A 44,056-nucleotide genomic window follows, 5' to 3' on the forward strand; every position below is an offset into this window, starting at 1 on the left:
ACCGGGACCACCCCGGCGACGGCCGCTCCGAGCCCCTCCGGCCCGGCCGCCGGCACCCCGGCGCGGGCCGCCAGCGTCAGCACCAGCCGGGCCGCGCAGGCCGCGACGGCGACGGCGAGCGCGCCCCGGGCCCAGGAGGCGGCGTAGAGCTGCGCGAGGGCCGCCACCTGGGCCAGCAGGACGAGGACCAGGGTGAGCACCCCGAACGGCCCGATGTCCGACTGCTTCATGATCCGCAGGGCGTCCGCGGCCGGCTTGCCGCTGCCCAGCCCGTCCGCCGTGTCGGCCAGCCCGTCCAGGTGCAGGCCCCGGGTGAGGACGGCCGGTACCGCGACGCCGCCGACGGCGGCGAGCAGCGGGCCCGCGCCGAGCAGGAGCAGCAGCACACCGAGGCCGGCCGCGCCGAGGCCGACGGCGAGGCCGGCGAGCGGGGCGCAGAGCATCCCGCCGCGCGCCGCCTCACGGTCCCAGCGGGTCACCCGTACCGGCAGGACGGTCAGGGTGCCGAAGGCGAAACGGAGGCCGTGCGCGGGCGGGAGCGAGGGCATCTGGGCAGGGTACGCGACCGTTCGCGGAGCATCCGCGGTGATACCTGGGCACACTGGGACCCATGGGGACCTGGCTGGAACGCAACATCGTCGAACCCGGCAAGCTCCCCCTGCTGCTCGCCCTCACCGCCTTCGTGCTGACCTTCCTGATCACCCGGCTGATCACGCGCATGATCCGGGCGGGCCGGGGGCCCTTCGGCAACGTCGAGGCGGGCGGCGTGCACGTCCATCACGTGGTGCCCGGCGTGGTCCTCGCCCTCGTCGGCGGCTTCGGCGCGGTGGCCGCCGGCCGGCACGGCTTCGGGTCCTGCCTGGCGGCCGTGATCTTCGGGGTCGGCGCGGGGCTGGTGCTGGACGAGTTCGCGCTGATCCTGCACCTGGCCGACGTGTACTGGACCGAGGCGGGCCGCAAGAGCGTGGAGGCGGTGGTGCTCACCGCCGCGCTGGTGGGGCTGTGGGTGGCCGGTTTCGCGCCGTTCGGCGTCGACGGCCTGGACGAGGACGAGGTGCAGTCGCGCGGCTCGGTCATCACCACCGTCGCCGCCACCTTCCTCGTCTCGCTCGTCGCCCTGGCCAAGGGCAAGTTCCGGCTGGCGATCCTCGGCGTGATCGTCCCGTTCGTCGCCCTGTTCGGCGCGCTCCGGCTGGCCCGCCCCGGCTCCGCCTGGGCCCGCCGCTTCTACCGCCGCCGCCCCCGCGCCCGGGCCAGGGCCCGCCTGCGCGCCTACCACCACGACCGGCGCTGGCTGGGCCCCACCCGCAGATTCCAGGACTGGCTGGGCGGCACTCCCGACCCCGAGCGCCCACGGGCCGTGCAGGGCCGCTGATCCGGCCCCGCCGCGACCGGCGCGACCCCCGGCACCGGCCGGCCCTTGCCGGGCGGCTCCCGCACCGGTCGTGGCGGGGCCGGCCGGAGGGGACCCTTGTCGGGGCGCTCCGCGCCGGATGCCCCGCGCCTCCCGGTGCGCGGCGGGGCCGGCCGGAGAGGGCTCCGGCGGTGGCCGGCGGGTGCGGTCCGGGAACCCCGGGCGCCGCACGCATCCGGGACTCGCCCCCAGCGCCCCCTCCCGGGCGCCCCCGCATCCGCGGCCTGCGCGGCACCCGCCCGTTCCTGCCCGTCCCGGTCGCCGTCCCGCTCCTCGGCCGTCCCGGTCGCCGTTCCGTTCCTGCCCGTTCCGGTCGCCGTCCCGCTCCTCGGCCGTCCCGGTCGCCGTCCCGCTCCTCGGCCGTCCCGGTCGCCGTCCCGCTCCTCGGCCGGGCCGGCTACTCGGCCGGCTCCGCGGGCTCCGGCCGGTCGGCCCGCTCCGTGTGCTCCGGCGGCCCGGCCGTTCCCTTGTGCTCCGGCTGCTCCGGCTGCTCCGGCTGCTCCGGCAGCTCCGCCGCCAGCGCCGCCGCGGCCTGGACCAGGGGCAGCGCCAGCAGGCCGCCCGCGCCCTCGCCGACCGCCACCCCGTGGTCGAGCAACGGCTCCAGCGCCATCCGGTCCAGCGCCTTGGCCTGCCCCGGCTCGCCGCTGTCGTGCCCGGCCAGCCACCAGTCCGGCGCCCGGAACGCGATCCGCTGCGCCACCAGCGCGCACGCGGCGGCGACCACGCCGTCCAGGATCACCGGCGTCTTGCGCACGGCGCACTGGAGCAGGAACCCGGTCATCGCCGCGACGTCGGCCCCGCCGACCGCGGCCAGCAACCGCAGCTGGTCCCCGAGCACCGGCCGCGCCCGCCGCAGCGCGTCCCGGACCGCCGCGCACTTGCGCATCCACACCAGGTCGTCGATCGCGAGCCCGCCCCGCCCGGTCACCACCGACGCGTCGGTCCCGCACAACGCCGCGACCAGCACCGCGGCCACCGTGGTCCCGCCCACGCTCACATCGCCGAGCACCACCAGATCGGTACCGGAGTCGGCCTCCTCGTCGGCCACCGCGACCCCGGCCCGGAACGCGGCCTCGGCCTCCTCGGCCGTCAGCGCGTCCTCGACGTCGATCCGCCCGCTGCCCCGCCGTACCCGGTGCCTCACGACCTCCGCGGGCAGCGCCCGCGGGTCGCAGTCCAGCGCCATGTCCACCACCCGCACCGGCACGCCGAGCCGCCGGGCCAGCACCGACACCGGGCGGCCGCCCTCCAGCACCTCCCGCACCAGCTCCGCGGCACTGCCCGCGGGCCGCGCCGACACGCCCAGCCGCGCGACACCGTGGTCGCCGGCGAACAGGACCACCCGCGGCCGGTCCACCGGCCGCACCGGTACGGCGCCCTGCGCCGCGGCCAGCCACTCACCCAGGTCGTCGAGGCGCCCGAACGAACCGGGCGGCACGATCTGACGCTCCCGGCGCGCCTCCGCGTCGCGGCGCACCCCGCCGTCCGGGCGCTCGATCAGATCGGTGAAGTCGTCGAGATTAAGCGAGCTCATTCGCCGAACAGTACCGGCCCCGGTCGAACAGGACGGCGCCACAGGGCGACCACCGACCCAGCACGTCGTTGCACCCAAGATCGCGATCCCCTACGTTCCGTTTTGCAGCGGATTGTCATACGTCCCTTCCTCCTCCGTCCGTCGCGCCCGGGAGCCGCCCATGTCGTCGTCCGCCCCCCTCGCCCCACCGGCGATCGACCTGCGCCGCGCCACCTACCTCGCCGAACTCGCCCAGGGCACCGAGCGTTTCCTCGCGCCGCGCCGCGCGACCTGCCCCTGGTGCGGCGGGCAGGGCCTGCGCACCCGCCTGACGGCACCCGACGTGATCCAGCACAAGCCGGGCACGTTCACCGTCGAGGAGTGCGAGGACTGCGCCCACGTCTTCCAGAACCCCGGCCTCACCCCCGAGGGCGTGGCGTTCTACCAGCGGGACCAGGACGGGTGCGACCGCCCGCCCGGCCGCCGCCGCGACCTGGAGCGGGTCCGCGCCGTGCTGGCGTACCTCCCGGAACCGGAGAGCTGGCTGGACGTCGGCACCGGCGACGGCGACTTCCCGGCCGTCGCCCGGGAGGTGCTGCCGTACACGTCCTTCGACGGCACGGACCCCACCCCGCGGGTCCTGCGCGCCCGCGCGACCGAACGCGTCGAGGAGGCCTACGAGGGGCACCTGATCACCCCCGGCCTGCTGGCCCGCCTGCGCGCCCGCTACGACGTGGTCAGCGTCTTCCACCAGCTGGAACGGTCGCCGGCCCCGCGCGAGGAACTCCGGGCGGCGGTCGCGGCCCTGCGCCCCGGCGGCCACCTCGTGCTGGAACTGGCCGACCCGCACAGCGCCTCCGCCGCGCTCCTGGGCACGTGGTGGCCCGGCCACGCGCAGCCCCGCCGGCTCCACCTGCTGCCGCTCCGCAACGTCCACGCGGCCCTGGAGTCGCAGAACTGCACCATCCTGCGTACCGACACCTCCGCCCCGCACACCCCCACCGACCTCGCCACGGCGACCGCCCGCGCCGTCGCCCACGCCCTGCCGTCGCCCGACACCCCGTGGCGGGCCACCCCGCCCACCTTCCTCCAGCACGTCACGCGCGTGAGCCTGACGGCGGCCGCGCTGCCCCTGCGCCTGACCGCCGCCGCCCTGGACCACGCCCTCGCACCGCTGGTCCGGCGCACCGCCTTCGCCAACGCCTACCGGGTGATCGCCCGCAAGGAGCCACTGCCGTGAGGGACTGCCGAGGGGCGCCGCTCAGCCCCGCAGGACCACCGCCTGACCCGCCACCACCATCAGCACCTGTTCGCACTCGCCCGCGAACGCCGCGTTCAGCCGCCCGAGTTCGTCCCGGTAGCGCCGCCCGGACGCCGTGGCCGGGACGATGCCCGACCCCACCTCGTTCGACACGGCCACCACCACCCGGCGCGTGCCCCGCACCGCCTCCGTCAGCGTCCGCACCCGCTCGCGCAGCGCCTTCTCGCCGCCGTCGGCCCACTCCGCGTCGTCCCACGCGCCCACGGCGTCCATCGCGTCCGTCAGCCACAGCGACAGGCAGTCGACCAGCAGCGGCGGTCCGTCCTCGCGGAGCAGCGGCACCAGGTCGCAGGTCTCCACCGTCCGCCACGACCCCGGCCGCCGCTCCCGGTGCGCGGCCACCCGCTCCGCCCACTCGCCGTCCCCGTTGCGGGTGCCGCCCGTCGCGACGTACAGCACGTCCGGGAACGCCTCCAGCCGCCGCTCCGCCTCCACCGACTTGCCCGACCGCGCCCCGCCGAGCACCAGCGTCCGCCGCGGCACGACCGGCACGTCCGGCACGACCGGCCCGTCTTCGTACGCCCCGACCACCACAGCCGTCCCGTCCGGCACCGCCCGCGCCCCGGCCGCGGCCAGCCGCCGGCGCGTCTCGGCCCCGGGCGGCAGGTCGTGGTCCAGGTGGACGGCGACGACGTCGGTCGCGGGCCCGGCCGCCCCCACCGCCCGCAGCCGCGCCAGCGCGTCCGGCCGCCCCACCACGTCCAGGAGCACCAGGTGGTACGGCTCCGCCGCCGCGCTGCCCTCCGCCAGCCCGGCCGGCGCGCACCCCGGCGGCAGGTACAGCAGCCGCTGCCCGTCCGGCCCGGTCACCGCGTACCCCGTGCCCGGCGCGTCCATCGCCAGCGCCCGCACCCGATGCCCCGTCAGCAGCGCCAACTCCCGCCCGTCCGGCATCCGCCCGGGCTGCGGCAGCCCGGCCGGCACCTCGACCGGCGGCCCGTTGTGCGGATGCGACAGCAGCACCTGCCGCACCCCCGCCAGCGACCGTCCCGCCCGCGCCGCGGCGAACGCCGCCCCGGGCGTCAGGTCGAGCAGCAGCGCCCCGTCCACGAGCACGGCCGTGGCCGCCCGCGCGTCCGCGCCCCGGGCGGTCGCGCAGGCCGCGCAGGGGCAGTCGGGGCGGGGGAGTCCCGCGGGGGCGCCGGTGCCGAGCAGAGTCAGTTCCACGATCCGATTCTCACCGGGCACTGCCCGTCATGCGCGTCCGGGGCGTCCCGGCAGGGCGCCGGAACCGGTGGCCGGCCGCCGTCTGACGACGGCTCACCCGGCGGAGCGCATAGGCTCGGGGCGGGGACCGGACCAAGATCCGGCCCAGGCTCTGCAGGCGCTGACAGCTGGGAGGCGTACATGGCGGCATGGACGTGGCGGTTCGAGAAGGCCGACGGGACGGAGGTCCAGCCCGCGGTCGAGCCCGAGGAGTTCACCACGCAGGGGGACGCCGAGTCCTGGCTGGGGGAGCACTGGAAGGACCTGCTCGCCGGGGGCGCGGACCAGGTACGGCTGTTCGAGGACGACACCGAGATCTACGGACCGATGAGCCTGCACGCGGACGAGTCCTGACCCGGAAGGGGCGGCCGGAGCGGCCGCCCCTTCGTGCCCCGGCCCGCCGGGCGCCGAGCGCGGCCCGCCGCCGGCCGTCCCGGGCGGACGTCACCGGGATCGCGGCCCTGATGCCGGGCGCCGGGCCCGCTCCGCCGCCGGCGCCGGTCCCGGCCGGCCCGGGACGCCGAGGCCCCGCCCGCCGGAGGCGGCCGGGGCACCGGCGCCGGGACGGATCGCCCCCGGCGTCCGCACCCTGCCGGCGGTCAGCCGCGCACCCCGCACAGATGCAGCAGCGCCGCGACCCCCCGGTACGGATCCGTCCGCCCGGCCCGCTCCTCCACCGCCAGCAGCGTCTCCACGTCGGCCGGCACCTCGGCCCCGTCCGCCGCCGTGTCGGTGAAGACCCGCACGCCGTACCAGGCGTGCAGCGGCGCCCCGATCCCGGCCAGGGTGGCCGTCAGAGCGGCCAGCCGGTCGGCGCGGACGTCGAGGCCGAGCCGGTTGCGGTAGGCCGTGGTGTCGAAGGCGGCGAGCGCCGTGGTCCAGTCGCCGGACAGGCCCGGCCGGAGGGCCAGCGCGTCCCCGTTGCGCACCAGCAGCGACAGCAGCCCGCCCGGCGCCAGCATCCGCGCCAGCCCCGCCAGCAGCGGATCGGGATCGTCCACGTACATGAGGACGCCGTGACAGAGCACGACGTCGAAGCTGCCGGGCAGGAAGTGCACCCCCGTGTCCCGGCCGTCCCCCTCGACGAGCCGCACCCGCTCCCGGATCCCCTCCGGCTCCTCGGCGAGCGCCGACCGCGCCGCGGCGAGCATGGTGGCGTCCTTCTCTATGCCGGTCACCTGGTGCCCGGCGCGGGCCAGCCGCAGCGCCTGCGTACCCTGGCCCATCCCCACGTCGAGCACCCGCAGCCGCTGCCCGACCGGGAACCGCCCGGCCATCTGCTCGTCGAGCTGCCGGGCCACCAGCTCCTGCCGGACGACGTCACGCAGCCCGCCGAGCCCGCTCAGCCAGGCGTTCGCCGCGTCCCCGGAGAAGGGCGTCGCGCTCAGGGCCGCTCTCCGCGCTTGACCCGCGGCTTGGGCAGCCGGAGCCGGCGCATCTGGAGGGAGCGCATCAGCGCGTAGGCGACCGCGCCGCGCTTGTTGTCGTCGGGGAAGCGCTCGGCCAGCCGCTTCTTCAGCCGGAACCCGGTGACGATCGAGTCCAGGACGATCAGCACGATCACCACCAGCCACAGCAGCAGCGCGATGCTCTGCAACGACGGCACCCGGATCATGCTCAGCACCAGGATGACCACGGCCATCGGCAGGAAGTACTCCGCGATGTTGAACCGCGAGTCGACGAAGTCGCGGGCGAACCGGCGGACCGGACCCTTGTCGCGCGCCGGGAGGTACCGCTCGTCTCCACTGGCCAGCGCCTGGCGCTGGCGCTCCATGGCGGCACGGCGCTCCTCACGCTGCCGCCGGGCGGCCTCCTTGCGCGTCATCGACGGGTTGGCGACGCTGCGGCGCTGCGACTGCGCCGCACTGCGCTTGGGCGTCGGCCGGCCCTTGGGGGCCTGCGGGTCTCGGGTCTGCTGGGAGCCGGTCACCTGCGCCTGGGCGGCGACGGCGGCCTTCTCGTCTTTGGCACGGCTACGGAACACAAAACCCAAGGGTACGGGGTCGGGGGGCATGGACCCCAGCCCCGCGGGGAACGATCCCGCAACACCGGTCGTCTGTAGGGGGACAGAGGGGACGACGTGGACGCTCCCGGGCCCCGGGCCGTACCCGGGGATCACCTACTCCCTACGCCGGAGCTGGAGCGCACGCAGTCGTCCTCGGGGAGGAGCGCATCCGTCCCCGAACAGTGCGGTAATGGAAGCAGGGCCCGTACTGTGGGTCCTGTCGCAGAGCTGGAGCCGGAGTCCGTCAGAAGGGGGCGCGCGAAGCCCATGAGCGGTGTCATGAAGCGTATGGGGATGATCTTCCGCGCGAAGGCGAACAAGGCCCTTGACCGGGCCGAGGACCCGCGCGAAACCCTCGATTACTCGTACCAGAAGCAGCTGGAGCTGCTGCAGAAGGTCCGCCGGGGCGTCGCGGACGTGGCGACCTCGCGCAAGCGCCTGGAACTCCAGCTGAACCAGCTGCAGTCGCAGTCGACCAAGCTGGAGGACCAGGGCCGCAAGGCGCTCGCGCTGGGCCGCGAGGACCTGGCCCGCGAGGCGCTCTCCCGCCGGGCCGCTCTCCAGCAGCAGGTCACCGACCTGGAGACCCAGCACGCGACGCTCCAGGGCGAGGAGGAGAAGCTCACGCTGGCCGCCCAGCGGCTCCAGGCCAAGGTCGACGCCTTCCGCACCAAGAAGGAGACGATCAAGGCGACGTACACGGCCGCCCAGGCCCAGACCCGGATCGGCGAGGCCTTCACCGGCATCTCCGAGGAGATGGGCGACGTCGGGCTGGCCATCCAGCGGGCCGAGGACAAGACGGCCCAGCTCCAGGCCCGGGCCGGCGCGATCGACGAACTGCTCGCCTCCGGCGCGCTCGACGACCCCACCGGCATGGCGAAGGACGACATCCAGGCCGAGCTGGACCGGCTCTCCGGCGGCACGGACGTGGAGCTGGAACTGCAGCGCATGAAGGCCGAGCTGGCCGGGGGCACGGCCGGGCAGCAGGCCATCGAGGGCGGCCAGGAGCAGTCCGCCGCCCCGCAGCAGCCGCAGGACACCCCGCGCTTCGACAAGCAGTAGCCACGCACCGGAGGGCGACATGATCGTACGGATCATGGGGGAGGGGCAGGTGAGGCTGGCCGACAGCCACCTCACCGAGCTGGACGCGCTGGACGACGAGCTGCTGGCGGAAATGGAGAACGGCGACGGCCCCGGCTTCCGCCGCACCCTCCAGGCCCTCCTCACCCAGGTCCGCGCACGGGGCGAGCCCCTCCCGGACGACTCCCTCGAACCCTCGGAGCTGATCCTCCCGAGCCCCGACGCGACCCTGGAGGAGGTCCGCGCACTGCTCGGCGACGACGGCCTCATCCCGGGCGGCGGCTGACCCCCGGCGGACGGCCGGCCCCCGTTCCCGGCTCCGCCGGCTCCCCGTACGGTGACAGCCGTGAGCACCCTCGAAAGAGCCCGGCGCCGGCTGACGGTCCACCCCACGGCGCTGGACGCGGCGCTGGCGGCCGGCGTCCTGGCCTGCATGGTGGCCGGCTCCTTCGTGGACCCGCACGGCGAGCACGGCGTCGACTGGGCGCTGCGCACCCCGGACGCCCTCAGCCTGGTCCTGATGACCCTCGGCGCCGCCGCCCTGGTGTTCCGCCGCCGCACCCCCCTGCGGATCCTCGGCCTCACCGGCACCCTCGCCGTCGTCGAGTTCGCCACCGGCGACCCCAGAGCCCCGGTCGCCATGTCCGCCGTGGTCGCCCTCTACACCGTCGCCGCCCTCACCGACCGCTCCACCACCTGGCGCGTCGGCCTGCTCACCATGACCGTGCTGACCGGTGCCGCCATGCTGGCCGGTCCGCTGCCCTGGTACGCCCAGGACAACCTCGCCGTCTTCGCCTGGACCGGCATGGCCGCGGCCGGCGGCGACGCGGTGCGCAGCCGCCGGGACTTCGTGCACGCCATCCGCGAGCGCGCCGAGAAGGCCGAGCGCACCCGCGAGGAGGAGGCCCGCCGCCGGGTCGCCGAGGAGCGGCTGCGCATCGCCCGCGACCTGCACGACGTGGTCGCCCACCACATCGCCCTGGTCAACGTGCAGGCCGGGGTCGCCGCGCACGTCATGGACAAACGGCCCGACCAGGCCAAGGAGGCCCTGGCGCACGTGCGCGAGGCCGGCCGCTCCGCGCTGAACGAACTGCGCGCCACCGTCGGCCTGCTCCGCCAGTCCGGCGACCCGGAGGCCCCGACCGAACCCGCACCGGGGCTGGAGCGCCTGGACGAACTCGTCGGCACCTTCCGCAACGCCGGCCTGCACGTCGAGGTCGCCCGCGCCGACCACGGCACCAGCCTCCCCGCCGCCGTCGACCTGGCCGCCTACCGCGTCATCCAGGAAGCCCTCACCAACGTCCAGAAGCACGCCGGCACGACGGCGAAGGCCGAGGTCAGCGTGGTCCGCGTGGGGCCGAACATCGAGATCACGGTCCTCGACGACGGCTCCGGCGAGGACGACGGCCCGGTCTCCGGCGGCGGCCACGGACTGCTCGGCATGCGCGAACGCGTCACCGCCCTGCGCGGCACCCTCACCACCGGTCCCCGCTACGGCGGCGGCTTCCGGGTGCATGCGATCCTGCCGGTCACGACCCGCACCGCCCCAGCGAAGAAGGACCCCGCATGACGATCCGTGTCCTGCTCGCCGACGACCAGGCGCTGCTGCGCAGCGCCTTCCGCGTGCTCGTCGACTCCGAGCCCGACATGGAGGTGGTCGGTGAGGCCTCCGACGGCGCCGAGGCGGTGCGGCTGGCGCGGGAGCGGCGCGCCGACGTGGTCCTGATGGACATCCGGATGCCCGGCACCGACGGGCTGGCCGCCACCCGCATGATCAGCTCCGACCCCGGCCTCGCCCACGTCCGGATCGTCATCCTGACCACCTTCGAGGTCGACGACTACGTGGTGCGGTCGCTGCGCGCGGGTGCCTCCGGGTTCCTCGGCAAGGGCTCCGAACCGGAGGAGCTGCTCGCCGCCATCCGTGTCGCGGCCGGCGGCGAGGCGCTGCTCTCCCCGGCCGCCACCAAGGGCCTGATCGCCCGCTTCCTCGCGCAGGGCGGCGACCCGCTCGACACCGACCGCGACCCGGCCCGCTCCGAGCGCCTCGACGCGCTCACCGGGCGTGAGCGCGAGGTGCTCGTGCAGGTCGCGGGCGGGCACTCCAACGACGAGATCGCCGAGCGGCTGGAGGTCAGCCCGCTGACGGTGAAGACGCACGTCAACCGGGCCATGGCCAAGCTGGGCGCGCGCGACCGGGCGCAGCTGGTGGTGATCGCGTACGAGTCGGGGCTGGTACGTCCGAGGGTGGACTGACCCCGAAGGCGTGTACTGCGGCCGGAGTATGCGCCCGGTAAGGAAATGGACCCAGGGCCCGACGGATGGCCGTAGGGCGATGGCTCAGGGTGTAGGTACGGGCGCTCACATGTGCCCGTGCTCCGCTCAGGCCACGGAAGAGAGACGCTGACCCATGTCCTGGCTGTCCAGATTCAGCCTCGCGCAACGGGCCCTGATAGGGCTGATGTCGATCGTCGCGCTCGCCTTCGGTGCGATCGCGATCCCACAGCTCAAGCAGCAGCTGCTGCCCACCATCGAACTGCCCATGGTGTCGGTGCTCGCGCCGTACCAGGGCGCGTCCCCGGACGTGGTCGAGAAGCAGGTCGTCGAGCCCATCGAGGACAGCCTCGAAGCCGTCGACGGCATCACCGGCGTCACCGCCACGGCGAGCGAGGGCAACGCCGTGATCATGGCGTCCTTCGACTACGGCAACGACACCGACCAGCTCGTCGCCAACGTCCAGCAGGCCGTCAACCGGGCCCGCGTACTGCTGCCGGACACCGTCGACCCGCAGGTCGTCGCCGGCTCGACGGACGACATCCCGACCGTGGTGCTCGCCGTCACCTCCGACGAGGACCAGCAGGCGCTGGCGGACCGCCTGGACCGGACCGTCGTCCCGGCGCTGGAGGAGATCGACGGCGTCGGCCAGGTCACGGTCGACGGCGTGCGCGACCTCCAGGTCGCCGTCACCCCGGACGACCGCGGGCTGGCCCGGGCCGGCCTCACCGTCCAGAGCCTCGCCCAGGCGCTGCAGGCCGGCGGCGCCACCGTGCCGGCCGGCTCGTTCGACGAGGCCGGCGCCAACCGCACCGTCCAGGTCGGCGGCCCCTTCACCTCGCTCCGGCAGATCGAGGACCTGATGGTCACCGGCGAGGGCGCCGACCGGCCCGTGCGACTGGGCACGGTCGCCGAGGTGACCGAGGAGCAGGCGCAGGCCGACTCCCTCACCCGCACCAACGGCCGGCCCAGCCTCGCCGTCTCCGTCACCATGGACCGGGACGGCAGCGCGGTCGCCATCTCCGAGGAGGTCGAGCGGAAGCTGCCCGGCATGCGGGCCGACCTCGGCTCCGGCGCGACCGTCACGGTCGTCAGCGACCAGGGCCCGGCGGTGTCCGAGTCCATCGAGGGCCTCACCACGGAGGGCGCGCTCGGCCTGGTCTTCGCGGTCCTGGTGATCCTGGTCTTCCTGGCCTCGGTCCGCTCCACCCTGGTCACCGCGGTGAGCATCCCGCTCTCCGTCGTGCTGGCCCTGATCGTGCTGTGGACGCGCGACCTGTCGCTGAACATGCTCACGCTGGGCGCCCTGACCATCGCCATCGGCCGGGTCGTCGACGACTCGATCGTGGTGCTGGAGAACATCAAGCGGCACCTCGGCTACGGCGAGGAGCGCCAGGAGGCGATCCTCAAGGCGGTCCGCGAGGTCGCGGGCGCGGTGACGTCCTCGACGCTCACCACGGTCGCCGTGTTCCTGCCGATCGGCCTGGTCGGCGGCATGGTGGGACAGCTGTTCGGCTCGTTCTCGCTGACCGTCACGGCGGCCCTGCTGGCTTCGCTGCTGGTCTCGCTGACGGTCGTGCCGGTCCTGTCGTACTGGTTCCTGCGCGCCCCCAAGGGCACCCCCGAGGACGCCGAGGAGGCGCGCCGCCGGGCGGAGGAGAAGGAGGCGCGCAGCAGGCTCCAGCGGTTCTACGTCCCCGTCCTGCGCTTCGCCACCCGGCGCCGCCTGACCAGCGTGGCCATCGCGGTCGTGGTCCTGATCGGCACCTTCGGCATGGCGCCGCTGCTCAAGACCAACTTCTTCGACCAGGGCGAGCAGGCGGTGCTCACCATCAGGCAGGAGCTGAGGCCCGGCACCAGCCTGGCCGCCACCGACGCCCAGGCGAAGAAGGTCGAGCGGCTGCTCGCCGGCACCGAGGGCGTCAAGGACTACCAGGTGACGATCGGTTCCTCCGGCTTCCTGGCCGCCTTCGGCGGCGGCACCGACAGCAACCAGGCCTCGTACTCGGTGATGCTCGACGACGCGGCGTCCTTCGAGGACGTCCAGGACCGCCTCGAAGCGGGCCTGGCGAGGCTCGACGGTGTCGGGACGACCACCATCGCGGCCGGTGACGGTTTCGGCAGCCAGGACCTCAGCGTGGTCGTGAAGGCGGCCGACGGGGACGTGCTGCGCGAGGCCGCCGAGGAGGTCCGCACGGCGGTGGCCGGCCTGGACGACGTCACGGACGTCACCAGCGACCTGGCGCAGAGCGTGCCGCGCGTCTCCGTCACGGCGACGGACGAGGCGGCCGCCGCCGGCTTCACCGACCAGACGCTGGGCGCGGCCGTCGCCCAGGCGGTGCGCGGCACCACGGCGGGCACGGCGACGCTGGACGACACCGAGCGGGACGTCGTCATCAAGTCGGCGAACCCGGCCGAGACCATCGCCGAGCTGCGCCGCCTTCCGCTGGGCCCGGTGCGGCTGGGCGACATCGCGACCGTGCGGCTGGTGGACGGGCCGGTCTCCATGACCCGGATCGACGGCCAGCGCGCGGCGACCATCACCGCCAAGCCGACCGGCGACAACACGGGCGCGGTCAGCACCGAGCTCCAGTCGGAGATCGACGCACTGGACCTCCCGGCGGGCGCCACGGCCGAGATCGGCGGCGTCTCCGAGGACCAGGACGAGGCCTTCGCCAACCTGGGCCTGGCCATGCTGGCGGCCATCGCGATCGTGTTCATGCTGCTGGTGGCGACCTTCCGGTCGCTGGTCCAGCCGCTGATCCTGCTGGTCTCCATCCCGTTCGCCGCGACGGGCGCGATCGGCCTGCTGATCGCCACCGGCACCCCGATGGGCGTGCCCGCGATGATCGGCATGCTGATGCTGATCGGCATCGTGGTGACCAACGCGATCGTGCTGATCGACCTGATCAACCAGTACCGCGGCCAGGGGTACGGCGTGGTCGAGGCCGTGGTCGAGGGCGGCCGGCACCGGCTGCGCCCGATCCTGATGACCGCGCTGGCGACCATCTTCGCGCTGCTGCCGATGGCGCTGGGCATCACCGGCGAGGGCGGCTTCATCGCCCAGCCGCTGGCGGTGGTGGTGATCGGCGGTCTGATCACCTCGACCGTGCTGACCCTGCTCCTGGTCCCGACGCTGTACGCCGTGGTGGAGCTGCGCAAGGAGCGCCGGGCGAAGAAACGGGCGGCCAAGCGGCAGGCGAAGGCGGGCGCCCCGGCGGAGCCGCGGCAGGAGCCGGCGCAGGTCTGACCGGACGGCGCACCGGACAAACGCAGTGCACGCAGTGAGCAAGGGGGCCGCACCTCACCGGTGCGGCCCCCCTTCACGCGCGTGCGCGCCGGCGGTTACGGCAGCGCCAGCATCCGCTCCAGCGCCAGCTTCGCGAACGCCTCGGTCTCCGGGTCGACCTCGATGCGGTTGACCAGGTTGCCCTCGGCCAGCGACTCCAGGGCCCAGACCAGGTGGGGCAGGTCGATGCGGTTCATGGTCGAGCAGAAGCACACCGTGCGGTCCAGGAAGACGATCTCCTTGCCCTCCGGCGCGAAACGGTTCGCCAGGCGGCGGACCAGGTTCAGCTCGGTGCCGATGGCCCACTTCGAGCCGGCCGGCGCGGCCTCCAGCGCCTTGATGATGTACTCCGTCGAGCCGACGTGGTCGGCGGCGGCCACCACCTCGTGCCGGCACTCGGGGTGGACCAGCACGTTCACGCCCGGGATCCGCTCGCGCACGTCGTTGACCGAGTCGAGGCTGAACCGGCCGTGCACCGAGCAGTGGCCGCGCCACAGGATCATCTTCGCGGCCCGCAGCTCGTCGGTGGTCAGGCCGCCGTTCGGCTTGTGCGGGTTGTAGACGACGCAGTCGTCCAGCGACATGCCCATGTCCCGCACCGCGGTGTTGCGGCCGAGGTGCTGGTCGGGCAGGAAGAGCACCTTCTCGCCCTGCTCGAAGGCCCACTCCAGGGCCCGCTTGGCGTTGGAGGAGGTGCAGATGGTGCCGCCGTGCTTGCCGGTGAAGGCCTTGATGTCGGCGGAGGAGTTCATGTACGAGACGGGCACGACCTGCTCGGCGACGCCGGCCTCGGTGAGCACGTCCCAGCACTCGGCGACCTGCTCGGCCGTCGCCATGTCGGCCATCGAGCAGCCGGCGGCCAGGTCCGGCAGCACGACCTTCTGGTCGTCGGACGTCAGGATGTCCGCGGACTCGGCCATGAAGTGCACGCCGCAGAAGACGATGTACTCGGCCTCGGGGCGGGCGGCCGCGTCCCTGGCCAGCTTGAAGGAGTCGCCCGTGACGTCCGCGAACTGGATGACCTCGTCGCGCTGGTAGTGGTGGCCGAGCACGAAGACCTTGTCGCCCAGCTTCTCCTTGGCCGCGCGGGCGCGCTCGACCAGGTCCGGGTCGGACGGCGAGGGCAGGTCGCCGGGACACTCGACGCCGCGCTCGCTCCTCGGGTCGGCCTCGCGGCCGAGCAGCAGCAAAGCGAGGGGCGTCGGCTGTACGTCGAGCTCCTGGGTCTGGGCGGTGGTCACGGCACGCACCCTTTCTGTTCTGCGGCTCGCCGGTCCGGGGAGCCGGAACGGCGGGGCATACGGGACACCTTTCCGACTTCTCGTCGGATTGACGCTATCTATCATAACCGCTTCACGTCAGTTTGACGATGGCCATAGTGTCGATGTGACGTGAATCCCGGTGCCGCCCTGCCGGCCGGCGTCGTCCGGTTGTCCACACGGTGCTGTGCGCCCGCCGGGGCATGTGCGAGCATGAAGAGACGCCAACGAGACTCGACACGGGTCCGCCCCGGAATGAATCCGCGGCCCCGCCGGTTACCACCGTCGGCAAGCAGTCTCCGTACAACCCGGGAGAGATGTAGATGTCCGTATCGGACGAGACCAGCACCGTCACCGACGGCATCATCCTGACCGACGCCGCCGCGTCCAAGGTCAAGGCGCTGCTCGACCAGGAAGGCCGCGACGACCTCGCGCTGCGCGTCGCCGTCCAGCCCGGCGGCTGCTCCGGCCTGCGCTACCAGCTGTTCTTCGACGAGCGCTCGCTCGACGGCGACGTGGAGAAGGACTTCGGCGGGGTCAAGGTCGTCACCGACCGGATGAGCGCTCCCTATCTGGGCGGCGCGACCATCGACTTCGTGGACACCATCGAGAAGCAGGGCTTCACGATCGACAACCCGAACGCGACGGGCTCCTGCGCCTGCGGCGACTCCTTCAACTGAGCGTCGCGCCACACGGCGGAAGCGAAGGCGGGGGGCCCCCCCCCCGGGGGGCGCCGCCCCCCCCGAGGCCGCGGACGGCACGGCGGGCGACGGGGCGGGCGACCCGGCGGGCGGCGGTCCGTCGCTGGGCGTCGTCGCCGGGATCGCCGCGGTGGCGGCCCTGGGCGCGGCGGTGGGCTGGCAGGCCCGGCGGCGCCGGCATGACTGACCCCGCCGGCAGCGCCGTCCGGCGCCGGGGGCGGTCGTCCGTGCACCCCGCCGCCTGGTGGCTGTGGTCCCTCGGGCTGGGCGCCGCGGCCACCCGCACCACCAACCCCCTGCTGCTGGGCCTGCTGGTCGCGGTCTCCGCCTATGTCGTCATCGCCCGCCGCCCGCACACCCCCTGGGCCCGTTCCTACGGCGCCTTCGTCAAGCTCGGCCTCGCCGTCCTGCTCGTCCGGCTCCTCTTCGCCGTCGCCCTCGGCTCCCCCCTCCCCGGCACCCACACCCTGCTCACCCTTCCCGAAGTCCCGCTGCCGGACTGGGCCCAGGGCATCCGCCTGGGCGGCGAGGTCACCGCCGAGACCCTCGTCTTCGCCCTCTACGACGGCCTGAAGCTGGCCGCGCTGCTGATCTGCGTGGGCTCGGCCAACGCCCTGGCCGCCCCCACCCGTCTGCTCAAGTCGCTGCCCGGCGCCCTGTACGAGATGGGCGTGGCCGTGGTGGTGGCCCTCACCTTCGCCCCGCACCTCGTCGCCGACGGCCGGCGGCTGCGTGCCGCCCGCCGGCTGCGCGGCCGCCCGGACCGGGGCCTGAGGGGCCTGCTCCAGGTGGGCCTGCCCGTCCTGGAGGGCGCGCTGGAACGGTCCGTCGCCCTCGCCGCCGCCATGGACGCCCGCGGCTACGGCCGCACCGCCCGGGTCCCGCCCGCGGTCCGCCGGACGACCGCCGCGCTCACCCTCGCCGGCCTGCTCGGCGTCTGCGCCGGGACGTACGGCCTGCTCACCGCGGAGGGCGGGAGCTACGGCCTGCCGGTCCTGGCCGCCGGGCTCGCCGCCGCGCTGGCCGGGCTCCGGCTGGGCGGCCGCCGCACGCCCCGCACCCGCTACCGCCCCGACACCTGGAACGCCCGTTCCTGTCTGGTCGCCGCGTCGGGCGCCGCGGTCGCCGCGCTGCTGGCGCGGGCCGCCGGCACCGACCCGGCGGCCCTGCACCCGGGCGTGATCCCGCTGGTCGCGCCGATCCTGCCGCTGTGGCCCGCGGCGGCCGTACTCCTCGGCCTGCTCCCGGCGTTCGTCACCCCCGCACCCGAGCCGGCCGAGGCGCCCGGGACAGCCGGCCCCGGACGAGCCGCCCCCCGCGAGCCCGCTCGCGCCGCACCCGCCCGCGAGACACCCGCCCGCGAACAGACCGAGGTGAAGCCCTCATGATCCGCTTCGAGGACGTGTCCGTGACCTACGACGGGGCGGCCCGGCCGACCCTTCGGGGCGTCGACTTCGAGGTCCCCGAGGGGGAACTCGTCCTGCTCGTCGGCCCGTCCGGCGTCGGCAAGTCCACGCTGCTCGGCGCGGTCAGCGGTCTCGTCCCGCACTTCACCGGCGGCACCCTGCGCGGCCGGGTCACGGTCGCCGGCCGCGACACCCGCACCCACCGGCCGCGCGAACTGGCCGACGTGGTGGGCACGGTCGGCCAGGACCCCCTCTCGCACTTCGTCACGGACACCGTCGAGGACGAACTCGCCTACGGCATGGAGTCGCTGGGCCTGGCGCCGGACGTGATGCGCCGCCGGGTCGAGGAGACCCTGGACCTGCTCGGGCTGGCCGCTCTGCGCCACCGCCCGATCGCCACCCTCTCCGGCGGCCAGCAGCAGCGCGTGGCGATCGGCTCGGTCCTCACCCCGCACCCCGGCGTGCTGGTCCTGGACGAACCGACCTCCGCCCTGGACCCGGCCGCCGCCGAGGAGGTGCTCGCCGTCCTGCAACGCCTCGTGCACGACCTCGGTACGACCGTGCTGATGGCCGAGCACCGGCTGGAACGGGTCGTGCAGTACGCCGACCGGGTGGTGCTCCTCCCGGCGCCGGGAGCGGCACCGCTGCTGGGCGCCCCGGCCGAGATGATGGCCGTCTCGCCGGTGTGCCCGCCGGTCGTGGACCTGGGCCGGCTGGCGGGCTGGACGCCCCTGCCGCTGACGGTCCGCGACGCCCGGCGGCGCGCGGCGGACCTGCGGGGACGACTGGCGGAGCGGGAGGCGGACGCGGCTCGGCGGCGCGCGGAGCCGGGCGGCCGGCCGGCCCCGGCCCGCGGCGGCCACCCGTCCCCGCCCGCCGAGTCGGCGGCGGGCGGGGACCGCCGCTGGTTCCGGCGCACCCGCCGCCCCGCCCCGCACTCCCCCCGCACGGCGGAGGTCCGGGACCTGTCCGTCACCCGTGGCCGCGTCCGGGCCCTGTGCCACGTCGGCCTCACCGTCTCCCCCGGCGAGACCGTCGCCCTGATGGGCCGCAACGGCGCCGGGAAGTCCACGCTGCTCGGCACCCTGGTCGGCCTCGTCGCCCCGTCCGCCGGCGCGGTGCGCGTCGGCGGGGCCGCACCGCACCGCACGCCGCCTCCCGAGCTGGTACGCCGGGTCGGTCTCGTGCCGCAGGAGCCGCGCGACCTGCTGTACGCCGACACGGTCGCCGCCGAGTGCGCGGCCGCCGACGCCGACGCGGGCGCCGCGCCCGGGACGTGCCGGGCGCTGGTCGCCGAACTGCTCCCCGGCATCCACGACGCCACGCATCCCCGGGACCTGTCCGAGGGGCAGCGCCTGACCCTGGCGCTGGCGGTGGTCCTCACCGCCCGCCCGCCGCTGCTGCTCCTGGACGAGCCGACCCGGGGGCTGGACTACGCGGCGAAGTCGCGCCTGGTCACGCTGCTGCGGGAGCTGGCCGGCCAGGGGCACGCGATCGTCCTCGCCACGCACGACGTGGAACTCGCCGCCGAGCTGGCGCACCGGGTGGTCCTGCTGGCCGAGGGCGAGGTGATCGCCGACGGTCCGACGGCGGACGTGGTCGTCTCCTCCCCGTCCTTCGCCCCGCAGGTGACCAAGATCCTCGCCCCCCAGCGGTGGCTCACGGTCGCCCAGGTCCGCAAGGCCCTGTCGTGACGGGCGCCGGACGCGGCCGCGCCCCCCGCACCGCGCGGGCCCGCCCCGTCCGCCTCGGCCCCCGTTCGCTCGCCGCCCTCGCCCTGACCGGCGCGGTCGGCGCGGCGGCCTTCTTCTGGCCGTTCCTCGCCCCGCCCACCTCGCGGATCGCCGCGCACGCCCAGGACGCCCCGTGGCTCTTCGCGGGCCTGCTCGTCCTGCTCCTGGCGGTGGTGGCGGCGACGATCTCCGAGTCCGGGCTGGGCCCGAAGGCCGTGGCCATGCTCGGTGTGCTGGCCGCGACGGGCGCGGCGCTGCGCCCGATCGGCGCCGGGACGGCGGGCATCGAGCCGATGTTCTTCCTCATGGTGCTGAGCGGGCGGGTGCTGGGGCCGGGCTTCGGCTTCGTGCTCGGCGGGCTCACCATGTTCGCGTCGGCGCTGCTGACGGGCGGGGTGGGCCCGTGGCTGCCGTTCCAGATGCTGGCGATGGGCTGGTTCACGATGACGGCGGGCCTGCTGCCGGGCCCCGACCGGCTGCGCGGCCGCGCCGAACTGCTCCTGCTGGCCGGCTACGGCTTCCTCGCGGCGTTCGCCTACGGCACGGTCATGAACCTCGCGGGCTGGCCCTTCATGGGCGCCCTGGCCTCGAACATCGCCTTCGACCCGGACGCGCCGGTCCCCGCCAACCTGGCGCGCTTCGCGGCGTACTGCCTGGCCACCTCCCTCGGCTGGGACCTGGGCCGCGCGCTCGTCACGGTCGTCCTCACCGCCACCCTCGGCCCGGCGGTCCTCAAGGCCCTGCGCCGCGCCACCCGCCGCGCCGCCTTCGAGACGCCGGTCACGTTCGACCCGCCCACCCGGTCATCCCAGGGTGAGGACTCGCGTGCGGACGGTGACCCGGGCGGTGAAGCACCCCACATGACGCAGGTCACCTACGAACCGCGGCCGTAGCCCGGCGCGCGTGTCATGCACCCGGCATCATGGGGTCTGACCTGCACATTGAGAGCCAGGTCACACAGGTCGCCACCACCCCGGATGCGACCACCACTAGTAGAAGGGGTCATTGCGGGCACTTCGCCCGGCTGCTTCTCTGGATGACGTCGCACGGCGCCGACGAGCCCACAGGGCCGCGGCGCCGACGCACGCCGCCGCCGCGCACCGCGTGGCCGACTCCGTGCCGCGGCACCCCCGTCCCCGAGGAAAAGGTTCGCCTGTGTCCGTCTCCGTCATCCGCCGCGTCGCTGCCCCGAAGAAGGCCCTCACCGGCATCGCCCTCGTCGCCGCCACCGCGGGCATGGCGCTCTCCGCCGCCCCGGCCCACGCCGCCTCGACCGCGTCCCCCGCCCAGGCCAAGGTGATCGCGAAGAAGATGATCCCGGACGCCGCCCAGTTCACCGCGTTCAGCAAGATCGTCCAGCACGAGAGCGGCTGGGACGTCGACGCCACCAACGCCTCCTCCGGCGCCTACGGCCTGGTGCAGGCCCTGCCGGGCAACAAGATGGCCGCCGCCGGCTCCGACTGGAAGACCAACGCCCAGACCCAGATCGAGTGGGGCCTGGACTACATGAAGTCGCGCTACGGCAGCCCGGTCGGCGCCTGGAACTTCTGGCAGGCCAACGGCTGGTACTGAGCCGGCACCGGACGACCAGTCCCCCCAAGCGGCGGCGGCCCTCGATCCCCGGGGCCGCCGCTTCGGCGTGTCCCGCGACGGGACCCCTCACAGGCTCCGCTTCTCGGGCCAGGCGTCCACCTGGTCGTGGACGGCCCACATCAGTTTGCCGAGGGCCGCGTCGGTGTTCTTGGCGGCGTCGGCCCGGTCGTCGGTCTGCGTCCTGCGGGTGTTGGCCAGGGCCGCCCAGCAGAAGCCGTGCCGGGTGCGCGCCAGGACGGACGTGCTGCCCGGCAGGGTCCCGTTGTGCCACCACGTCCCGGTGGCCGGATGGACCGACCAGCCTTTCGCGTAGCCGTACGCGTCCTTGGCGGTGGACGGTGTCGTCATGGTGCCGACCGACGCGGCGCTCAGCAGGTCGGGCCGCGCGGCGAAGCCGTCCACGCGCGTGACGAACCGCATCAGGTCGACGGCGGTGGCCAGCCAGCCCCCTTCGGCGTCCTTGCGCGCGATCGGGAAGCCGTACGGGTCCTCCTTGTCCTGGTCGTAGTACACGGCCTCGCCGGGGCGCCGGTCCTGGCGGGTGTTCCCGGCGATCCGCATCCCGGTGATCCCGCACGGGGCCAGCACGTCCTGGCCGACGTACTCCTCGTACGGCCGGCCGGTGACCCTCTCGATGACCCGCCCCAGGACGACGTAACCGAAGTTGGAGTAGGCGAACTCGGCGCCCGGGGCGGCCCCCGCGGCGTTGTTCAGGGGGCGGTTGTCCAGCACCCAGGAGATGAGCTGCGCCTGGTTCAGCTCCGGGCGCTGGTACACCGGGTCGGGGGCCTTGTTGCTCCAGCCGGGTCCGGCCGTGTGCTCCAGCAGGTGCTGGACGGTGATGCCGTCCACGCCGCTCCCGTAGGGCTGCGTGCCGAAGGTCGTGCCCAGGATCCCGCGCGCTCCGAACACGGTGTCCGTCAGGTTCAGCCGCCGTTCCTCGGCCAGCCGCAGGACGGCGGTGGAGGTGATCGTCTTGGAGACGCTGGCGATCCGGAAGAGGCTGTCGGCCGTGACCTTCTCCCCGGCGTCCCGGTCCGCCAGCCCGAAGCCCCGCGCGTACACCAGGCCGCCGTCGTGGGCGAACGCCACGGAGAGGCCGGGCACGGCGAACTCGGTCATGAACGCGTCCACCAGGTGCGGGACCATGGTGTCGGGCTCGGTCCGCCGCCACACCGGGCAGAACCCGGGGGTCGCGTTCCGGCCGCCCCCGTAGTCGGCCGTGAAACCGCCCACGGAGAGGGGCCGGTAGGTCCGCCCCTGGTGCTCCACCTCGTGCTGGTACATGCGGGAGTCGATGCCGTGGCGGGCGTAGAAGGCGTACGGCACGGACTTGTCCAGGGCCGCGGTGAAGTACGCCGTCTGCCCCGAGCCGCCGGGCAGGAAGCCGCTGACCCGGGCGGGCCGGTAGTCCTGCTTCAGGACCGTCTGGAAGTCCCGCTGGTAGTACTCGCGCACCCGCGGCGGTATCCACCCCCAGCGGCGCCCGTCGACCAGTTCCCAGACCATGGCGAACACGGTGCCGCGGAAGTCCTGGCCGGGATAGGCGCTGATGTCCACGAGCCGGTAGCCCTTCGCCTCCCGCTCGTTGACCACGGCCCGGAGTTCGGACTGCGGGACGTCGTGCCGTGACCACCAGTACGGCTCGGTGTGCTTCTCCGACCACCACCTGGGCCCGGTTCCCGGCCCGCCGTCCCAGATCGCCGCGAAGAACACGTTCCCGGCGATGTTGTAGCCGTTGAGCCGGACGAGCTGGAACGCTCCCTTGCGCTCGTCGAACACCTTGGTGTAGTCGGCGAGGGGGATGGCGTGCAGCGAGAACTGCTCCGGCCCCGCCCGCTGTTGCCAGACGGCGGCGAAGCGGGCCTGGTCGCCGACCTGGTACCCGCAGACGTCCAGCAGCCGGTAGTTCTCCTTCGTGAGCCGCCGGAACTCCTCCTGGTACTGCGCGTCGGTCAGGTTGTGCCGGGCGACCCACGGCTGGATGAGGGGGGCGCGCGAGACGGCACCGGTGGCGCCGGGCAGCCCCGCCGCCGGCGGGGCGGAGAGCGCGTGCGGGGGAACGGTGAGCGCCGCGGTCACGCCCAGCGACCGGGCGAGGAAGTCGCGGCGCGTCGGCTTGGACGGTCCAGGCATGGTCTTTCCCTCTGGACACTGCGGACGCCTTGCGCTTCCAGTGTGCGCGCCGGGGCGGCGTTTCTCCTGTCGAGGAGGTCGCGCCGCCGCCGGCACGATCACTCGGCGGCCGCGGCCCCCGTCCAGGAGACGAACGCCGCGAAGGGAGCGGGCTCGAAGGTGAGGACGGGGCCGGTGGGGGTCTTGGAGTCGCGGACCGCGACGGTGGCGCAAGGGGATTCGGCGATCTCCAAGCAATTCCCGCCCTGGTCACCGCTGTACGTCGACTTGCGCCACGTCAGACCGACGGGCGCGCACTCGACACATTGGCCGCCCTGGTCGCCGCTGTACGTCGACTTGCGCCACGTCAGACCGACGGGGGCGCACTCGACGCACTCGCCGCCCTGATCACCGCTGTAGCTGGACTTACGCCAACTGGCTACCGTCGGAACCGCGTTGCTCGCCATAGCGTTCCTCCATCACGCGCCGGATCAGCTCCGCCGAGTCCCTGAGGGAGAGAGCGGCGGCCTGGAGGTGATCGTAACGGAGCGAGCAGTCCTTGACGGTGTCCGGATTGGCGGTCGGATGCCCGCTGCCGTACCCCTCGGTGTAGACGATGGTCGGGTCGCTCGGAAAGCGGTAGAGGTCAAACGAGCCCTGAAGTCCTGCGTGTGCGCCGGCTGAGTACGGCAACATCTGGATGTTCACCCGGGGGTTGTGCTCGAATGACAACAGGTGGGCCAGTTGCTCACGCATGGTCGTGGGCCCACCGATCTGCTGGTGCAGCACGGCCTCGCTGATGATCAACCAGAAGACCGGCGGCTCGGCCTTCTCGAAGATGCGCTGGCGGGCGAGTCGTACGGCGGTGCGGTCATCGAGGTCACTTTGGTCCAGCACACCGAGCACAGCACGTGCGTACCCCGTGGCCTGAAGCAGGCCGTGGACGAGGTTAATTTCGAAGCAGCTAATCTCCGTCGCCCGCGCCTGCAATTCCGCGGTTTGCTGGAACCAATGCGGAAGTTGACTGCGCAACACCAACTCGATCAGCCGCGACAGCAGACCGCCCGTCCCCAGCGCGGCGTCCACCCGTTCGCTGAACGCGTGCGTCGGCAGTTTCCGCGCGGTCTCGATCTGGCCCACCAGCGAACCGGTGTAGTTGATGATGTCGCCGAGCTGTCGCTGGGTCAGGCCGGCGGCCTCCCGCGCTCTGCGCAGCTCGTAGCCGTAGTAGTCCAGCGGCGAGGCGCCCGGGTCGAGGGCGTTGATGTGGGTCACGCACGGTCCCCTCTCACGCAACTCCGCCCACCAGGGGACGTGTTGTGTCCGATCTGTTGCCCAGAGTAGTCACGCCTGGCCAGCCTCGTGGCGTGAACGAATACTTTGCCCCGGCCTACCTGGCCCCGTGCCCCGTCCAGTACCGCATGCGTCTGGCCGTGGGCGAGCACTCGGCCCGGCACGTCCGCCGTATCGTCCGCTCGTTGCTGGCGGAGTGGGGGATGACGGACCTGACCGACGCGGTGGAACTGGGCGTGACGGAGCTGGTCGCCAACGTCGTACGCCATGTCCCGGACCGGCACTGCACGGTGCTGCTGCTGCGGCTGAGGACGGGCGCCCGGGTGGAGGTGACGGACGGTTCGCCCCGGCTCCCCGCGCCCCCCGCCGCCCCGTCGCCGGACGCGGAGGGCGGCCGCGGGCTGCTGCTGCTCGACGCGGTGGCGGACAAGTGGGGCGTGGAGCCGTGCGCGGGCGGCGGCAAGACGGTCTGGTTCGAGTGCGAGACGGCGCCCGCTCCATGACGTCCGTGGTCAATGACGGGAACCCGGCCGGCCCGCCCGGCCGGAGCACACGGTCACCCGGCGACCCCGCTCTTCCCCGCCCCGGAAGGCGTCGTCGCGGCGGTGTGCTCCGGCTCGCGTTCCGCACCGGCCGCCACCGCCGTCACCGTCCGCGCCCGCGGTCCCTGGAACACGTACGCCAGCCCGAAGCCCGCGCCCACCACCAGCGCGCCGCCCGCGGCGTCCAGCACCCAGTGGTTGCCGGTCACCACGATCGCCGTCACCGTCAGGGCCGGGTGCAGCAGGCCGAGCGCCTTCGTCCACGTCCTGGGCGCGACGATCGCGATCACCACGCCGCACCACAGGGACCAGCCGAAGTGCAGCGAGGGCATCGCCGCGTACTGGTTGGTGAGGGCGGTCAGGGTGCCGTAGTCCGGCCGGGAGAAGTCCTGGACGCCGTGGACCGTGTCGATGATGCCGAGGCCGGGCATCAGGCGCGGCGGGGCGAGCGGGTAGGCCCAGAAGCCGATCAGGGCCAGCAGGGTGGTCAGGCCCAGCGTGGAGCGGGCCCAGCGGTAGTCGACCGGGCGGCGCCAGTACAGGACGGCGAGGACGGTCAGCGGGACGGTGAAGTGGAACGAGGTGTAGTAGAAGTCGAAGAACTGGCGGAGCCGGCCGACCTGCACGACGGCGTGGTTGAGCGTGTGCTCGACGTCGAGGTGGAGCACCCGCTCCAGGGCGAGGATCTGCTCGCCGTGCGCCTCGGCCCGCTCCCGGCCGCCGGTGGCCGCCAGCCGGACCTTCGAGTACGCGGCGTACGCCACGCGGATGAGCAGCAGCTCCAGCAGCAGGTTCGGGCGGTCCAGGACCCGGCGCAGGAAGGGCAGCAGCGGTATGTGCCGCCCGCGGGCCGGGACCGGCGGGGCGTACCGCGTGGGGACGGGCGTGCGGTAGTGCGGAGAGGTGCGGGACAGGAACGGCACGGCGGTGGCGGCGGCCACGGCGGCGAGGAGGACGACGTTGTCCCGCAGCGGGTGCAGCGCGGGCACGTCCGGCAGCAGCATCTTCGCCGGGAGCGTCATCACGAGCACCACCGTCACCGGCCACACCGGGCGGTCCGCGGCGCGCCGGCCGACCCGGCCGGTCACCGCGAGCAGCACCCACAGCAGCTGGTGCTGCCAGGCCGTCGGGGAGACGGCGACGGCGGCGCAGCCGGTGACGGCGACGGCGAGCAGCAGCTGGCCGTCGCGGGCGTAGCGCACGGCCCGGCGCAGGCCCAGCACGGCGACGACCGCGCCCAGGGCCAGGAAGAGGGCGATCTCCAGCGGGCCGGACAGGCCCAGCCGCAGCAGCGCGCCGTGCAGGGACTGGTTGGCGAGGTCGTCGGCACGGCCGCCGAGGCCGACGCCGGCCAGGTGGTGCACCCAGTAGGTGCGGGAGTCGCGCGGCATCGCGAGCCAGGCCAGCGCCGTGCAGCCGGCGAAGGTCGCGGCCAGGGACGCGGCGGCGGGCCGGCGGCCGGTGAACCACAGCAGCGGGGCGAAGAGCAGCACCGTCGGCTGGAGGGCGGCGGCGAGCCCGATCAGCGCGCCGCCTGCCCGCCGGCCGCGCACGGCGAAGCAGCCGAGCAGGACCAGCAGCACCGGGCTGACGCTGGTCTGGCCCAGCCAGAACGCGTTGCGCACCGGCAGCGACAGCATCAGCAGGCAGACCGCGGCGGGCGCGGCGACCAGGGACGTGCGGCGGCTGACGGGGGGCGGCAGGGCGCGGGCGGCGACCAGGCCGAGCACGACGACCAGCAGCAGCGTGCCGAAGGTCCAGCCCCAGCCGAGCGCCTGTTCGGCGGCGTGGGTGAGGGGCTTGAGGACCAGGCCGCCGAAGGGGGTGCCGGTGAAGCGGGTGGAGTCGTAGAGCGACCCCTCGACGTGCAGGACGCCGCCGGGGCCGACCCAGGTCTCCAGGTCCGTCAGCCGCTCGCCGCGGGGGGTGCCGAGGACGACGGCGGCCTGCCGCGCCCCCAGGACCGCGGCGACCAGCCACAGGCCCAGGAGCGCGGCGCGCAGCCGCGCCCCGGCCACCGCCCCGAAGACTCCCACCGGTCTTCCGCCGTGTTCCGCATTCGCCACGCCTCGTCGGCCTCCCGCCCCATCCACTCGCGCACCCCTGTGGGGTCGCACGCCCCCGAGGAGGACGCAGGCTACCCCCGCTTCACCTGACATCCGCTCTGCTTTCGTCCGCACGACGATAGTGGGCGGGGGTCGGGTTGCCTCGGCCGGGCCGCGGGACAGATCACAGGCGGGCGGGAAAGCGGTGCGCGAACACGCGCCGACGGGCCGGAAGAGTCACGGTGCCGGGAATCCGGGTGAGGGGACTGACCGCCCTCTTCGGCCGGCTCGTCCGCCGGCAGCCGCTCTGCGGATGTGCCAGCGGATGAGTGCCGGGCTGCCTACGTCGTCCGCGGGCCGGCCCCGTGTCGGTGGGGGAGACGGCCGGCCGCGTCAGACACGTCGCCCCGGCGCCTTCAGGTGGGCGATGAGTGAGGTGTGCCGCGGCGTCCAGTCCAGGAGCCGTCGGGTCTTGTCCGACGAGACGTCCTGGTCGAGGGTGTACAGGCCGGCGACGGGACCCATGTCGGCGAGCGCCTCCTCCAGCGGCCACGAGGTCGCGGTTCCGCCGCCGAGTGCCCGGGCGACGTCGTCGAGGCGGACCGTTTCGCTCATCCCGTGCCAGACCGTGCCCGGCTCGGCGCGTTCGACCACCGCGACGTACAGCTCCGCCAGGTCCGCCACGTGCACGACCGGCCAGCGCACCCCCGGTTCGCCGATGTACACGCCGGTACCGCGTTCGGCCGCCTTGGCCGCCAGCAGGCGGGGCACGCTGCCGCCGCCCTCGCCGTAGGCCATGCCCGGACGGATCACCCGGCCGCCCGCCGTGCGGACCCGGCGTTCGACCTCGGCCCGCCAGGCGACGACGGGGTGCGGGTCGGGCTCGCTGTCCTCGTCCGTGGTACCGCTGCCGAGCACGCCGGCGCCGGTGGTGCAGACGAGTGGCCCGCCGGCGGTGACCAGTGCGTCGACCCCGGCCAGGTCGAGGGACTCGCCCAGCGGCGGCCCGGCGTGCACGACCCGGTCGAATCCCGTGGCGGCCCGCTGCAACGAGGCCGGGTCGGTCAGGTCGCCCGGCACGGGACGGTGGTCGGTGGCACGCCGGTCGCCCGCACGTTGCAGTACGGACACCTCGTGCCCGGCCTTGGCCAGGGCGGCGGCGGCCGCCGAGCCGATGAAGCCGGTGGCTCCGATGACCAGGACGTTCATGCGATCTCCTTCGTGACGCCGCCGATGGCGGACTCTCCATGGATGAGTGGACGTGGGCAGGGGGATGGTGGCGTGGCTGCGGACGGCTCCCGGCGGCCCGGGCGCCCGGCCGCGGGGGTCCGCGGTGGCGCACATCGCCCGTCCGTACGGCGTCGGGAGCGCGTGGTCGACGGGGTGGGGCCGCGGGTCCCCCGCGGGGCGTGGCGGAGCGGCCGGGCTGCACTCTGCGCTGTCCGTCCGCTCAGGAGCGGGGGAGTACCGGATGCGACGAAAGGTTCCAGAAGCCGGCGTAGCGGCCCCCGCGGCGCAGCAGCTCGTCGTGGCCGCCGTCCTCCACGATCCGGCCGCCGTCCAGGAAGACGATGCGGTCGGCGCGCCGGACGGTCCGCATGCGGTGCGCGACCATCACCACCGTCCGTCCCGCCGTCAGCCGCTCGATGCCCTCGTGGACGGCGGCTTCGTTCACGGGGTCCAGCGCGGAGGTCACCTCGTCGAGGAGGACGACGGGCGCGTCCTTCAGCAGGGCGCGGGCGACGGAGACACGCTGGCGTTCGCCTCCCGACAGCAGCGCGCCGCCCTCGCCGACGTGCGCGGCCCAGCCACCGGGCAGTCGCTCGACCACCTCGTCCAGGCGGGCCGCGGTGGCCGCCGCCCGGACCTCCGCCGCGGAGGCGTCGGGGCGGCCGAGGCGCACGTTCTCCTCGATCGTCCCGTCGAAGAGGTGGACGTCCTGGAAGACGACGGCGATCCGCCCCGTCAACCCGTCGGTGCCGATGTCGCGCACGTCCACCCCTCCGACGCGCACCGCGCCGGCGTCGACGTCGTGGAACCGTGCGATGAGGTGCAGGAGTGTGCTCTTGCCCGCCCCGGACGGTCCGACGACGGCGATCCGCTGCCCTTCCGGCACGGACAGCGAGACGTCGTCGAGCACCGTGCGGCCGCCGCGCCGGAAGACGACCGAGTCGAAGGCGAGGCCGTGGCCCACCGGACGGACGGGATCGGCGGGTTCCGGCAGGGGCGCGGTGCTCAGTACGGTGTCCAGACGCGCGAGGACGTGGCGCGCGCCGCGCAGCTTGCCGGCGATGTCCGTCAGGGACAGCAGCGGGTCCGCGCAGCGGGCGGCCAGCACGAGGAGCGTCAGGGTCTGCGCCGGGCCGAGGCTGCCGCCGAGCGCGAGGTGGGCGCCCAGGGCCAGCAGGGCGGTGAACACGGCCTGCACCGTCAGCGTCAGGCCCAGCGCTCCGGGCAGTGCCGCCAGGGCGGAGCGACGGGACGCGCGCCGGAGGTCCCGGAGCGAGTCGTCGAGCAGGTGGAAGCGTTCGGTGGTCCGGCCTCCGGCCCGCAGCACCGGCTGGGCCTGGAGGTATTCGACGACCCGGCCGGTGGCGTCCTGCTCGCGTTCGGTGCGCGCCGCGTCGGCGGCGGCCGTCGAGCGGCCCGTCCAGACGTCGACCGCCGCCACGACCGGCACGGCGACCAGGGCGGCCAGCCCCATCTGCCAGCTGAAGGCGAGCATCACGGCGACGATCGTCAGGGGCGTCACGGTGGCGGAGACGAACGGGGCCAGCAGATGGGCGAGCACGCTCATCGCTTGCAGGACGCCCGGACCGGCCAGGACGGACAGCTCGCCGACGCGGTCCCTGTCGTACCAGCCGACGGGCAGCCGGGCCAGGTGATCACCGAGACGGTGGTACATGCCGCGCAGCGCGGCGGTGCCGACGCGGAATCCGGACAGGTCACCGAGGTAGCGCAGCACGGCGTAGACCGCGACGGCGGCTCCGAAGGAGATCAGCCAGGGCCAGGCGTCCGAGGGGGCGTGCCCGAACAGTGCCCGCAGGACCGGCACGAGCAGGGCGTAGGACAGGCCCTCGGCCACGGCGGCCGCGGTCATCAGGGCCACGGTGCGCCGCATCGGCCGGGCGTGTTCGTGTCCGAGGACGCGCAGGAGCAGACGGATCACCGGGCCTCCTCTCGCGGAACGCCGCCGTGGCGCTCACCGGGGTGGGGCCGGATCTCGTGGTCCGCGACGCGGGCGGCTGCTCCGTCGTCGGTGACCGCCGAACGGTTGGCCTGCCAGAACGCGGCGAACCTGCCGCCGCGGGCCAGCAGCTCCGCCGGCCGGCCGCGTTCGACGATCGCACCGTCCTCCATCAGCACGGCCGTGTCGGCTTCGGCGATCGTCTCCGGCCGGTGGGCGATGACCAGCACGGTCCGGTCGCCCCGGAGCGTGGCCAGCGCCCGGCGTACGGCGACCTCGGTCCGGGGGTCGGCGAAGGCCGTCGCCTCGTCGAGCACCAGTACGGGCGTGTCGGCGAGCAGGGCACGCGCGAGCGCGATCCGTTGCGCCTCGCCGCCCGACAGCCCGGCGTCCTCACCGATGACGGTGTCGTAGCCGCGGGGCAGTTCGAGGACGCGGTCGTGGATGTGTGCCAGCCGGGCGGCGCGCATCACCTCGTCGAGGCCGGCGTGCGGCACCGCCAGCGCGATGTTGTCCGCTACCGAGGCGCGCAGCAGCCGTACGTCCTGGAAGACGAAGGAGACCGAGGTGTAGAGCGCACGGCTGCCCAGTTCGCGCAGGTCGACTCCGCCCAGGGTGATCGTGCCGTGGGTCGGGTCGTAGAACCGGGGCAGCAGCCGGACCAGGGTGGACTTGCCGCTGCCGGAGGGCCCGACGACCGCCGTGACGGTCCCTGGTTCGAGCACCAGGTCGATGCCGCGCAGCACCTCGCGGCCGGGCTCGTATCCGAATCCGACGTCCCGCAGCTCCACCCGGTGTCCCCGCGGCGGGGCGGGGTGCGCCGGCTCCGGCAGGGACGCCACGTCGAGCACGTCCCGGATCCGTCCGACCGCGCGGCGGGCGGCCTGCGTCTCGTCGAAGCCGTGGCCCAGGGCTGCCACCGGAGCGGTCAGGCCCAGGCCGAGCAGGAGGAAGGGCAGCAGATCGGCCGGCGCCAGCTCGTCGTTGGCGAGCAGGGTGGTCCCCCCGGTCAGGACGACCAGCAGCACGAACGGCGGTGACAGCGCCAGTTGCATGCCCGCCGCGATCCCGGAGATCCCGTGGACCCACCGCCCGAAGGTGCCGACGAACTCGTCCGCGGCGGTGCGGAACCTCTGGTGGGCGCGGCCGTAGCCGCCGAACGCCTTGACCACGGAGATGCCCTGCACGAACTCGACCACGGACGTCGAGATCCGCCCCATGGCCGTGTCGAACTCCCGCTGCTCGCGCAGGCGGGCCGGCGTCATCATCAGGGGGACCAGCGCCAGGGCGAGCACGACCGGCACCAGCGTGATCAGGGTGAGCCGCCAGTCGACGGCGAAGAGGTACGCCAGCGACGCCGTCGGCACCACGAACGCGGAGACGAGCTCGCCGGGGGTGTGGGCGATGAACGGGTGCACGGCGCTGACGTCCTCTCCCACCACCTTCGCCAGTTCGCCGGTCCGGCGCCGCGAGAACCAGCCGATCGGCACACGCCCGAGCCGCGCGGCCAGCCGCCGGCGCAGGTCCAGTTGCACCCGGCCGTCCAGCAGGTGCCCGGTGACGGAGGACGCGGCCGTGAACAGGAGGCGTACGAAGAAGCCGGCGGCGCCCGCGAGCACGATGCCCCGGACGTGGCCGTGGTCGACCGGGCCGGACGCCAGCAGCGTGCGGCCCAGCTCGACGACGGCCAGCAGCGGAGCCAGGCCGGCGAGGGCTCCGACGACCTGGAGGACGACCACGGCGGTGAGAGCCGGGCAGTGGGGGCGTAACAGCCCCGCCGACGTCCGCCGCGCGCCGGGCTCCCCCTCCCGCCGTGCCGTGGACGGCTCTCTCGCCTGAGCGAGTCCGGTGGCGCTCATCGGCCTCCCGCCTTTCCCCGTGCCGCGCGCGACGGTTGCCGCCGACTTTAGGAACGCGTTCCGAAAATAGCATCCGACCGGGCCGCCGGGAACACGGAAGGGCAGAAGAGCCGCCCCGGTCATCCGGCGGGGGCGGGGTGGACGGCATGATGGGGCGATGCCCCCTCCGCGCGGCCGCACCGGCCGCCCGCCCGTGACCTCCCGTGCGGAGATCCTGGCCGCCGCCCGCCGGATCATCGACCGCGAGGGCTGGGAGAGGCTCTCCGTCCGCCGGCTCGCGGCCGAGTTGGGCATCGGGGCGACGACCCTCTACCACCACATCCGCGACAAGGAGGACCTGCTGCTCCTCCTGCTCGACCAGCACATCACCCGGATCGGCCCCCCGGAACTGCCCGCCGAGCCGAGGGACCGCGTCATCACGGCCGCCACCGCCCTGCACGACGCCCTCGCCGCCTGGCCGTGGGCGGCGGAGATCCTCACGGCCGACGGCTTCATCGGCCTGCTCGACGAGTCGGCGCTGTGGATGGTCGAGGCCGTCGTGGCCGGAGCCGACGACCACGGCTGCACGCCCGCCCAGTCCGTGCACGTCTTCCGCAGCATCTGGTACTACACCGTCGGCGAGGTGCTCGTCCGCGCCCGCTCGCCCCACCGGCGCGCCGATGCCGGGAGTCCCGTCCACCGCGAGGTTTTCGACGCCTCCCGGGTGCCCCACCTGGCCGCCATCGGCCGCCGGTGGCCCGAGCTGGCAGGGCGGGACACCTACCCCGAGGGACTCCGCGCGTTCGTCGACGGGCTGCTCGCACAGGCCGCCGCGGATCGCGCGCGGGGCGGCTGACGTGCAGGCAGGTTCGCCCGTTGACGCCGCCGTCGACCACGTGGCGCACCGCGTCCGGCATCACGGGCCCCGTCCTCCTTCCGCCGGGGCCGCCCCGTCAGCCTGCGCGTCGGGGAGCCGAGCCCGGTGCTGGTCCATCCCGCCGACCGCGGACTCCAGCCCCTCGCCGCGGACTCCGGCGTCGCGCCCCGCGACGCCGGCCCGTCTCCTGGGACGCCCCCGGGCGGCGGTCCTGGAGGAGATCGCGGCGTCCGACGGCACGACAGGAGGGGAACCGGCCCCTGCGGCCCGGGACACCGCCCGCCTCGGCCGGCGAGCGCACCGCGACCGCGCGGGACGCCGACCCGATCGTCGGCCGGCGGGTGACCGACACCGCGTGGCACCCCCTGTCCTCCCTCGGCCACGCGCTGCTCGAAGGAGGCCGGCCACCGGACGAGGAGCCCCCTTCCGGGGCCGGTTCGCCTTCCCCCGCCGTCGCTCCACCAGCCCCAACGGCACCACGGGAAAGGAACCTGCACCCCCTCCACTCGTTAGGGCGTCTAGTTAGCTCTTCTAACTGGACGAGAGGCAGAGCGCATGAGCGAGTCGCAGATCTGGGACGCCGTCGACGAGTACTTCACCACCCACCTCTGCCACGACGACGAGGCCCTCCGGGCGGCCCTGCGCGACAGCGAGGCGGCCCGGCTGCCGCCGGTCAACGTCACGGCCACCCAGGGCAAGTTCCTCCAGCTCCTCGCCCAGTTCCAGGGCGCCCGCGCGATCCTGGAGATCGGCACGCTCGGCGGCTACAGCACGATCTGGCTGGCCCGCGCCCTGCCGGCCGACGGCCGCCTGGTCACCCTGGAGTACGCCCCGAAGCACGCCGAGGTCGCCTCCCGCAACATCGCCCGCGCCGGCCTGGACACGCTCGTTGACCTGCGCGTGGGCGCCGCCCTGGAGTCCCTGCCCCAGCTCGCCGACGAGAATCCCCCGCCCTTCGACCTGGTCTTCATCGACGCCGACAAGGCCAACAACGCCCACTACCTGGAGTGGGCGCTGCGGCTCACCCGCGCGGGCAGCCTGATCGTCGTCGACAACGTCGTCCGGGGCGGCCGCGTCACCGAGGCGGACAGTGCCGCCCCCGACGTCCGGGGCACCCGCGCCGCCATCGAACTCATCGGCTCCCACCCCCGGCTCGCCGGCACCGCGATCCAGACGGTCGGCAGCAAGGGCTACGACGGCTTCGCCCTGGCGCGCGTGCTGGACTGAGCCCGGCCGGGCCGGCCCGGTCAGACCTCGTGGAAGAAGCCCACGTTGACGCTGCGCGGCCCGGTGCGGTCCTGGATGACGATCTCGCCGTTGCCGCCCCTGGGCAGCGGGACCGTACCGCCGTAGGCGAGCGGCTGCGCGTGTCCGCCGGAGGCCAGCCGGACCTCGGCGGACGGGTCCGGCTGCGAGCCGCGCAGCCAGGTCACCTGCCAGTCGCCGTCCGGCCCGCACAGGAACTCCAGGTGCACCCGCGAGACGAACAGCCAGTCCTCGGGCGTCGCCAGCCGGCACACGGTCCGGTCCCGGCCCACCCGCAGCACCGTCCCCGGCTCGCTGGGCGCGTCGGCCATGAGCATGCCGGCCGTGGCACCCGCGTCCGCCCCGGAGACGGAGGCCATGGTCAGTTCGAGCACGTGCGCTCCCTCGTGACGTCCGGATGCGGCAGTCCGGTCGGTCTGCCGCCGGGGCATGATAAATCGCCCGGCGTGGCGGCGTCCGGCACCAGGGCCTCATGACCGAGCGAAAGCCACCGGGCGCCGGCTTCGGGTCCTGGACGGATCAGCAGATTCAGAGATGACTACAACGATCCTTCTGACCCGAGCTCATGACGTCCGCAGATCTGGGCACGAGTAAGCCGCCTGGTCAGCGCCGGCCCCGGGGGGCCGTGCCTGACGGAGCGTCAGTCAGTCGCGGGCGTGCAGCCGTTCTGTCCGGGGAGGTGGTGGACAGGTGAGTCAGGACGACCGCGGCCGGAGGGAGGGCAGGGTCAGGTGCCACCAGTCGGTCAGGCGGTCGTCGAGGACGGTCGTGCCCTCAAGGACCTCGGTGAGGGTGCACAGGCCGAAGAACGCGCGCACCAGGGTCCGGGCCGTGCGGGCGGGGCGGATGTGCTCGTTGACCTGCCCTGCCAGCCGGGCCTGCGCGAGCAGTCGCGTGGCGGCGGTGGTCCACAGCGCGAAGGGGTCGGGGACGGGGGCCTTGATGACGGTGCGCTCAGCCCACAGACGGGCACCGGCACGCGTCACGGGATCCCGGGTGAGGGCATGGGCGATGTCGTAGCTGAGGGCGACGAGCCGTTCGAGGGGAGGGACCGTCTCGTCTGCGTAGCGCGCGGCGAGCTGGGACCAGGTGGCGAACCGGTCCTCGACGACAGCGACGGCGATGCCCTCCTTGCCGTCGTAGTGGAAGTAGACCGCGCCGCTGGTCCGTCCCGACCTGGCGCTTATGTCGTTGACACTGGTGGCCGCGTACCCCTGTTCGGCGAACAGTTGGGCCGCCGCCTCCAGCAGTGATCTGCGGGTTGCCTTCGCCCGTTCCTGCAACGCCCCGTCCGCCCTCGCTCTGTTCTCACGCCGGGTACGAACTTAGTGCGCCAGCGTACGCCCGGAGCCCAAACGGGCCCTTTCGTGCGGCAATTACACATTTCTTTCGAATGCGAACACGCGCGAGTGGTGACGGGCGCAGGGCGCTCCGGATGACGCGCGATCAGGCGTGCGCGACAACTGACGTATGAGTCAAGGGTGTTGACGGTCCGGTCGGCTGCCCCTCAGGTATCGCCGCCGCACGGCCGTACGCCTGATTCTGGCGCCCGTCGAGTCACCAAGAAGGGTTATTGCCCGATTTGCCGAGACGGAAATAACGTAGCGGAAACTATTTTTCCGTTTCCTGCGGACCGCCGGAAATGCCGCATACCTGCCTGCGAGGGCGTGGGAGGCTTGATGACCACCTCGGACCACGATCTGCTCGACTGGTCGCCCGAAGCCGTCGTCTTCGACTGCGACGGCACTCTGATGGACAGCGAACGCCATTGGCAGGAGGCCCGCAGCCGGGCCTTCCGGGAGCACGGACTCCAGCCGCCTCCCGGGTTCGCGGAGCAGGCCCTGGGCCTGTACTACGAGGACTGCGGCCGGCTCATGGCGCGGTCCGTCCACAAGCCCGAACTGACCGAGGACCTGACGGCCGCGCTTCTCGACCACTTCCTGGCACTCGTCACCGACGAACCGGTGACGATGCCGGGTGCGGTCCGGCTGGTTCGGCTGCTCTCCGGCCGGTTGCCGCTGGCGGTGGCCAGCAACTGCCCGAGGGTGGTGGTCGAAGGCAGTCTGGAACGGGCCGGGCTGCTCACCCACTTCGCACACCTCGTTGTCCCCGACACCGGGGACCGCGTGCGCCCCAAGCCACACCCTGACGTGTACGCGGTGGCGGCCCGGCTCTGCGGTGTCCCCCCACACCGGGCGCTGGCGGTGGAGGACTCCCTGACCGGTGTGGAAGCGGCCCGCCGGGCCGGGCTGCGGGTCCTGGGCGTCGGTCCCCTGCCGCAGGGCGACGGTGCCTCCCGGGCCGACCTGTGGTTACCGGCGCTGGACGCTCCCGAACTGCTGGCCTGGGCCGACGCCCTCGACAGCCCGCGGGAGACGCAAGGACCCTGACAACCCGCCGGGGTCCGGCGACACCAGGCGCCCGCACCCCCCGCAGTACGGCGGGAATCGGATCCGGACCGGCTCCCGTACCGCTGAGGCGAGACGTCGAACGCCCTTCCCCAACGACACGGAAGCCCTGTCCGCCGCACCGCTCACCCCACGCCGCAGCGAAAGCGCCGGCAGCAGCCGGGGGATCCGCCGACCGGCAAAGCACCGGGGCGGCGAGAACGGCCGAGGGTCACCTGCGGGCTCCAGCGCCCCGGCACGTGCGAGGGGTCGAGCACCTCGGGCGGACCGTCGGATGCCGCCGCCTCCCCCACCCGGCCGTCGCACACCGACCAGCACCGCACCGCCCTCGAACGTCCGGACCAGCACCGAGGCCGGCCGCTCGAAGGGCGCCCCCAGCGCCGCTACCACGCAGGGCGTGCCCGGTCCGGCACGCGGAGCACGCCGGTGCCGCCTTCGTCCTGTTTCACGAGCGACAACCCAAGGCGCATCACCACTGGGCGATGAGCGGCGTGTCCGGTGTGTGCTGCCGCCAGGCTTCGGTGAGGCGGGTGAGGCGGGCGGGGGCGGCGATGCCGCGCACGGTCGCGATCTTGCCGTGGGCGATGTCGAACGTCACGGCGCCGACGACCAGGCCGCCGACCACGAAGAGGACAGCGGGGGCGCCGTTGACGAGCGCGTAGTGGGCGGTCATGGTGCCGCCGGCGAAGCGCCGTTTCGCGGCTGAGGGTTTGAAGCCGGCCCGTGCGACGGCGGCGATGCGCTGCGGGGTGTCGAACCGCAGCAGCTTCGCGGTCAGGCCCGCGCCGTCGGAGATCGCGGTCGCGTCGTCGGTGAGCAGTGCCACCAGCCGTTCGGTGCGGCCCGAGGCGGCGGCGGTGAGGAACTCCTCGACGATCCGGCGCGCGGATGCCGGGTCGACCTCCCCGCCGCGGCGGCGTGCGGCGGTGATGCGGTGCCGGGCCCGGTGGAGGTGCTGCTGGCTTGCGGACTCGGTGACGTCGAGGATCTCGGCGATCTCAAAGTGGCTGTAGGAGAACGCTTCGCGCAGGACGTAGACGGCCCGCTCCAGGGGTGACAGACGCTCCATGAGCGTCAGCACGGCCAGGGAGACGGATTCGCGCTGCTCAAACGTGTCGGCGGGGCCGAGCATCGGGTCGCCGCCGAGGAGCGGTTCGGGCAGCCAGGCGCCGACGCTGCGTTCGCGGCGGGCCTGTGCCGCGCGGAGCCGGTCCAGGCACAGGTTGGTGACGACCTTGGTCAGCCAAGCCTCCGGCGCCCTGATCAGCTGCCGGTCGGCGGCCTGCCAGTGCAGGAACGCGTCCTGCACGGAGTCTTCGGCGTCGGCGGCCGAGCCGAGGAGACGGTAGGCCAGCGAGGCCAGCCGGTTCCGGCTGGCCTCGAACCGGCTGATGTCGAAACGATCGGTGGCGGTGCTGTCCACGCGGACCTTCCCAGGCGGCTACGCCGCCGCCTTCTCGGCGGACCCGTCAGGCGCGGCGGCCAGACGGTGCTTGCGCTTGGGCAGGCCGAAGGTGGGGTGCGCGGTGGCCCACAGCGACCCCTTGATGATGGCACCCTTGATCCGCGCGGCCTTCCGGCCGCCCACGAACCCCGGCTTCGCCTGCCCTTGATCATCGACCATCTGCAGCATTCCGTCCCGCCGCCCGAGGCTGATGTGGTTGAACCCGTGGACCAGCTTGGTGTGGGAGACCTCGCCGCCGGTCAGGCGTCCCACGATCGCTTCGATCGCCTGCCGGCCGGTGTAGCCGGCCGAACCGCAGGACATCGGCATCGGCCGGCCGTTGTCGCCGATGGCATGGACGGCGTCGCCGGCCGCGTAGACGTCCGGGTGCGAGACCGACCGCATGGTGCGGTCGACGACGATCTGACCGTTCTCGGCGACCTCGAGGCCGCTGGCGGCGGCGATGGGGTGGACCTCGAACCCGGCCGTCCACACGGTCGCGTCGGATGCCAGGGCGGTGCCGTCGTCGCACAGCACCCGCGTCGCTTCGACGGCTTCGACGCTGGTGTGCTCCAGGACGGTGATGCCCAGCCGGTCACAAGCACGGCGCAGGTGACCGCGGGCTCCGGCGGAGAGCCGAGCGCCCAGTTCGCCGCGGGCGATCAGCGTCACCGACAGGCCGGGCCGGGCTTCGGCGAGCTCGGTGGCGGTCTCGATGCCGGTCAGCCCGTCACCGACGACCAGCACACTCCCGCCGGTGCCCTGCCTGCCCAGGCTGTCCAGGCGTTCGCGCAGGCGCAGCGCCGAGGGCCGGCCGGCGACGTCGAAGGCGTGCTCCGCCACGCCGGGGACGCCGTGGTCGGCGACGTGGCTGCCGAGTGCGTAGAAAAGCGTGTCGTAACCGAGTTCGCCGCCGCCGTCGGCGTCGGCCACGGCGACGGCCCGGCGTTCGGGATCGACGGCGGTGACCCGGGCCAGGCGCAGCCGGATCCCGGTGCCCGCGAAGACGTCGGCGAGCTTCCGGGGCTCGACCTGGTGGCCGGCCGCCAACTGGTGCATCCGCATCCGCTCGACGAAATCCGGCACAGCGTTGACCACGGTGATCTCGGTGTCCGCCGGGGACAGCCGGCGGGCCAGGATCCCGGCCGCGTAGGCCCCGGCATAGCCGGCGCCGAGAACGACGATGCGGTGCTTCATGTGCTGCTCCTGTCTGTTCGCTTGCTCTCGGTGACTTGAGCGGAACAGCGCCCCGATTGCTGACAGGAACTACCTGTGACATGGGTCACAGGGCGACAGGATCAGTGCGAGGCCGACGCGGGGGCCGGGCGCTCGGTCGATGAAGCCCGGAAGTGCGGAACATGGTCCAGCCCCGGACGAACACCGACGCCGCCGGGTACGCCGGGACCAAACCATCATCCCGAAGATCAGCCGGTGGCCGGATAAGCCGCAGATCCAGGCAGTGAACCGGTCCCAGCCGGTGCTGCCGATGACGCCCGGGCTGCCCGAGCGCCGGACGCACGACTACGCCCGGCACGGCATCACCATTTTGTCAGTCGGTCTGGATCCGTCAGCAGATCCGGGACGCGCAGGCGCGCGGTGACTTCGCCCGTCTCCCGGGCGCGGGCGAGCCACTGCCGAGGGAGAGCGAGGAGACCGACGACGAACAGTGGTGGACCGAGCGGAAGCCGGCCCGCGAGGGGCTCTCGGTCCTGCCGCCCGCCCTCGCCCTGCGCAAGGAGGCCGAGGACGCGCTCCTGGCCGCGCCGCGGGCACCGTCGCAACGGCGCGCCCACAAGATCGTCGAGGATGTCCACGTCAGATCCGCGACGTCGTGTTCAAGCCGCCGCCCGGCCTCCCGCCGGGCCTGAAGCCGTACGACGCCGAGGACGTCGTACGGCGGTGGCGGGAGGGCCGGACGGCGGCCGGACAGCCTCGCTCACGGGCGCGCGGGCGCAGGGGCGCGCGGACCCTGATGGCGCGGGAGCCGCGTGGCGGCCGGGACGCGGCGGTACCGGGGACTCAGTGGCGCAGGAGGCGGTCCGCCAGCTCGCGGTAGTCGCGCAGGGCGAGGCGGAGCTGCTCGGTGTCGGTGGTCGCGGAGGTGGACTCGTCGGTCGCCTCCCAGGACCTGCGCAGGGTGCGGCGCCGCTGGCTCACGGCCTCCGTGAACCGGGCCGCGACCTCCTCCAGCACCTGGTCCGCCTCCTCGACGGCGGCCCGGGGGCCGTCCACGAAGGAGGACACCGCCTGCTGCATCCGCAGTTCGAGCTTGTCGGTCTCCTCGCGCGGCAGCAGCGGGGAGGTGCGCGGGCCGGGCGCGGAGGGATCGGCCGGGGTCCTGCCGGACGCGGGCGTCCCATGGGCCGCCGGGACCGCGGCGGCCGGAGTAGTCCCCTGCGCCGGCCCCTGTGCCTGTGCCGGCGTCCCGTGGGCCGTGTCGGCCGTCCCGTGGGCCGTGTCGGCCGGCGGCACCACACCGGCCCCGGCGCCGCCGGGGACCTCGCGCGCCGTCCCCGCGGTGGCGCCGCTCTCGCGGGCCGTCCCCGGCGCGGCCTCACGGCCGAGGAGGTCGTCGCGCCGCGCGGTGCGGTCGTGCTCCGGCGGCTCGCCGCCGCCCATGGGCCGTGTCACGTCGCTCATGTGCCTCAACTCCCCTTCGCGTGGCGCCCGAAGGCCCACGGCAGATGCATCCGGCCGCCGCCCGCGTGGGACGCCGTCCTGGTCCGTTCGGCGGGCGGGCGCCCGTGGTGGTCGTCGCGTGCCGGGCGCAGCAGGTCGTCGAAGAGGGCCCGGGCCTCGACCATGGCCTCGCGCATCTCCTCGGTGCCGGCGCCCCCGTCCTGCACGGCGCCGGTACGGCCGTCCTGCGCGCCGCCGGTCCGCGTGCGGGCGATGCGGTGGACGCGCCGGTAGCCGTGCACGTGGTGGGCGTGGTGCACGGACAGCGCGGCGAGCTGCTCCTCGTACTGCCCGCCGTCCGGGAAGCCCCGCACGGCGGCGAGTTCGGCGAGCAGCTGGTCCGCCTCGGCCACGGCGTCCCGCGGCGAGTCGACGAAACGCTCCTGGGCGGCCGTCCAGCGGGCCTCGTACTGCTGGCGCTGCGCCGGCTCCAGCGGCCGCTCGCGCAGCGCGCCGTGCCGCTCCACGCGCTCGGTGAGCTCACGTTCGGCGGCCCTGGCATCCCCGTCGTGCCGGGCCAGGGTCCGGTCGTACTCCGGTCCGAAGCGCCGCCGCAGGTCCCGTCCGCCGCCCGCGCCACGGCCGCGCAGGGTCAGGGCGGCCACGATGAGGGCGACCGCCGCCACAATCACGATCAGAGCAATGATCCAGCCAGTGGACATGAATGCCTTCCGGGTTCTCGACCCGACCGGCCCCTCGCCGGGCCGGTCTGTTGACCGGGTTGCCCGCAGACCCCCGCATAAACGGCGGCGCGCACCGCCCGCCCCGGCCGCGCGGGGACACCGGCGTCCCGGCCCGTACGCCGGGCACTGGTCCGGCGTCCGCGGCTCACCCGAACCGGGCCATCGGCCGCACGTCGTGCGGCCGTTCCCGTTCCGAGCCGCACAGCTCCTCGTTCAACTCGCGCACCAGGTGCACCAGATCCCTCGGCCGGTCCGGTCCCCACCAGTCGCCGAGCAGCTCCGCGAGGGACTCCTCGCGGGCCCGCGCCAGCCGCTCGGCGACCACCCGCCCCTGCTCGGTCAGGGTCAGGTCCAGGCCGTCGCGCACGGCGAGCCGGCGCTCCTCGATCTGCCGGGCACCCTCCAGGACGACGCCCAGCGGCACGGTGGTGCGCTCGGCGAGCACGCCCGGCTCCACCCGCCCGTAGCGCTTGATCCGCAGCAGCAGCCAGCTCGCCGCCGGCAGCAGGTCGTACCCCGCCCGCGCGGTGATCTTCCGGTACACCTCGTGCCGTCCCTCGCGCGTCCCGAGCACCGACAGCGCACGGCACACCTCGTCGTACGACGAGCGCTCCACCGGATTGCTCGCCAGCGTCTCGCTGACGTCGGGCGCCGTGACGGAGACCCGCAGCCGGTCCTCCTTCAGGAACCAGGCCAGCACGAAGGCGAGGAACGCCACCGGAGCGGCGTACAGGAACACGTCCGTGATCGCGGAGGCGTACGCGTGCAGCGCCTGCGGGCGCAACTCCGGCGGCAGCGCGGCGATCCCGCGCGGGTCGGCCTCCAGGCTCTCTGCGGACACCCCGGGCGGCAGCGGCACGTCACGGTAGGCGGCGGCCAGCCGGTCGTCCAGGCGGCCGGCGAAGACCGTGCCGGATACGGCGACCCCGAAGGCGGCCCCGATGGAGCGGAAGAAGGTCGCGCCGGAGGTGGCGACGCCCAGGTCCGCGTACGGGACCGCGTTCTGCACGATGAGCACCAGCACCTGCATGACCAGGCCCAGTCCCAGGCCGAGGACGAGGAAGGAGCCGCTGATCACCAGGTCGGAGCTGCGTTCGTCCAGTTCGTCGAGGAGCAGCAGGCCGAGCGTGGTGACGAAGGTGCCCACCACGGGGAAGACCTTCCACCGCCCGGTGCGGCTGACGATCTGCCCGGAGCCGGTCGAGGCCAGCAGCAGCCCCAGCACCATCGGCAGCAGGTGCACGCCCGACATGGTCGGCGAGACGCCCCGGACGACCTGGAGGAAGGTCGGCAGGTACGTCATCGCGGCGAACATCGCGAAGCCGATGATCAGGCTGATCGCGGCGGCCAGCGTGAAGGTGCGCACGCGGAACAGCCGCAGCGGCAGGACCGGTTCCGCCGCCCGCCGTTCGACGGCGGCGAACGCCGCGGCGAGCACCGCCGCCAGCACGAGCAGCCCGACGGTCTGCGGTGAGCCCCAGCCCCAGGTGCTGCCGCCGAGGGAGGCGACCAGGACCAGGCAGGTGGCGACGGCGGCGATGAGGAAGGTGCCGAGGTAGTCGATGACGTGCCGGGTGGGGGTGCGCGGCACGTGCAGCACGGTGGCGATCACGGCCAGCGCGACGGCCCCCAGGGGCAGGTTGACGTAGAACACCCAGCGCCAGCTCAGGTGCTCGGTGAACACCCCGCCCAGCAGCGGCCCGAGCACGCTCGACGCGCCGAACACCGCGCCGAACAGCCCCTGGTAGCGGCCCCGGTCGCGGGGCGGCACCAGGTCGCCGACGATCGCCATCGACAGCACGATCAGCCCGCCGCCGCCCAGGCCCTGGATCCCGCGGAAGGCGATCAGCTGCGGCATGTCCCGCGCGAGCCCGCACAGGGCGGATCCGGCGAGGAAGATGACGACGGCGGCCTGGAACAGCCGCTTCCGTCCGTACTGGTCACCGAGCTTGCCCCACAGCGGGGTCGCGGCGGTGGAGGCCAGCAGGTACGCGGTGACCACCCAGGACAGGTGCTGGAGGCCGCCCAGTTCGCTGACGATGGCCGGCAACGCGGTCGCCACGATCGTCTGGTCGAGCGAGGCGAGCAGCATGCCCAGCAGCAGCGCGCCGAGCGACACGAGGACGTTCCCCGGCACCTGTTCCCGGTCCACGGCGCCCGGCACCTGCGCGGACCTGTCCTGCGCTTCCCCGACCACGGCACCTCCGAGGCTGCTCCGCCGCCCGTTGTCGCCTTCTCCATCGTGAGTGGTTCGCCCGGTTATGGCCTGTTGAGCGGGAGTGAGCGCGGAGCGGGTGCGGGGGCGGGGGCGGGGGCGGGGCGAACAGGAGTCCACGGAATCTGCATAATCTCTGGGACCACGGGACACGGGACCGCGGACCCACGGGACCACGGGACCGCGGGACCGTGAGGGGAGGGGGCGGACGTGGCGGAGCAGCAGGGGCACCGGTGCCCGGAGTGCGGGGCACCCAGAGGTGCGGACAACACCCCGTCGTGCGTCTGCGGCGAGCGCGCGGCCGAGGCCCTGCGCGACGCGCGCACGGCGGAACAGGCGGCGGCGGAGGACTTCGACCCGCTGCGGATACGCCCCTACGTGGCCCTGCGCCCGACGACGACCGCCCCGCCCCCGGAGACGGCCCCGCCCCCGGCGGGCCCGACCGCGCCGGTCCAGGAGTCGTCCCTGCCCCCGGCGGACCCGGCCGCACCCGTCCAGGAGGCAGCCCCGCCTCCGACGGGCCCGACCGTCGCGCCCCCCGGGGCGACCCCGCCCCGGACGGCCCCGGCCGCGCCGAACGCGCAAGCCGCACCCCACCAGGCGGACCCGGCCGTGCCGCTCCCGGGGACGCCCCCGCCCCCGGCGGAGCCCGCCCCGCACCCGGCCCCCG

At 74.2% G+C, this 44,056-nt stretch carries 38 protein-coding genes and 3 pseudogenes; 21 read left to right on the forward strand and 20 right to left on the reverse strand.

The window, feature by feature from the left end:
• Positions 1-548: adenosylcobinamide-GDP ribazoletransferase (locus ACFF45_RS20885; RefSeq protein WP_381347939.1), on the reverse strand; the 548-nt coding region annotated here is incomplete at its 3' end.
• Positions 549-610: 62 nt separating this feature from the next.
• On the opposite strand from ACFF45_RS20885, the gene ACFF45_RS20890 reads away from it, so the two are divergent.
• Positions 611-1,375 carry a hypothetical protein gene (locus ACFF45_RS20890; RefSeq protein WP_381347940.1) on the forward strand — a complete coding sequence of 255 codons (765 nt, stop codon included), beginning with the start codon at positions 611-613 and terminating at the stop codon, positions 1,373-1,375.
• A gap of 436 nt (positions 1,376-1,811) precedes the next feature.
• Here ACFF45_RS20890 and cobT read toward each other — a convergent pair whose 3' ends face one another.
• Positions 1,812-2,951 carry a nicotinate-nucleotide--dimethylbenzimidazole phosphoribosyltransferase gene (gene cobT, locus ACFF45_RS20895; RefSeq protein WP_381347941.1) on the reverse strand — a complete coding sequence of 380 codons (1,140 nt, stop codon included), beginning with the start codon at positions 2,949-2,951 and terminating at the stop codon, positions 1,812-1,814.
• Between the two features lie 160 nt (positions 2,952-3,111).
• Here cobT and ACFF45_RS20900 point away from each other — a divergent pair, with 160 nt between their 5' ends.
• Entirely contained in the window at positions 3,112-4,170 is a 1,059-nt protein-coding gene (locus ACFF45_RS20900) for a class I SAM-dependent methyltransferase (protein WP_381347942.1), read from the forward strand.
• Positions 4,171-4,191: 21 nt separating this feature from the next.
• Here the strand turns inward: ACFF45_RS20900 and ACFF45_RS20905 are convergent, their stop codons facing one another.
• Positions 4,192-5,418 carry a bifunctional adenosylcobinamide kinase/adenosylcobinamide-phosphate guanylyltransferase gene (locus ACFF45_RS20905; protein WP_381347943.1) on the reverse strand — a complete coding sequence of 409 codons (1,227 nt, stop codon included), beginning with the start codon at positions 5,416-5,418 and terminating at the stop codon, positions 4,192-4,194.
• A 180-nt stretch (positions 5,419-5,598) separates the two neighbouring features.
• On the opposite strand from ACFF45_RS20905, the gene ACFF45_RS20910 reads away from it, so the two are divergent.
• Positions 5,599-5,811 carry a hypothetical protein gene (locus ACFF45_RS20910; protein ID WP_381347944.1) on the forward strand — a complete coding sequence of 71 codons (213 nt, stop codon included), beginning with the start codon at positions 5,599-5,601 and terminating at the stop codon, positions 5,809-5,811.
• Positions 5,812-6,056: 245 nt separating this feature from the next.
• Here the strand turns inward: ACFF45_RS20910 and ACFF45_RS20915 are convergent, their stop codons facing one another.
• On the reverse strand, positions 6,057-6,758 hold the full coding sequence (locus ACFF45_RS20915) for a class I SAM-dependent methyltransferase (RefSeq protein ID WP_381347945.1): 702 nt from the start codon (positions 6,756-6,758) through the stop codon (positions 6,057-6,059).
• Between the two features lie 83 nt (positions 6,759-6,841).
• Positions 6,842-7,471 (reverse strand): DUF3043 domain-containing protein, encoded by a 630-nt coding sequence (locus ACFF45_RS20920; RefSeq protein ID WP_381347946.1) that lies wholly within the window; start codon positions 7,469-7,471, stop codon positions 6,842-6,844.
• 258 nt (positions 7,472-7,729) lie between these two features.
• Between ACFF45_RS20920 and ACFF45_RS20925 the strand changes: the two genes are divergently transcribed.
• The 5 genes from ACFF45_RS20925 to ACFF45_RS20945 all read left to right on the forward strand — a co-directional run bounded on the left by ACFF45_RS20925 (position 7,730) and on the right by ACFF45_RS20945 (position 14,063).
• The gene (locus ACFF45_RS20925) at positions 7,730-8,524 is read left to right on the forward strand and encodes a PspA/IM30 family protein (RefSeq protein ID WP_381347947.1); all 795 of its coding nucleotides are present in this window, start codon (positions 7,730-7,732) and stop codon (positions 8,522-8,524) included.
• A 19-nt stretch (positions 8,525-8,543) separates the two neighbouring features.
• Positions 8,544-8,828: a PspA-associated protein PspAA gene (gene pspAA, locus ACFF45_RS20930; protein WP_381347948.1), complete on the forward strand. Its 285-nt coding sequence runs from the start codon at positions 8,544-8,546 to the stop codon at positions 8,826-8,828.
• 60 nt (positions 8,829-8,888) lie between these two features.
• Positions 8,889-10,112 (forward strand): sensor histidine kinase, encoded by a 1,224-nt coding sequence (locus ACFF45_RS20935; protein WP_381347949.1) that lies wholly within the window; start codon positions 8,889-8,891, stop codon positions 10,110-10,112.
• Complete coding sequence (locus ACFF45_RS20940) at positions 10,109-10,795, forward strand: response regulator (RefSeq protein ID WP_381347950.1); 687 nt, start codon at positions 10,109-10,111, stop codon at positions 10,793-10,795. Before ACFF45_RS20935 ends, ACFF45_RS20940 begins: the two co-directional genes overlap by 4 nt.
• Before the next feature lie 154 nt (positions 10,796-10,949).
• Positions 10,950-14,063: an efflux RND transporter permease subunit gene (locus tag ACFF45_RS20945; RefSeq protein WP_381347951.1), complete on the forward strand. Its 3,114-nt coding sequence runs from the start codon at positions 10,950-10,952 to the stop codon at positions 14,061-14,063.
• Between the two features lie 95 nt (positions 14,064-14,158).
• Here the strand turns inward: ACFF45_RS20945 and nadA are convergent, their stop codons facing one another.
• Entirely contained in the window at positions 14,159-15,343 is a 1,185-nt protein-coding gene (nadA, locus tag ACFF45_RS20950; protein WP_381347952.1) for a quinolinate synthase NadA, read from the reverse strand.
• Between the two features lie 341 nt (positions 15,344-15,684).
• Here nadA and ACFF45_RS20955 point away from each other — a divergent pair, with 341 nt between their 5' ends.
• The 6 genes from ACFF45_RS20955 (at position 15,685) to ACFF45_RS20980 (ending at position 20,773) form a co-directional block, all read left to right on the forward strand.
• Positions 15,685-16,041 (forward strand): HesB/IscA family protein, encoded by a 357-nt coding sequence (locus tag ACFF45_RS20955; RefSeq protein WP_381347953.1) that lies wholly within the window; start codon positions 15,685-15,687, stop codon positions 16,039-16,041.
• A gap of 151 nt (positions 16,042-16,192) precedes the next feature.
• Entirely contained in the window at positions 16,193-16,249 is a 57-nt protein-coding gene (locus ACFF45_RS20960; protein ID WP_381347995.1) for a hypothetical protein, read from the forward strand.
• A complete protein-coding gene (locus ACFF45_RS20965) occupies positions 16,242-17,450 on the forward strand; it encodes an energy-coupling factor transporter transmembrane component T (protein ID WP_381347954.1) in 1,209 nt (402 codons plus the stop codon). The genes ACFF45_RS20960 and ACFF45_RS20965 overlap by 8 nt, the downstream gene beginning before the upstream one ends.
• Positions 17,447-19,162, forward strand: coding sequence for an ABC transporter ATP-binding protein (locus ACFF45_RS20970; RefSeq protein ID WP_381347955.1), 1,716 nt, complete (start codon positions 17,447-17,449; stop codon positions 19,160-19,162). The genes ACFF45_RS20965 and ACFF45_RS20970 overlap by 4 nt, the downstream gene beginning before the upstream one ends.
• Positions 19,159-20,094: an ECF transporter S component gene (locus ACFF45_RS20975; protein WP_381347956.1), complete on the forward strand. Its 936-nt coding sequence runs from the start codon at positions 19,159-19,161 to the stop codon at positions 20,092-20,094. The genes ACFF45_RS20970 and ACFF45_RS20975 overlap by 4 nt, the downstream gene beginning before the upstream one ends.
• A 262-nt stretch (positions 20,095-20,356) precedes the next feature.
• A complete protein-coding gene (locus tag ACFF45_RS20980) occupies positions 20,357-20,773 on the forward strand; it encodes an aggregation-promoting factor C-terminal-like domain-containing protein (RefSeq protein WP_381347957.1) in 417 nt (138 codons plus the stop codon).
• An 87-nt stretch (positions 20,774-20,860) separates the two neighbouring features.
• Here the strand turns inward: ACFF45_RS20980 and ACFF45_RS20985 are convergent, their stop codons facing one another.
• From ACFF45_RS20985 to ACFF45_RS20995, 3 genes are all read right to left on the reverse strand, one after another.
• Positions 20,861-22,930, reverse strand: coding sequence for a serine hydrolase (locus ACFF45_RS20985; RefSeq protein WP_381347958.1), 2,070 nt, complete (start codon positions 22,928-22,930; stop codon positions 20,861-20,863).
• Positions 22,931-23,028: 98 nt separating this feature from the next.
• Positions 23,029-23,376 carry a DUF397 domain-containing protein gene (locus ACFF45_RS20990; protein ID WP_381347959.1) on the reverse strand — a complete coding sequence of 116 codons (348 nt, stop codon included), beginning with the start codon at positions 23,374-23,376 and terminating at the stop codon, positions 23,029-23,031.
• Entirely contained in the window at positions 23,336-24,184 is an 849-nt protein-coding gene (locus ACFF45_RS20995) for a helix-turn-helix domain-containing protein (protein ID WP_381347960.1), read from the reverse strand. Before ACFF45_RS20995 ends, ACFF45_RS20990 begins: the two co-directional genes overlap by 41 nt.
• Positions 24,185-24,276: 92 nt before the next feature.
• Here ACFF45_RS20995 and ACFF45_RS21000 point away from each other — a divergent pair, with 92 nt between their 5' ends.
• Positions 24,277-24,705: an ATP-binding protein gene (locus tag ACFF45_RS21000; RefSeq protein WP_381347961.1), complete on the forward strand. Its 429-nt coding sequence runs from the start codon at positions 24,277-24,279 to the stop codon at positions 24,703-24,705.
• 53 nt (positions 24,706-24,758) lie between these two features.
• On the opposite strand, the gene ACFF45_RS21005 is transcribed toward ACFF45_RS21000, so the two are convergent.
• From ACFF45_RS21005 to ACFF45_RS21020, 4 genes are all read right to left on the reverse strand, one after another.
• Positions 24,759-26,810, reverse strand: coding sequence for a bifunctional glycosyltransferase 87/phosphatase PAP2 family protein (locus ACFF45_RS21005; protein ID WP_381347962.1), 2,052 nt, complete (start codon positions 26,808-26,810; stop codon positions 24,759-24,761).
• A 372-nt stretch (positions 26,811-27,182) separates the two neighbouring features.
• Positions 27,183-27,998 carry an NAD-dependent epimerase/dehydratase family protein gene (locus ACFF45_RS21010; protein ID WP_381347963.1) on the reverse strand — a complete coding sequence of 272 codons (816 nt, stop codon included), beginning with the start codon at positions 27,996-27,998 and terminating at the stop codon, positions 27,183-27,185.
• A gap of 241 nt (positions 27,999-28,239) precedes the next feature.
• On the reverse strand, positions 28,240-29,958 hold the full coding sequence (locus tag ACFF45_RS21015; RefSeq protein ID WP_381347964.1) for an ABC transporter ATP-binding protein: 1,719 nt from the start codon (positions 29,956-29,958) through the stop codon (positions 28,240-28,242).
• Complete coding sequence (locus ACFF45_RS21020) at positions 29,955-31,835, reverse strand: ABC transporter ATP-binding protein (RefSeq protein ID WP_381347965.1); 1,881 nt, start codon at positions 31,833-31,835, stop codon at positions 29,955-29,957. The genes ACFF45_RS21015 and ACFF45_RS21020 overlap by 4 nt, the downstream gene beginning before the upstream one ends.
• A gap of 157 nt (positions 31,836-31,992) precedes the next feature.
• On the opposite strand from ACFF45_RS21020, the gene ACFF45_RS21025 reads away from it, so the two are divergent.
• Both ACFF45_RS21025 and ACFF45_RS21030 read left to right on the forward strand, forming a co-directional pair.
• Complete coding sequence (locus ACFF45_RS21025; protein ID WP_381347966.1) at positions 31,993-32,670, forward strand: TetR/AcrR family transcriptional regulator; 678 nt, start codon at positions 31,993-31,995, stop codon at positions 32,668-32,670.
• A 576-nt stretch (positions 32,671-33,246) separates the two neighbouring features.
• Positions 33,247-33,918 carry an O-methyltransferase gene (locus tag ACFF45_RS21030; protein ID WP_381347967.1) on the forward strand — a complete coding sequence of 224 codons (672 nt, stop codon included), beginning with the start codon at positions 33,247-33,249 and terminating at the stop codon, positions 33,916-33,918.
• 20 nt (positions 33,919-33,938) lie between these two features.
• Here ACFF45_RS21030 and ACFF45_RS21035 read toward each other — a convergent pair whose 3' ends face one another.
• A complete protein-coding gene (locus ACFF45_RS21035) occupies positions 33,939-34,331 on the reverse strand; it encodes a hypothetical protein (RefSeq protein ID WP_381347968.1) in 393 nt (130 codons plus the stop codon).
• A gap of 321 nt (positions 34,332-34,652) precedes the next feature.
• A complete protein-coding gene (locus ACFF45_RS21040) occupies positions 34,653-35,240 on the reverse strand; it encodes a ScbR family autoregulator-binding transcription factor (RefSeq protein ID WP_381347969.1) in 588 nt (195 codons plus the stop codon).
• A gap of 396 nt (positions 35,241-35,636) precedes the next feature.
• Between ACFF45_RS21040 and ACFF45_RS21045 the strand changes: the two genes are divergently transcribed.
• The gene (locus ACFF45_RS21045) at positions 35,637-36,347 is read left to right on the forward strand and encodes an HAD family hydrolase (protein WP_381347970.1); all 711 of its coding nucleotides are present in this window, start codon (positions 35,637-35,639) and stop codon (positions 36,345-36,347) included.
• 487 nt (positions 36,348-36,834) lie between these two features.
• Here the strand turns inward: ACFF45_RS21045 and ACFF45_RS21050 are convergent, their stop codons facing one another.
• A complete protein-coding gene (locus tag ACFF45_RS21050; protein WP_381347971.1) occupies positions 36,835-37,788 on the reverse strand; it encodes a sigma-70 family RNA polymerase sigma factor in 954 nt (317 codons plus the stop codon).
• Between the two features lie 18 nt (positions 37,789-37,806).
• Complete coding sequence (locus tag ACFF45_RS21055; RefSeq protein ID WP_381347972.1) at positions 37,807-39,006, reverse strand: NAD(P)/FAD-dependent oxidoreductase; 1,200 nt, start codon at positions 39,004-39,006, stop codon at positions 37,807-37,809.
• Positions 39,007-39,247: 241 nt separating this feature from the next.
• On the opposite strand from ACFF45_RS21055, the pseudogene ACFF45_RS21060 reads away from it, so the two are divergent.
• Together ACFF45_RS21060 and ACFF45_RS21065 are read left to right on the forward strand one after the other, a co-directional pair.
• Positions 39,248-39,373 (forward strand): annotated as a pseudogene (locus ACFF45_RS21060) (IS630 family transposase); the annotation flags it as partial.
• A pseudogene (locus ACFF45_RS21065) lies at positions 39,372-39,733 on the forward strand (DnaJ family domain-containing protein); the annotation flags it as partial. The pseudogenes ACFF45_RS21060 and ACFF45_RS21065, both read left to right, overlap by 2 nt.
• A 95-nt stretch (positions 39,734-39,828) precedes the next feature.
• On the opposite strand, the gene ACFF45_RS21070 reads toward ACFF45_RS21065, so the two are convergent.
• The 3 genes from ACFF45_RS21070 to ACFF45_RS21080 all read right to left on the reverse strand — a co-directional run bounded on the left by ACFF45_RS21070 (position 39,829) and on the right by ACFF45_RS21080 (position 43,368).
• Positions 39,829-40,449, reverse strand: coding sequence for a hypothetical protein (locus ACFF45_RS21070; protein ID WP_381347973.1), 621 nt, complete (start codon positions 40,447-40,449; stop codon positions 39,829-39,831).
• A 5-nt stretch (positions 40,450-40,454) separates the two neighbouring features.
• Positions 40,455-41,150, reverse strand: a complete 696-nt coding sequence (locus tag ACFF45_RS21075) for a hypothetical protein (RefSeq protein WP_381347974.1) — start codon at positions 41,148-41,150, stop codon at positions 40,455-40,457.
• A 166-nt stretch (positions 41,151-41,316) separates the two neighbouring features.
• Complete coding sequence (locus ACFF45_RS21080; protein ID WP_381347975.1) at positions 41,317-43,368, reverse strand: MDR family MFS transporter; 2,052 nt, start codon at positions 43,366-43,368, stop codon at positions 41,317-41,319.
• A gap of 228 nt (positions 43,369-43,596) precedes the next feature.
• On the opposite strand from ACFF45_RS21080, the pseudogene ACFF45_RS21085 reads away from it, so the two are divergent.
• Positions 43,597-44,056: pseudogene (locus ACFF45_RS21085) on the forward strand (peptidoglycan-binding protein); the annotation flags it as partial.

This window comes from Streptomyces cinereospinus, from assembly GCF_042430725.1.
GTDB lineage: Bacteria > Actinomycetota > Actinomycetes > Streptomycetales > Streptomycetaceae > Streptomyces > Streptomyces cinereospinus.

Excerpts from the sequence above, each read along its gene's own strand:
- ACFF45_RS20890 (WP_381347940.1), top strand. The coding sequence starts at position 611 with ATGGGGACCTGGCTGGAACGCAACATCGTCGAACCCGGCAAGCTCCCC.
- cobT (WP_381347941.1), bottom strand. The coding sequence starts at position 2,951 with ATGAGCTCGCTTAATCTCGACGACTTCACCGATCTGATCGAGCGCCCG.
- ACFF45_RS20900 (WP_381347942.1), top strand. The coding sequence starts at position 3,112 with ATGTCGTCGTCCGCCCCCCTCGCCCCACCGGCGATCGACCTGCGCCGC.
- ACFF45_RS20910 (WP_381347944.1), top strand. The coding sequence starts at position 5,599 with ATGGCGGCATGGACGTGGCGGTTCGAGAAGGCCGACGGGACGGAGGTC.
- ACFF45_RS20920 (WP_381347946.1), bottom strand. The coding sequence starts at position 7,471 with ATGCCCCCCGACCCCGTACCCTTGGGTTTTGTGTTCCGTAGCCGTGCC.
- ACFF45_RS20925 (WP_381347947.1), top strand. The coding sequence starts at position 7,730 with ATGAGCGGTGTCATGAAGCGTATGGGGATGATCTTCCGCGCGAAGGCG.
- pspAA (WP_381347948.1), top strand. The coding sequence starts at position 8,544 with ATGATCGTACGGATCATGGGGGAGGGGCAGGTGAGGCTGGCCGACAGC.
- ACFF45_RS20940 (WP_381347950.1), top strand. The coding sequence starts at position 10,109 with ATGACGATCCGTGTCCTGCTCGCCGACGACCAGGCGCTGCTGCGCAGC.
- ACFF45_RS20945 (WP_381347951.1), top strand. The coding sequence starts at position 10,950 with ATGTCCTGGCTGTCCAGATTCAGCCTCGCGCAACGGGCCCTGATAGGG.
- ACFF45_RS20955 (WP_381347953.1), top strand. The coding sequence starts at position 15,685 with ATGTCCGTATCGGACGAGACCAGCACCGTCACCGACGGCATCATCCTG.
- ACFF45_RS20965 (WP_381347954.1), top strand. The coding sequence starts at position 16,242 with ATGACTGACCCCGCCGGCAGCGCCGTCCGGCGCCGGGGGCGGTCGTCC.
- ACFF45_RS20970 (WP_381347955.1), top strand. The coding sequence starts at position 17,447 with ATGATCCGCTTCGAGGACGTGTCCGTGACCTACGACGGGGCGGCCCGG.
- ACFF45_RS20985 (WP_381347958.1), bottom strand. The coding sequence starts at position 22,930 with ATGCCTGGACCGTCCAAGCCGACGCGCCGCGACTTCCTCGCCCGGTCG.
- ACFF45_RS20990 (WP_381347959.1), bottom strand. The coding sequence starts at position 23,376 with ATGGCGAGCAACGCGGTTCCGACGGTAGCCAGTTGGCGTAAGTCCAGC.
- ACFF45_RS21010 (WP_381347963.1), bottom strand. The coding sequence starts at position 27,998 with ATGAACGTCCTGGTCATCGGAGCCACCGGCTTCATCGGCTCGGCGGCC.
- ACFF45_RS21020 (WP_381347965.1), bottom strand. The coding sequence starts at position 31,835 with ATGAGCGCCACCGGACTCGCTCAGGCGAGAGAGCCGTCCACGGCACGG.
- ACFF45_RS21025 (WP_381347966.1), top strand. The coding sequence starts at position 31,993 with ATGCCCCCTCCGCGCGGCCGCACCGGCCGCCCGCCCGTGACCTCCCGT.
- ACFF45_RS21030 (WP_381347967.1), top strand. The coding sequence starts at position 33,247 with ATGAGCGAGTCGCAGATCTGGGACGCCGTCGACGAGTACTTCACCACC.
- ACFF45_RS21045 (WP_381347970.1), top strand. The coding sequence starts at position 35,637 with ATGACCACCTCGGACCACGATCTGCTCGACTGGTCGCCCGAAGCCGTC.
- ACFF45_RS21055 (WP_381347972.1), bottom strand. The coding sequence starts at position 39,006 with ATGAAGCACCGCATCGTCGTTCTCGGCGCCGGCTATGCCGGGGCCTAC.
- ACFF45_RS21070 (WP_381347973.1), bottom strand. The coding sequence starts at position 40,449 with ATGAGCGACGTGACACGGCCCATGGGCGGCGGCGAGCCGCCGGAGCAC.
- ACFF45_RS21075 (WP_381347974.1), bottom strand. The coding sequence starts at position 41,150 with ATGTCCACTGGCTGGATCATTGCTCTGATCGTGATTGTGGCGGCGGTC.